This window comes from Gammaproteobacteria bacterium, assembly GCA_009838035.1.
Lineage (GTDB): Bacteria > Pseudomonadota > Gammaproteobacteria > Steroidobacterales > Foliamicaceae > Foliamicus.
This window is the reverse complement of record VXSK01000023.1, coordinates 167,084-222,605: the sequence shown is the minus strand read 5'-3', so window position 1 is coordinate 222,605 and position 55,522 is coordinate 167,084. Positions and strand designations below refer to the sequence as shown.

Here is a 55,522-nt window from a genome sequence, read left to right as displayed (position 1 = left end):
CGCCGGCGGGTAGCCCCCGGCCGGGCGGAATGGGCAAGTTTAGCCTCAAACCGTCGAAATGACCTGCAAGCCGCTTGGCTTACAATGCCCTCAGGGAGGATTGCGCATGAAACGACTTCGCAGAATGACGGTGCGGGCAGGCCTTGCTGCACCGTTGCCGGTCATGGTCCTGGGGCTGGTGTTCAGCTTGGCTGGCACTGCTGCCGCAGAACAGGAGGCAGCGTCCGCGGACAGCGCGCCGCCGACCGTCCTGATTACCGGCACGAGTCGCGGAATCGGACTGGCCTTCGCGGAATGGTATGCGGAGCAGGGCTGGAATGTTGTCGCGACCTGCCGGAGTCCGGAGCGGGCCGACGACCTGAACGCCCTGGCCGCCGAATACGCCAACCTGAGTGTCGAGCTGCTGGACGTGACCCGGGAGGACCATATACGCGCCCTGGCCGATCGCCACGCGGGCCAGCCCATCGACCTGCTGATCAATAATGCGGCAATCCTTGGCACCCTGCCCGAACAAAGCCTTGGCGGCCTGGATTACGACCGGTTTGAGCAGACCATGGCCGTGAACGTATTCGGCCCATTGCGCATCTCGGAGGCGCTGGCGGACAATGTCGACGCCGCCGGAGGAAAAATCGTCGCGATTACCAGCGGCGTAGCCTCGCTGACGCTGATGGGCCGCATGCAGGGTCTGTACTTTTATCGCATGAGCAAATCGGCGCTGAACATGGGCTGGCGGGCCCTGCGCACCGACCTGAAGCCGCGCGGCGTTGCCGTGCTGCTGATTTCGCCCGGCATGGTCGATACCCAGCTGCTGCGGGAATCCGGCTACACCGGCGAGGCGCTCACGCCCGAAGAAAGCGCGGCTGGGATGGCGGAGATCATCGCCGGCGCTACACTTGACGACCCCGGACTGCCGATCAATGTCGACGGTCGGGTTCTACCCTGGTAGGAGAGAACCAATGAAAAAGACCACTATTTCCTTGTTAGCCTGCGCCGCCATGGCGGTTTCGTCGCTGTGCGTGGCGGAACCCAGCGGTGACAAGCAATTTCAGGGCGCCAGCAGCGGGCTGGAAGGCCGTGAGCATGAACTGGGCATGGCGATCAGCGTGGTGCTGAAGACCATGCACGAAGACGAGTCGTACGTGCACGAGTTGAACGACGCGCTGGTCAAGGCGCTGCTGTCGCAGATGCAGTTCGCCAAGGACCGCGACATGATCGACGACCTGATCGCGCACGAGGTCGATACGCTGCAGCCGCTGTTGAAGCGCATCCGCTCGCACTACGAGCGCACCGGCGACCTCGAGATGGTGATGGTGGGGATGATCGACCGCACTTCCTGCCACTACCAGTTGATCTTTGAAACCGAAAGCAAGCCCGGTTACCGTGCCTGGCAGTCGCCCTGGTCGCGCGTGCTGACGCAGACCCGGCGGCTTGGCCAGCACGACATGACCGAGGCGGAAGTCCACGACATCTGGGTACGGCAGCGCCTGCAGGCCTATGCCAACGTGATCGGAGTGGGCCTGGAAGTCTCCGAACTGGGCGATGATGGCCGCGTCTGGGTGCGCGCCGTCGAACGCGACGCGGGCACTGCCGGCCAGTAACTCTTAGTTGCCGCTAAAGCCGCGGGAGACCGCCAGGTAGAGCGCGTTCTCGGGCCGCGCCCCGGCGCGATGCCCGGGCCTGAAGGAGCGCCAGGCTTCAATTCGGACCCGCCAGTCCGTTCCGCCGCCGACGTTCGGGAGTATTCCGGTTTCGTAGCCCACCGTCAGGTCGATTTGCCGGCCGCTCGGTTCCGCGCCGATCCATGCCGTTTCCCGCAGCACGCCGCCCGCCCGCGTCCTGCCGGTCGGATAGTCCAGTTCAAGGCCGCCGGACTCGTTCCTGAGTGGCTGTGACGCCATGAGCCAGGCCCGCTCACGTTTGCCGTCCTCCGTACTGCCCCACTGGAGTCCCGTGCTGAAAGCGCTGCTCAGCACGCCCCGTGTTCCCCGGAACAGCCCCCGGCCTGCCTCGCCCGAGGTATAGCCCGCCTGCGCCACAGCCATCAGCCTGAGTCCCCCCGCGAACTCCCGCTCCAGCAGGAAGCGCGAGAACCAGGTTCGTCCCGCGAACCGCCCGTAGGCGCCTTCGGCGCCAGCTCCCAGCAGCCGCTCCGACTCGCTGAGCAGGCCGATTTCCGCGAACAATCGCCGGGCGCCGCCACCGAGGTCCAGGCTCAGGAAGGCGCCCTGCGCCCGTCCGGGCGCTACCAAGCGCTCGCCGCGCGCACTCCCCGGGTTCTGAAGAAAGAAACCGCTGCGAAGCGTTGCCCGATCGCTCAGTCTGAACAGATCGCGCGCCACGCCCATTCCCGGAGTTCCCAGCGCCACCCAGGCGTTCTGCAATTGTGTCGGCGGGCCCCAGATCTGCTCCTTGTTCTCCCGGTAGAAGAGCGCGCGGGCGAGACCTCGAGCCGACGAAAACGTCCAATCGCCCACGGGTGCGGCCATCGCCGTACCGGTTTCCGAGGCCCGCCCGACGAATCGGGCGAACTGCCGATCGGCTCTGTAGGCGTCGTCCAGCGGCCAATGCGCGTTGAAGCTTTCCATCGGGATGAAGAACGGCGCATTCATGCTGTCGAATACCGCCAGTTCCCGTCCGGCAAACGCGTTCTGCAGCGCATCGCCCCAGGCCGGCCCTGCCGCTACGGCGCTGCCTGCCAGGCCCACGGACGGTCCTCCAACGGTTTGGGATAGAGAGGCGCTCATGGTGCCGATCGGACGAGTGGCCTTCTCCACATCGAGCAGTCCCTGACCGTAAACGTTTCGGTTGGCGTAGATACCGCTCTTGTCGGCGGCGGCAAACAGGCGCGTGACCATCTCGGTGGATCCGAGCTGACTTCGAAAGGCTTCTTCCATGAGCGCCAGGGCCCCCGCAACATGGGGAGCGGCCGCCGACGTGCCGCCAATCCGGAAGTAACCGTTCTGGCTCCCGACCGCGGGCGCCAGAACGCCGTGCCCGGGCGCCGCCATGCAGTAGTCCGCCGCAACGCCGCAGCGGTTGGAATACGAAGCAATGGTGCCGTCAGACTGCGTAGCCACTACCGCGATGAAATGTCCTCTCAGCGCCGGGAACAGGTGCGGCGTACCGGCGGTAATGTTGGGCGAGGACGCATCGGCGGGATTGCCCTGCGCGTCGAACTTTCCGAAGGAATTGCCGGCGGCCCACACCAGGATCATCTTTTCCGAGTCCGCCGTTCCCGCCTGCAGCAAGGCGTCGATCGTGCGCCCGAAAGCGCCCCGGTATTCACTCGCGGTGTAGCCGGTGACCACGCCCTCGTAGCCGAAACTGTGATTGATGATCCGCGTGGCGCCGCTGATGCGGCGGTAGATGCCCTGGCCCTGCTCGTCGATTTGGCGGAACGATGGGCCGTTGCTCAGGTCCACGGGCCTATAGATGGGTGTTCCGCTGCCAAGCTGGATTCCGATCGCCAGCAGATCCGCGTCGTAGGCGACTCCGTGCATCGAGTTGCCGAGCTTGGCCGCCGCGATCAGTCCACCCACGGCGGTTCCGTGCGAGCCCGTGTCCCGAATGGCGCTGAACGAACACGTGCCGCCGGGACAGGAGTTGGAAGCTATCGCGGACCGGGAGTGGAGCTTTCCTTCCAGGGCGTCGTGGCCGCCGTCCATCCCGGTGTCAATGATCCCGACGGTCACTCCTGCGCCGGTATAGCCGCGCGCGTAGGCGTAGTCGGCCCCGATTTCCGAAAGGCTCCATTGACCGACGAACTCGGAAGAACTGGAGATCGTCATGCGCTCCGTTTCCTGCGCCGGGGTCAGCCCCGGGTCGTCCGGAAAGCTGGTCGGGTCCGGACGCTCGGGCTGCGGGGGAGTGACCGGAGGAGGCGGGGGGGTCTGGTTTCCGCCGCTGCTTCCGCAGCCGGAAATCAATAGCGTGGATAGCGCGAGGAGGGCTACTTTATTCGTCTTCGTCATTTTCTACATCCGTTGAACCACCCCACATACCCCGGCTTATCATTCGGTTTCCCAGTATAGCAATCGGACCATTGCTGCCGGCCATCGACTGTGCGGCAGGAAAAAGGAGAAATCTCTGTCATGCAAGTAATCCCCGCGAACCGCCTGGCGCCGACACTGGTTCTGATCTGTTTGTCAGCAGCGGCAATGGCCGAAGAGCCGCCCGCCGCTTACAAGACCGCGTGGGGGCCGCACGGCGTTCACGTGATCGAGAATCACGTACTGCCGGCCGAGCCCGGACAGCGCAGCCTGCGGGCGAGGATCGCCTACCCCGACGCGGCGGGCCCGTTTCCGCTGGTGGTGTATTCGCACGGTTTCAATTGCTACCGCGAGAGCTACGCGGGGCTGACCGATCACTGGGCCTCGCACGGCTACGCGGTGGTGTTGCCGGAGCATCCCGACTGCCCGACCTCGGAAGGCCGGATGAGCCCTGAAGACATCCGCAATCTTCTCTATATCCGTATATCCGACGTGGGGCGGGTACTGGATGCGCTTTTTGCGCCCGGCCAGGACATTCCGGGGCTGACGGGCCGTATCGACTACGGTCGCAAGGCGATTGCCGGTCACTCTTTCGGCGGAATGATCGCCCAGGTCATCTGGGGCCAGCCGCTCAAGGACCTGCACAGTACGGAGAGCGTCAGTTACGCCCTTGGTTTCGATGCCGCCATCGTCATGAGCGGCGTCGGCGAGATGGAGCAGATGGCCGAGGGCTCTTTTGACCGGGTGCCTGGGCCAGTGCTCGTTACCGGCGGCACGCTGGACCTCGGAAATATCGGCGGACCAACGATTTATCCCTGGGAGTGGCGGATGTCGGCGTTCGGCCTGACTCCGCCCGGCGACAAGTACTCCGTGGTGCTGGAAGAAGGCGATCACTACCTCGGAGGTCTGATCTGCCGGGACGACCGCGGCGGGCCGGACAATAGCGGCGGCGCCCACGATGCGGACGGGCTTGAGATCCTGGCCGGCGTCACCACGGCGTTCCTGGACGCGTGGCTCAACAACGATTCAGACGCGAAGCAATTCTTCGAAGACTTCGAAGCGAACGCCGCGATCACCGCCGGCCGCGCCCGCTTCGCCCAAAAATAGCAGGCGAAGAGCGCGAGTTTTTGCGGGTCAGGATTGGCCGAGGGCGACGCTGTCGCGCCAGGCTTCGATCATGCTGGTGCGAAGCAGGAAGGCGCGGGCTTTTTCGGGATCGGCGGCGACGCGCATGAACTCCGCCTGGCGCTTGCGCTGCGCGTCCGGATCCAGCGACTCCATGCGCTCTTTGTTCTCTATCGTCTGCTTCTGAACGAACTCGCTGGCGATGGTCCGGCGCTGATGGTCATAGACGTCCAGCAGATCCTCGCTAGCGCCTTCGCGCAGGATCGCGACCAGTTTCTCCGCGAGCACGATCGAATCGTGTATACCGCCGTTCATTCCCATGCCGCCCAGGGGGTTGTTGATGTGGGCGGCGTCGCCCGCGATCAGCAGGTTGCCCTGCCGGTAGGTCTCGGCAACGCGCTGGTGCACCCAGTACAGCGTGCGGTGCACTACTTCGTACGGCTCGTCGCGGGGGACTATGGCGTTCAGCCGGTCTTCCGCGTAATCCGGCGCCAGGAACTTGTCGTCGGGCTCGCCGGGTACAGTGGGGAGAAGCACCCGCCACAGGTCCACGGTCCGCAACAGCACGCACCACTCGTCGGGATCGGCCACGTAGTTCACGTTGCTCAACTGGTCCATGTGGGCGGCAAAGTCGAACGGCGTGCTCAGGACCAGAAATTTCTCCGGGTAGGTAAATCCCTCGTAGCGCACCGTCATGCACTTGCGCACGCAACTGTTGGCGCCGTCCGCCCCGATCAGGTAGCGCCCCGTATACAGCTCTTCCTGTTCGCCGGTGAAGCACAGCATCCGGACGCCGTCGCCGTCCTGCCTGGCGCCGATCACCTCCCGCCCGAACAGCACCTGGGCGTTGGGGTAGTCCTTGAGCATTTCGCAAACGACCTGCGTGAGCTTGTATTGCTCGCACTGCAGGCGGTAGGGATGCCCCGTGTCGCCGGACAGCAGCCCCAGGTCGAATATCGCCGCCTCGCCCGTGGTCCGGTCACGGTACTGGTAGTCGCGCGTGATCAGCCCCAGAGGGATCAGCCGATGGGTGAGGTCCAGGTCCTCCAGCAGGTCCAGCGTGGGCGGATGGAAGGTCGAAGCCCGCAGTTCCAGCGGCAGCGTGTCGCAGCCCTCGACCATGATGACGGAGACGCCCGCTCGCGCCAGCGCCAGGGCCGCCGTGCAGCCCACCGGGCCGGCGCCGGCAATCAGTACTTCGGCGTGTCGCTCGGGCATGGCGCGCGTATCTTACCCGCTTGTGTTTCCCGCGTTGCGGGCATAATGCCCGGTGTTTTTCGCCGGGTCCCGGTCTATGTTCATTATTTTTGCACTTCTGCTGCTGGGCGCGATGGGCTTCAGCATCGTGCTGCCGTCCATCATGTTCGTGGCCGAGGACTTCGGCGGCGGCGAGGCCATGGCCGGCTGGATCGTCGCCAGCTACGCGATCGGCCAGCTCATAGCAACGCCCATCTGGGGGCGACTGAGCGACCGCTACGGCCGCAAACTGATTCTGGCCCTTTGCGCGGCCAGCACCATGATTGCCTTTCTTGGCCTGGCATTTGCCTACGACGCCTTGACGCTGTTCGTGTCGCGTCTCGTCGGCGGCCTTGCCGGCGGACTGTTTTCGGTAAGCCAGGCCTGGGTGGCCGATACGACCACGCCCAAGAACCGCGCCAAGGGAATGGGAATCATGGGGGCGGGAATCAGCCTGGGATTCATCCTCGGACCGTTCGTTGGCGGAATCCTGGGAGGCGAGACCGCGGACACCGCCACCCTGCTGGAGCCCGGACTTCTGGGCGCGGCGCTGGCGGGGCTGCTGCTGGTGGTGATCCTCCTGTTCATGCGCGAAAGCCTGCCGCCGGAGAAGCGCGTGGCCTCCCAGCCCCTCGGCGCCGAGTTGCGGCAGTGGGGCGAGGTCGGCGCGCGCCCCGTGGTCAAACGGCTGCTGATACTCGGGCTTCTCTGGATGACGGCGGCCGGCATGTTCGAAGTGATGATGCCGCTGTGGGTCGGGGAAACCCTCGGCTGGGGACCGCGCCACGTGGGCGTCCAGTTTCTTTTCCTCGGACTCTGGGTGGCCGTGGTCCAGGGCCTGATCGCAGGCAGACTGTCGATCCGGTTCGGCGAAGTGCCGGTCATCGCCGCCGGCATCGTGCTCTATGCAGTGGGAATGTTGCTGCTCGCCTGGTTCGGCGCCCTGGCGGGCCCCGAGTGGCTGCGGATCGGCACCGGCGTGCTGGCGGACTTCACCGGCCAACCGTGGCTGGTGCTCGGCCTGGGCCTGCTGGCGAGCGGCAGCGCGCTGCTCGTGCCCAATATCTCCAGCCTGGTGTCCAAATACGCGTCGGTGACCGAACGGGGCACCGTGCTGGGCCTGTTCCAGTCTTCCAATTGGCTGGGCAGGACCATATCGCCTCCCATCGGAGGCATGCTGTTCCAGTCCGAAGGCGCCAACGCGCCGCTGTTCGGTTCGGTTGTAATACTGGTTCCCTGCCTTGCGGGACTGCTTGTATGGTTTGGCGGCTCGCGGGCGCAGCCGCATAAGGAGGTCGAAGCATGAGTGAAGGTGATGTAACGATTACCCGGCATTTCGTAAGCATCCGCGGCAGGTACGGCGAGCGCCAGGTGCACTACCGCCGCGCGGGCGACGGGCCGTCGCTGGTGCTGCTACACCAGTCGCCGCAGTCGTCGCTTGAATACGTGCCGCTGATGAAGGAGTGGGGCCGGCATTTCACGGTGATCGCGCCGGACACGCCCGGCTACGGAGCATCGGACCCGCCCGAGGGAGACGACCTGACCATGGCCGACTTCGCCGACTGCGTGGCGGAGTTCATCCGCGCTCTCGGCATCACGAAGACGGGCTTGTACGGCTTCCATACCGGCGCCGCGATGTCGGCGGAGACGGCGGCCCGGCATCCGGACCTCGTGACCGCGGTGGCGGTCAACGGCTACGGCGCCTTCAACGAGGAGGAACAGGCGGAACTGCTGGCCAACTACCTGCCGGCCTTCGTTCCGGCCTGGGACGGCTCGCATCTCACCTGGCTGTGGAGCCGCCTGCGCCAGCAGCTCATGTTTTTCCCCTGGTACGACCTGCGCGCCGCGGCCCGGATGTCGTACGACCTGCCGTCGGCCGACCACCTGCAGAACGAGGTCCTGGAATTCCTGCGCGCCGGCGACAACTACCGCAAAGCCTACGGCTGCGCGTTCTCGCACGACGGCGCGGAAACCGTGGTGGAACTCAAGGTGCCGGGCCTGATTACCTGCTGGGTCGGCGACGTCCTCGCGTCCCAGCTTGAGCGCATACCGCCGCCGCCCGACGGGGTCGAGGTGTATTCGAGCCCGACCCCTCAAGCGGCGCGTGACAGTTGCTTTGAGCTGCTGACCGCCCATCCCGCTCCGGTCCCGCCGGCCTCGCCACCGGCGCAGGCGATTCAAGGGCGCCTGTGGAGCGAGATGGTCTCGATTCCCGGCGGCCAGGTCCGCGTTTACCGCAACACCGACGCCGACGGCAAGACGGTCGTCGTGCAGCACGACGCGGCCGGTTCCGGGCGCACGGTGCAGGGACTGGCCGAGTCCCTGATCGGATCGCACCCGGTGCTCGCCGTGGAGCTGCCGGGGCACGCCGATTCGGACAACACCATCGGCGAGGGCGACGTAAGCGTCGCGGATTATCGCGAGGCATTGGCGCAGGTTCTGGACGCGCTGGGCCTTGAGCAGGTGAACGGTTACGGCGTCTGGGGCGGCGGGTCGGTGCTGCTCGACCTGGCCATCGAGAATCCCGGCCGGATAGGGCGGCTGATCATCACCGGACTGATCGATCACACCCCGGAGGAGCAGGCCGATCTGCTCGCGAATTACACGCCGGAGATCGTTCCCCAATGGCACGGCGGACACCTGCTGGAAGCGTGGCACATGATGCGCGACCAGGGCATCTACTTCCCCTGGTACGCGCGCACGGCGGAGTCGATGCTGCAAGGCGAGCCGTACCTGGATCCGGACATGGTGCACCGCCGCGTGGTCGAGGTGCTGCGTGCGCCGGTCATGTGGCGCAAGGCGTACCACGCGCACTTCAGGTATCGCGCCGGACAGCGCCTGGCGGATGCGGAAATTCCGGTATTGCTGGCCACGGCGGAGTGGGACGTGGCCCGCGATTTGAGCGAACGCCTCGCCGGCCGCCACACGCATTGCGACTCGCTGCTGTTGCCCGACAACCCGGCGCAATGGGGCGAGGCGGTCACGCCATTCCTGAAAGGAGCCGCAACATGAGCAGAGACTCGACCATTCAGCCCTTCAGCCCGGGCGACGTGTTCGTCGGCGCTACGCTTCTCAACGATCCGGAGGACGATCACGCCGGACCGGGACGCATCATCCAGTATGACGCCCGCCTGAACGAAAAGGGCGTGCTCTGGATCGACGACAGCACCCACCTGGTGGGCGGCCTGAAGTTCGATCCGGACGGGATCCTGTGGGCCTTTGACAGCAACGCCCACCTGGTGATTCGAGTGGGCCCCGACGGGCAGCGATTGCCGCACATGGAATTCGCCAAGCGCTCGTTCTCGAACGTGAACTTCGGCCCGGGCGGACAGATCTACCTGGCCGAACACATGGTCGGTTCGGAGATCCGCTATCCGCTCAAGACCGTTCTCACGCCGATGCCCGGCACCGACAGCCTGGGCGACGGCCACGTATTCGAATACGCGGCCGACGGCCGGCTGGTCGCGGAACACGCCACCGAAACGACCGGCGGCATGGGCGGATTTCTCGGGGTCACGCACTCCACGCTGGCGCCGGACGGCAGGACGCTCGTGTACGTATCCGAGACCGGCAAGCGGATCATGCGTTTCGACCTGGAGGATTCCCGGCAGCTGCCCGATGTGTTGAGTCTGCCGGAGGACGACCGCGCCGCCATGTGTTTCGCGGTGGGATACGCGCACGACGGCGCGCTGCTTCACATGCGCGGAAACGCGGTGGAGGTCCTGAGCGAGCAGGGCCAGAGGCTGCGGGAACTGCCCATGCCCGGATTCGGCTGGGCGTCGATGTGCGTATCGGCGGACGGCGAGCATGTGCTCGGCGGCAATTTCTTTACCGGCGAATGCGTGCGGATGAGCCTGGAATCGGGCGAGATCACGGCCAGCGCAAACGTGGGCGTGGAGCGCTCCCTTGCCGGAATCGCCGAGTTCGCCGGCGCCTGAACGGCGACGAAAAGACGGCAAGGCCCTCGCGGGAGATAGTGTAGGAGCAGGTCATGAGCATGATGGACCGGCATGTCGCGATTGCCGGCGGCGGAGCCGGGATAGGCGAGGCGCTTTGCCGGTCCTGCATCCGCCAGGGCGCGCAAGTGCTCGTGGTCGACAAGCTGGACGCCAGGAGCCTGGAGTTCGGTTACCAGCCCCTGGAAGACGCGGACGCCGGGCAGTTGCGTTACCGGCAGTGCGACGTCTCCCGCAGCGAACAGGTCGGGGAACTCACCGGGGAAGTGCAGGACTTCTTCGGTGGAAAAATCGACGTATTCATCAACTGCGTGGGCATCAGCATGCGCAGGTCCCTGCTCGAACTGGACGAAGAAGACTGGGACCGGGTCATGGACACCAACGTGAAGGGCGCGTTCCTGCTGGCTTCGGCGGTCGCGCCGATGATGAAGTCCGGCGGCGCGATGGTGTTCCTGTCCAGCGCCAGCGCCCTGCAGCCCGAGAGGATTGACGCATCCTATGCCCTGAGCAAGATGACCCTGAACCGGCTTGTGACCCTGCTGGCGGCGGAAGTCGCCGGGCGCGGAATTCGACTGAACGCCGTCTGCCCGGGACCCATCATGTCCGACCGGGTGATGGACGAACGCCTGATCGACCCCATCACTTCGGAGCACCGGACCGCCGAGGAGGTCAGGGAAGAAATCCTGAGCGAAATGCCGCTGGCGCGTTTCCACCAGACCATACCGCCGGTCGAGTCCGTCGTGGACGCGGTCAACTTCCTGATCAGCGACGAGGCCCGCTTCATCACCGGCGCCGTCCTGCCGGTGGACGCCGGCAAATCCCTATCGGGACTCTGAGGCGCTTCGATCCGCCGTCTTACGTGGCCGTCAGAAGGTCCAGGAGAGCTGAACCGTTACGAAACTGGCGCCTTCGCCGCTACCGCCTTTGCCTGTCGCGTAGTCGCTGTCGCGCCCCCACTCCACGGCAAGCGTAAACGGCTCGGCAAGTTGCAAGGAAACTATGGCAATCAGGCGCCGGGCGGGCAGTTCCAGCGCGAGCGCTTCCCGGGTCGCCTGGTAGCCGAGCGCCGCAGTGGCGTTCTTGCCGCCTGCTTCGAAGTCGTAGGCCGCTTCCAGCAGCCAGCTTGCCGGCTGGGCTCCGCGCCCGGCAAACTCCATTTCCCGGAAGGCGTAGGAATCGAGCGCGCCCACGTATTCCGCAATCAGCGTGGCGGCCCCGTAGCGCAGGGCGGCATGCGCCGACAGGCCGGCGATCCGGTCGGCGGGTCCTTCATTCGGCGTCGTATCCGCAAGCACGCCCAGCACGTTCGCGGAATAGCTCAAATCGCTGGTGAGCGCCAGGTTCAGGGCCAGGCCGGTTTGCTCGCGCTCGGACGAAAAGGAAACGGCCGCTCCATAGCCGGCGACGCCGCTGTCCGATTCGAGATCGTCGTTCTTGCCGAAGCCGAACAGAGTCGTCGTTAGCCCGCCGGAACTCCACCCAAGGCTAACGGAAATCTCGTTGGTCTCGCCGAGCTCAAGCGTCAGCGGTTCCGAAAACATGCGCGTGTCGAAAACGCCGAACGGAAGAAACTGCTGGCCTGCGGAAACAGACCACGGTCCTTCCGGGGGGCCGAAGCTGAGGGTTGCGGTCTCCAGGAAGGTCGCTTCGCTGCCGGGCACATTCACCCTGTCGCCCAGGTCCGTGTGTTCGTAGAGGAAACCGGCCTCGACCGCAACCCAGTCGGCGATCGTCGCCGCCAGGCTCAAACCGACCTCCGATATGCCGGTATTGCTATATCCGTCCTCGTTTTCCGGGCGCGTATGCACCGAGTCCAGGTCGACATGACCCCCGATTTCCAGCCATTCCTCGCCAGCTTGTTCGTCTTCCCGGGCGGCCGTGTCGCCCGCTGCTTCCGCGCCCTGGGCAGCGCCGTGACAAAGCAGCAATCCAAGGCAGGCCAGAACAGGGTGTTTCAACTTCGTCGCCTCCGCGTAAAGCGCGGTACCGTACCACGCCGGCTGCGTGCTGCTGAATCAAGGCCGAATGTTCAAGGCGCACTCGACCGAAGTCCTCAATCGGAATCGGCGGGGCAGGGGATAAAATTCGCGCTCCGATTGGAAGCTTGCCGGGAGAAAGGCGGATGGCGATACGCATGCGGGACGTGGAATACACCCACGGGGACGAGGTTTTCGAGGCGCGGATGTACTGGGACGACGCGCGCGGACCAGCGCCGGCGGTGGCGGTGGCGCATGCCTGGAGCGGGCGCGCCGAGCACGAATGCGAGGCGGCGGAGAAGCTGGCCGGCGAAGGCTTCGTGGGGATTGCGCTGGACGTGTACGGCAAGGGCGTTCGCGGCCAGAGCGTGGAAGAAAACATGGCGCTGATGAACCCGCTGATCGAGGACCGGGCGCTTCTGCAGGCCCGCCTTCTTGCCGGGCTGGAGTGCGCCGCGGCGCAGCCGGAGGTGGACGGCGGGAACATGGCCGCGATCGGCTACTGTTTCGGCGGCCTGTGCGTGCTGGACCTGGCGCGCGTCGGCGCCCCCGTGAAAGGCGTGGTCAGCCTGCACGGCCTGTTCAACCCGCCGGGGAACACGGAGGGCGATTCGATCAGCTCCAGGGTGCTGGTGCTGCACGGCTGGGCCGATCCGATGGTTCCGCCGGACACGGTGGTCGGACTGGCGACCGAAATGACCGAAGCCGGGGCGGACTGGCAGATTCACGCCTACGGCCACGCACTGCACGGCTTCACGCACGATTCGCCGGCACTCGCGCCGGGAATAGGCTACAGCGAATCGGCGGACCGGCGGTCGTGGCAGTCGGTGCTGAACTTCATGGCGGAACTGTTTGGTTGAGGGCGGGACGCCCGCGTTCCCATGGCTTCGTATTCGACCAACGAGTTCAAGAACGGGCTCAAGGTGATGCTGGGCGACGAGCCCTGCGCGATCCTCGGGACCGAGTTCGTCAAGCCCGGCAAGGGCCAGGCGTTTACCCGCGTCAAGCTCCGTTACCTCCGCACCGGCCGCGTGATCGAACGCAACTTTCGTTCCGGCGAATCGATTCCTGCCGCCGACGTGGTCGACCGGGAAATGGATTATCTCTACAGCACCGGGGACGAATGGGTATTCATGGACCTGGAGACGTACGAGCAGTACGAAGCGAACGAAGCAGCCATGGGCGGCTGCGAACGCTGGCTGGTGGATCAGAGCCGCTGCCGCGTCACCCTTTTCAACGGTGCGCCGCTGACGGTCACGCCGCCGAATTTCGTCGAGCTGAAGGTCACGCAGTCCGATCCCGGAATGAAGGGCGACACCGCAACCGGGGGCGTAAAGCCGGCGACCCTGGAGACCGGGGCCGTCGTTCGCGTGCCGCTGTTCGTGGAAGAAGGCGCGGTCATCAAGGTGGACACGCGCACCGGGGAATACATCGGCCGCGCCTGACCGCCCGTGGCAGAACTCCGGGACGCGGGTCAGATTTCGACGGGTAACCGTTGCCCCAGCGCCTGGCCGCAGCGGACTTCTTCCACGGGTTGGCGCACCGGCAACCAGGCAAGCAGGTCCCGCGTCGCCACGAGCACGACCGTGGAACCGAGATTGAAGTGTGCGAGGTAGTCGCCGCGTTCGCACTTGGCGCCGCGCGGGCCGGGAAACCGCCAGCGCGTCGGCACCGGCGGAATGCTCGCGTCGGTGCGGATATCGAACGCGGTGCTGATGGAGCCGACGTTGAGCGCGCCGACCATGACCACGCAGAATTTCCCGCTGCCGGTGTCGAAATGCAGTGCCGCCCGCTCGTTGGTCGCCAGCACCGCGGGCGCCGCATCGATGATTGCCGGGTTGACCGACAGCCGCCTTCCGGGCAGGTACACGACTTCGCGCAGCTGGCCGGCAAGAGGCATGCGCACCCGGTGATAATCCGACGGCCGCAGGTAGATGACCGCCACATGACCGTCCTCGTAAGGCGCGGCGCAACGCGCGCCGCCCAGCAACTCCTCGATGGAATAGCCGGCTCCCTTGGCCTGCAGGTGTGACGTGCCGTTGACCTCTCCGATCCGCGTCAACAATCCGTCGGCTGGACTCACGACGCATTCCTCGCCGTTTTCCGGAATTCGGGCGCCGTCCCTGAGTTCGCGCGAGAAGAACTCGGCAAGGCTGGCATATCCCCGGGGCACGGGCCTGGCGGCCTCCTCCCTGTCGATGGAAAAGAGCCAGGCGAAAATACGAATCAGCACGCCCCCCGGCCCCCTGAACCGCGAAACGCGCGCCGCCAGGCGGCTGAGCGTCAGCAGCGGCAGAATGAAGTGCAGGCGTACAAGCAGTCGGGCAAGCAAAGTCGGTCGCCTCGGGCGGGCCGTTCGATTGTAGCCTTGGCGCGCAAATACCCCTCCCGTATTTTGTTGTTCGACTATGCGCTTTTGTGACCTTGTCGATGAGTTGGCCGCCCGCCGGGGGGGCGGGCGGGTCCATTTCGGCCACGGCATGGGCGGCGCTGAGGAAGAGGCCCTGGCGCTCGCGAATTTCGTTAGCCGGTCGGGCCTGTGGCAGCGCCGTTCCCTGCTCGGACGGCGCATGTCGGCGGCCGTGCAGGCGCGGGCGCGGACAATCGCCCTTGCGCGCGTGTCGCGCCGTCTGCCGCTGGCCTACCTGACCCGCGAAGCCTGGTTTGCCGGGATGCGCTTTTACGTCGACAAGCGCGTCTGCATTCCGCGCTCGCCGCTGGCCGAACTGATCGAGGCGGGTTTCGCGCCCTGGCTGAACCCGAGTCGAGCGCCCCGGATCATCGATCTCTGCACCGGTTCAGGCTGCATCGCCGCTGCCTGCGCGTTCGCCTTCCCCGATGCCGAAATCGTGGCGACCGACCTGTCGCCGGCCGCCTTGTCCGTGGCCGAGCGCAATGTGCGCCGGCTTGGCCTGGCGGGCCGCGTCGAACTTCGCAGGGGAGACCTTTTCGCCGGCGCGCAGGGGAAATTCGATCTCATCGTCGCCAATCCTCCCTATGTGCCTGACGGCGCGTGCGTTTCCCTGCCGCGCGAATACCGTCATGAACCGCGAATGGCGCTGGCGGCCGGCGCCGACGGGTTGGCCATAGCGTCCCGCATCCTCGAGGAAGCGCCCCGCTACCTTGCCGAGGGCGGGCTGCTGGCGCTGGAGGTCGGCGAGGCGGCGGGCGATCTTGCGGCCTCGCACCCGGAACTGCCGTTCCTGTGGCCTTCGCTGGAACGGGGCGGCGAGGGCGTGCTGCTGCTCCGAGCCTAGGGTTATTCCGGGGGTGGTTTCTTGAGCAGCTTGGCGAGCAGCCGGGCGATTTCCAGGCGCATCACCCGCCGATCCATGATCATGTCCAGCGCGCCATGCTCCAGAAGGAACTCGGCGCGCTGAAATCCTTCAGGGAGGTCTTCGCGGACCGTCTGCTTGATCACGCGCGGGCCGGCAAATCCGATCAGCGCGCCGGGCTCGGCGATCACGATATCGCCCTGCATCGCCAGACTTGCGGACACACCGCCCATCGTGGGGTTGGTGAGAATCGAAATATAGGGGAGGCCGGCCTGGGCGAGCGTATGCAGCGTGGCGGTCACCTTGGACAGTTGCATCAGCGAGAAAAGCGCCTCTTGCATGCGCGCCCCCCCCGAGGCGGAAAAGTTGACCAGCGGCATGCGATGTTCGCGGCAATAGCTTGCGGCGCGGACGAACTTTTCCCCCACCACCGAGCCCATGGAACCGCCCATGAAACCGAACTCGAACGCGCTGGCCACGAGCGGCTGCCCGTGCAGCTTGCCGGTCATGGTCACCAGGGCTTCAAGCTCGCCGCTGTTGTCTCGTGCCTGCGCGACCCGGTCCGGGTAACGCTTGGTGTCTCTGAACTTCAGCGGGTCCCTGGGCTGAAGCCGGGGGGAAAGCTCTCTGGCCGAGTCGCTGTCGAGGAACAACTCAAGCCTTCGCCTGGCCCCCAGACGCATATGATGCTCGCACTTGGGGCACACGTGCTGAGTTCGCTCCAACTCGGTTCGGTACAACTGTGCTCCGCAGTTATCGCACTTGACCCAGACGCCTTCCGGCACGGTCTTCTTCGGCCGTCGCGTCGTGATCCGCGACGGCATTAATCTCCGCAGCCAGGAAATCGCCATAAGACTTTGATTTTAGCCTAAATGTCTTCCGGAATCGGGAGAAGCCTTTCGAGGCCAACCCGGCTGCGTTCAGGCAGCAGGTCCGGCGGATAGTCGATCCGTTGAAGGTACAGGCCCTGGGAAGGCGCGGCCGGACCCGCGACCTCCCGGCTGCGCGCCTCGAGAATCCCGGCAATCCAGGCGGCCGCCTCGCGGCCGCGCCCGACGAGCGCCAGCGAGCCGGCGATGTTCCTCACCATGCGCTGCAGGAAGCCGTTTGCCCGGCAAATGATCCATACGCGTTGCCCGCTGCGGCGCACCCGGATGTCCATGACCCTGCGCACCGGCGAGCGCGCCTGGCAATCGGCGGCCCGAAACGAGCTGAAGTCGTGCTCGCCGGCCAGCGCCTGCGCCGCGCGGTTCATCGCCTCATCGTCGAGCGGGTCTCGGATAAGCCAGGCGCGATTGCGCTCCAGCGCCGAGCGCACGCTGCGGTTCAGGATCAGGTAGGCGTAGGTGCGCGAGAGCGCCGAGTGGCGCGCATGGAAATCGCCCGGCACTTCCCGAACCCAGAGCAGGTTGACGTCGTCGGGCAGATAGGTATTGGCGCCGAACAGCCAGTCGCGCGGGCTCCGCCGAGCGCTGGTCTCGAAATGCGCGACCTGCTCGATGGCGTGAACTCCGGCGTCGGTTCGCCCGGCGCCCATGCACCGCAGCTCTTCGTCCGCCACCCGGCTGAGCGCCCGGTTGACGGCATCCTGAACGTTCGTGCTGCCGCTTTGCGACTGCCAGCCGTGGAAGCCGCTGCCGTCGTATTCCACTCCCAGGGCGAGCCGTGCGCGGGTCATGCGCTTTCGGGATTTTTCGGCTCGAGCCTTTGACGCATCCGCCGCAGCGCCTCGGCTAGTTCCGCGGCGTTCTCGCCCTCGCGGGCTTCGACGATATGGGCGAGCACCTCGAGCGCATCGGCTTCGCGGCCCATTTCTTCCAGCGCCCGCGCCAGGTCCATGTAGTTCTCGGGATCGAGTTCGCTCATGGCGTCCGCCAGGGCGGCGTCGGGGCCTACCTCGATTTCGTCGTCGTCCCCCTCGGGCTTTCCTGCTTCCGCCTTGCCGTCATCCCCATCCCGCGAAGCTTCATCGTTCTTCTTCGAACCGGCGCCGGAGAATTTCCGCACCAGGCGCTGCGGGCCAAAGATGATCCCCGACAGAACCGAAAAGACCAGCGCGGCGGTAAGCAGCGGCACGCCCCAGAGGCTCCACGGAGAGAACAGTCCTTCCTGCGGAACCACAGGCGAGATCAGGAGCGCAATGAACAGCGAAACGGCCAGTATCGCGATTCTGCGTTTCATCCCCGGGCCTAACCCGATGTGTCGTCGCGAATCAGGAGCTCCGCGATCTGAACGGCGTTGAGCGCGGCCCCCTTGCGCACGTTGTCCGCCACAACCCAGAAACTGAGGCCCTGTTCATGCGAAATGTCCTCGCGCACGCGGCCCACGAACACGGCGTCCGATCGGCTGGCGTCGATCCCGGGAGTCGGATAGCCGCCGGCCCGGTCCTGGCTCATGACGACCACCCCGCGGGCGGCCCGAAACAGCCGGAGCGCTTCCTCGACCGCGACCTTGCGCTTCAACTCCACGCTGACGGCCTCGGAATGTCCGAAGAAGACGGGCACGCGCACGGCCGTGGCGCTGATCCGCAGTTCTTCGTCGTCCAGGATCTTGCGCGTCTCCCAGACCATCTTCATTTCTTCCTTCGTGTAGCCGTTGGCCTGAAAATCGTCGATGTGCGGCACGGCGTTGAAGGCCGCGCTTGGCGCCGACATCGCGGGAAGCTGCCCCCCGTTGGCGGGCGGTTCCGCCTCCTCGGCGTCGGCAGGCTCTTCCGGGCGGCCCTTGCCGGCCATCATGTTGGCAGTGTGCCGGACCAGGTCCTCCATCGCCCGGCGCCCGGCGCCCGAAACCGCCTGGTAGGTGGCCACGCTGATCCGCTGGATGCCGATGGCGTCGTACAGGGGTTTCAGCGCAACGACAAGCTGGATCGTGGAGCAATTCGGATTGGCCACGATGCCGCGCTCTCGGCATTCGGCCAGCGCCGACGGATTCACCTCGGGCACAACCAGCGGCACGTCGTCGTCATAGCGGAACGCCGACGAGTTGTCGATCACGATCGCTCCCTGGGCGGCGGCGCGCGGCGCATGCTCGATCGCGGTTCCGGCGCCGGCCGAGAACAGTGCGAAGTGCATGCCGGAGAAGTCGAAGTCGTTCAGCGCCTCAACCGCAACCTGGCGTTCGCCGAATTCCACGGTCTTGCCGACCGACCGTTCGCTGGCGACCGCGTGCAGCCGGTCCACCGGAAACTCGCGCTGCGCGAGGATCTGCATCATGGTCTCGCCCACCAGCCCTGTGGCGCCGACCACAGCGACGTTGTAGCCGTTCATGTCAGCCTCCCGCGGTCCGCGCCGCGGCGGCCGGACGAGTGCTCGCGGCAGCCGAGGACGCCTGCCGGTCGACGTCGCCGCACTGCGCGCGGTCGCGAAGGTAATGGTCCAGCAGCGTGATCGCCAGCATCGCTTCCGCGATCGGGGTTGCGCGCAACCCCACGCAGGGATCGTGCCGCCCGCCGGTGCTGATCTCGGTGGCCGTGCCGCCGCGGGTAACCGTGGCGCCCTTCTTGCGGATGCTGGAAGTGGGCTTCATCGCGATGCTCACCAGCAGGTCCTGTCCGGACGAAATGCCGCCCAGCGTGCCCCCGGCGTCGTTCTTGACGAAGCCGCCGGGCGCGATCTCGTCGCGATGCTCCGAGCCGCGTTGTTCCACGGCCGCGAAGCCGGCGCCGAATTCCACGCCCTTGACCGCGTTGATGCTCATCAGCGCGTGCGCGATCACGGCCTCGAGCTTGTCGAACACGGGTTCGCCGAGCCCGGGCGGCACTCCGCGGGCGCACACGTTGATGCGCGCGCCGATCGAGTCGCCCGCCAGCCTCAGTTCGTCCATGAATGACTCCAGTTCCTTCAGCCGGGCGGGGTCGCCGCAGAAGAACGGATTGTCGTTGATGATCTCGGGATTCGGGCACTCCAGCCGGATCGGTCCGAGTTGCGCCACGTAGCCGAAAATCGTGATGCCCGCTCGCTCGCTCAAGTACTTGCGGGCAATCGCTCCGCCGGCGACCCGCATGGCCGTCTCGCGGGCCGAGGCGCGTCCCCCTCCGCGGTAGTCGCGGATGCCGTACTTCTGCTGGTAGCTGAAATCGGCGTGACCGGGACGGAACTTGTCCTTGATGGCGGAGTAGTCGCGGGGCCGCTGATCGGTGTTCTCGATCATCAGCCCGATCGGCGTGCCGGTGGTCACGCCCTCGAAGACCCCCGACAGGATCCGCACCTGGTCCGCCTCCTTGCGTTGCGAAGTATGGCGCGAGCGCCCGGGACGCCGCCGGTCCAGGTCCACCTGTATGTCCGCCTCGCACAATTCCATGCCGGGCGGGCAGCCGTCCACGATGGCGCCCAGCGCCGGGCCGTGGCTTTCGCCGTAAGTCGTGACGCTGAACAGGCGTCCTATGGTGTTGCCGGACATGCCGTAATTCGCGGGCGGTGGCAGAAACCGAATATTTTACGCTCGCACTCCCAAGCCCCCGCATATAATTCATGGCAATGCAATCACCGGTGCTTGAGCGGCTGGTGGGCGGAGCGGTCCTGGCGGGCTTGCTCCTGTTGCTGGCCTTGGCAATCGGCCCGCGGGAAGGGGTTCGCATGCCGGACGAAGAGGGCTCTGAGCGCCCTGTGGCCCAAGTCGCACCTCAATCCGCCCAACCGGCTAATGACGCCGTGCCGGACGAATCCCGCCGGGAACCCGGTCCGCGCACCGTCGCCCAGTGGGTGGCCCCGGGGTCGGTGCCCCACGCGCCGCAGCCCGCCAGGGCTTCCGTCCCGAGCGGAGGGCGGGACGCCCTCCCTCCCAGGTCGCCGGAAACGAGCGAACGGGGCACGCCCTCGCCGAGCTCCAGCGAAGTTGCGGAAACGCCCGCGGCTGCGGCCGGGCCTGAGTGGGCCGTGCAGCTCGGCAGTTTTTCCTCGCGCGCGAATGCCGATGCGCTCTCCGAATGGTGCCGGGAACAGGGATATGGCGTGAAGGTAATGACCGGGCAGGACGGCGGAAGGACCTTGCACCGGGTGCGCGTGGGTCCCTATGCCTCCAGGGACGCCGCCAATTCGGCGGTCGCCGAACTGGCGCTTCTCGGGCGTAGAGGTTTTATCTCGGATTGGGAGAACGTGGCGCCGTGACCCTGTTCGACTGGATCGTCCTGGTGATTTTTCTTTCCGCGGCCTGGCTTGGAATGAAACGCGGTTTCCTGTCCGCCGCCCTGAGCCTTGCGACCTGGGTTGCGGGCGTGTTTCTCGCCTTTGCCTTCGGCGACATTGTCGTGGCCACGCTGCTGTCCGGGTGGCCGGCGAAGATCGAGGTCTGGCTGGCGAACAATCCGCTCGCCGACGCGATTTTTCGCGGTCCGTCGGTCGCCGAGTCCGTGGCCCTTTGGGCGGCCAGGCTGGGCGTGCTCGTGGTCGTGCTCGTGATCGGCTCGACCCTGGCGGGGCTGGTTTCCCGGGCCGTCGAAAACAGCGTGCTGGCTTCCGCGAATCGCGCCTTGGGCGTATTATTGGGCGCAGCCAAAGGCTGGCTGATTGCAGGTGGACTTCTGCTCTTGTGCATACACGTGGGGCCCGAGACCTGGGTGCAGGGTTCGATGAGCCTGCCTTTCCTTGAACCGGTCAGCGACGCCCTGAGCCTGCTGCTCAAGGCACTGGGTGGCCGCTGATGTGCGGGATCGTCGGCCTGATGGGTCACGGCGCGGCGGCGCCGGAAATCTACGACGCGCTCATCATGCTCCAGCACCGCGGCCAGGACGCCGCCGGCATCCTGACCGACGACGAAGGCATGTGCCGCAAGCGCCGCGCCCGCGGACTCGTGCGCGAGACATTCCGCACCCGCCACATGCAGAACCTGCGGGGCTCGGCCGGCCTGGGCCATGTGCGCTATCCGACCGCCGGGTCCGACAAGAACTCCGAAACCCAGCCGTTCTTCGTCAACAGCCCGTACGGGATCGCCCTGGCGCACAACGGCAATCTGACCAACGCGCATGAGCTGGCCGGCGAGATGCGCCAGCGCGACCGCCGCTATCTCAATACCGATTCCGACAGCGAATTGCTGCTTAACGTGTTCGCCCACGAGCTCCTGCGCACCTCGCGCCGGACGATGGACGCCGATGCCGTGTTCCGCGCGGTGCGCGGCGTGCACAAGCGCTGCAAGGGCGCCTACTCGGTCGTCTGCATGATCCTGGGCTTCGGGCTGGTCGCTTTCCGCGATCCCTACGGCATCCGGCCGATGGTCGTCGGGCGGCGGGAGAACAAGAAGGGGCCGGAATACCTGGTGGCTTCGGAAAGCGTCGCGCTGCAGCAGCTCGGCTTCGAACTGGAGCGGGACGTGATGCCGGGCGAGGCCTGGGTCTTTCCCTACGGCGAGGAAGCGGTGACCCGCCAGTGCGCGGCCCGCACGCAATACACGCCCTGCATCTTCGAATACGTCTATTTCGCCCGCCCGGATTCGCTCATGGACAAGATTTCGGTGCACAAGGCGCGCCTGCGAATGGGCGAGCGCCTGGTGGAGAAGATCCAGCGCGAGCACGACACCAGCGACGTGGACGTCGTGATTCCGATTCCGGACACCAGCCGCACCAGCGCCATGGAAGTCGCGAACCGCCTGAACGTCAAGTACCGCGAGGGCTTCATCAAGAACCGCTATATCGGCCGCACGTTCATCATGCCCGGCCAGGACGAGCGCAAGCGCTCTGTTCGCCAGAAGCTCAATCCCATCAACCTGGAATTTCGCGGCAAGAACGTGTTGCTGGTGGACGATTCCATCGTGCGCGGCACCACCTCGCGGCAGATCGTCGAGATGTCCCGCGAGGCGGGCGCCCGGAAGGTGTACTTCGCCTCGGCCGCCCCGCCGGTCCGCTACCAGAACGTTTACGGGATCGACATGCCGGCGTCGGATGAGCTGATCGCGGCCAAACGCACGGTGGAGGAAGTCGAGGAAAGAATCGGCGCCGACTGGCTGGTTTACCAGGACCTGGGCGATCTGATCTCCGCGGTCAATTTCCGGCGTTCGGAGATCACGGGTTTCGACGTGTCCTGCTTCAACGGCCAGTACGTGACCGGCGGCGTGGACCGCAAGCTGCTTCGCCGGGTCGCCAGGGAGCGCGCGGACAAGATGCGTGCCAGCCGCAAGTCGCGCAAGCGGCGAGCCAGGAAGGCCGCGCGGGTGGCCGCCGCCGAACCGGTGGCCGCCGCTCAGCCACCCAAGATGGCCGAGCTGCCCGCCCTCGAAGTCGAAAGCGGCTAGAGGTCGAACGCCTCCAGCCGGAACTCCTGCCCGTCGTGTTCCAGCGCCCAGCCGCGCTCGAACCAGTCGCCCAGAACGAGCCGCGTGGCGGCTCCGTCGTCCAGTTCGAATTCGTGCACGTCGGGACGGTGCGTGTGGCCGTGAATGAACCGCCGCACTCCGTTCGCACGCATCGCGTCGGCCACCGCGCTTGCATTGACGTCCATGATCGCCATCGGCTTGCCGCCGGTTGAAATGCGGCTGGCGTCACGCGCCTGGGCGGCCAGCGCACGCCGCGCGGCCAGCGGCAGGGCCAGGAACTGCGCCTGCCAGGCCGGATCGCGGACCATGGCGCGAAACTCCTGGTAGTCGTGATCGTCGGTGCACAGGCTGTCGCCGTGCATCAGCAACACGTTTTCTCCGCCCAGGTTCACGATGCTGGTTTCCGGAAGCAGCGTCACGCCCGTTCGGCCGCAAAACTCGTCCCCGACCAGGAAGTCCCGGTTGCCGTGCACGAACCACGCCGGGACCCCGCCTGAAGTCAGTTCAGCCAGCGCGTCCATGATCGCGCCGGCGTGGGGATCGTCGTCGTCATCCCCTACCCAGGCCTCGAACAGATCGCCCAGGATATAGAGCGCCTCGGCTTCGGCGGCGCGATGCTTCAGGAATTCGCGAAAGGCTTGGGTAGCGGCGGGTCGGGTGGCGTCCAGGTGGAGATCGGAGATGAAAAGGGTGCTCATTCAGTCACGCGCAGAACCCGTTCGATGATCACCGGCGCCGCCGGCACGTCGCGATCGAATGAGCCGCCCGGACCGGTGGCCCTTTTGCCGATCTCGTCCACTACGTCCATGCCGCTGACGACCTGGCCGAACACGGCATATCCCCAGCGCCCCGGGCGCGGATTCAGCGCCACGTTGTCCTGAAGATTGATGTAGAACTGGTTTTTCGCCGAATGCGGATCGCCGGTGCGCGCCATGGCGATGGTGCCGCGCAAATTGGAGCGGCCGTTGCCGGACTCGTTGGGCAGTGTTTCGTCGATCATGCGCTCCTGGAAATCGACCGACCATCCGCCGCCCTGGATCACGAAGTCCTGGATCACGCGATGGAAGATCGTGCCTTCATAGAAGCGGCTGCCGGTCAGAAGCAGGAATTGCTTTACCGTCAGCGGGGCGTCTTCGGCGAACAGTTCCAGCGTGAAGGCGCCCGCTGTCGTTTCCACCCGCACCCGTGGAAACGGGTCCATTTCCGCCTCCGTTTCGGCCGGTTCCTGCGCGACAGCAGCGCCGGCGCCCAGCGCCAGCACGCAAAGCGCCGCGACCCACACCCGGGAGGTTTGAATTCTCGTATGTCTCATTTCGGTTTTTCCTGCGAATTAGTCGTGTTGTAAATGGCGGCATCCAGCGTGTTCTGCAACAGCATGGCGACGGTCATAGGCCCCACTCCGCCCGGCACCGGCGCAATCCAGGCCGCACGCTTGCGCGCCTCCTCGAATTCTACGTCGCCGCGCAGCTTCCCGTCGCTCATTCTCGTTATGCCAATGTCCAGCACGACGGCGCCCTCGCGTATCCAGGCGCCCGGAATGAGCGCCGGCTTGCCCACCGCGCTGCAGAGGATTTCCGCCTGCCGGACATGCTGCTCAAGGTTGGTCGTGAACCGGTGACAGACCGTGACCGTTGCGCCGGCCAGCAGCAGCTCCAGCGCCAGCGGGCGCCCCACCAGGTTCGACGCGCCGATCACCACGCAGTGCTTCCCCTTCGGATTGACGCCGATCTTTTCCAGCATGCGGATCACTCCGACCGCGGTGCAGGGCCGCAGCCTTGGCGTGCGTAGCGCCAGCAGTCCGAAGGTCAGCGGGTGAAATCCGTCCACGTCCTTGCCCGGGTCGATGCGGTGGATGACGTTAAGCGAGTTGATGCGCTCGGGCAGGGGTAACTGCACCAGAATGCCGTCCACGTTCGGGTCCCCGTTGAATTCGTCGATCAGGGCCAGCAGGGTCGGCTCGTCCGTGTCCGCCGGGAGGTTGTGATCCAGCGACGCGATACCGGCGGAGGCGCAGGCCCGCCGCTTGTTCCGAACGTAAACCTGCGAGGCCGGGTCCGCCCCCACCAGCACCGTGGCCAGCGCCGGCGCCCGGTGGCCTTCGGCGAGCCGCTCTTCGACCGTCTGCCGGATTTCCTCACGGATTCCAGACGCTATCGCCTTGCCGTCAATCAGTTGCGCGGTCATCAGGATCCGCTTGGCCGTGAACAGACGGGATTTTACCGACTGTATTACGTGCTCACCAGCACGACCGGCAGCACGACCGGGCACTTCGATTCCGCCCCGTTGTCTGTCTTCCTCTCGTGTGAGGCGCCATCCTGGCTCGATTCTCGCTGTCCCTGCTCCAACGCTCCCTCGAGAGGAAGACAGACAACGGGGCTACGGTCGGCGCGTTCAGGTGACGGCGGCCCGCAAGGTTGCTATCATCCGGGGCTGCTTCAGCGGCCTTCAGGGTGCCGCATCCGGGAGAGGAAACCATGCGATTTTCGATCATTCTCTGGGCCATGGTGCAGGCATTGCGGTTCACGAGGCTCCGCTACGCCGAGTTCAGGGAGCGCCTGAAGGAAAGAAACGTCATCGCGCAGTTCAAGCTGCAGAACAATTCCGCCGGGCGCTGGGTCCAGATCGAAAACGGCAGGATCCGCTCAGGCAAGGGCATACACGAGAACCCCGACTTTGCCGTGGTCTTCAAGAACAGGGCGATCGCCGAAGAATTCCTGACGCCTCCGTTCGACCAGCTCGTGCGCGTGGACGCCGCCAAGAACTTCAAGCTGACCGTGCAGGGATCGGACGAGGCGTCGGTGTGGTTCATGATCACGCTGAACCGCATGCAGTCCATCCGCTGGAAGATCGGCACCGACATGGGCAACGGCGTGACCCGCTTCACCAACGGCACCAACGGCGGCCCGATCTTCGTCTATGTCAAGGAAGGCAAGATCATCCGCATTACCCCCGTGGAATTCGACAAGGAAGATGCGCCTTCGTGGACCATCAAGGCGCGGGGCAAGGAATTCACGCCGCCGCGACACACCACGCTGGCCGCGCACGGCCTGTGCCAGAAGTCCATGGTCTATTCGAAAAACCGGATCCTCCATCCCATGAAGCGGGTGGACTTCGATGTCGATGGCGAGCGCAACATCCAGAACCGCGGCAAGTCGGAGTTCGTGCGCATCAGCTGGGACGAGGCGCTGGACATCGTGGTCAAGGAGATCAAGCGCTCCAAGGCGCATGGACCGGGCGCGGTGCTGGTCACGCACGGCTCGCACCACCAGTGGGGCAACCTCGGACACTACCTGAGCGCCTTCAACCGCTTCTGGAATCTGCTCGGCTGTTCCAAGCTGCACAACAATCCCGATAGCTGGGAGGGCTGGTACTGGGGCGCCATGCACCACTGGGGCAACAGCCTGCGGCTGGGCACGCCGGAGTTCTACGGCACCGTGGAGGACTGCCTCAAGGAAGCGGAACTGATGGTGTTCTGGTCGAGCGATCCGGACGCCAGCTACGGCTACGAGGGCACTGTCCGGCGCGAGTGGGCCAGGGAGCTGGGCATACCCATGGTCCATATCGACCCGTTCCTGAACCACACGGCCGCGCACCTGGGCGGCAAGTGGATCTCGCCCAAGCCGGGCACCGATTCCGCGCTGGCGCAGGCGCTCTGTTACGTCTGGATCACCGAGGACCTCTACGACAAGGAATTCGTCGACAAGCGCACGACGGGCTTCGACGGATGGAAGGCCTACATCCTCGGCGAGTCCGACGGCACGCCGAAGACCCCCGAATGGCAGGAAGGGGAGACAAGGGTGCCCGCGCGCGAGGTCCGGGCGCTGGCCCGGCAATGGGGCAGCAAGAAGACCTATCTCGGCGCCGGCGGCTGGGGCTGCGGCCTGGGCGGCGCCGGACGCGGCCCCATGGGCATCCAGTGGGCGCGGATGATGACCATACTGGGCGCGATGCAGGGCTTCGGCCGGGCGGGCGTGAACTTCGGCAACCTCCAGTTCGGGGCCCCACTGGATTTCTCGTTCTACTTCCCCGGCTACGCGGAAGGCAGCATGTCGGGCGAACTGACCTACAGCGCCAACGCGGCCAACAACTACCAGCGCATGCCGCACGTCGTGACCATGAATTCGTCGCGTCAGAACATTCCCAAGATCCGTCTACCCGAGGCGATCATGGAAGGCAGCGCGATGGGCTTTCTGACGGACGTGTCGTCCGTGCGCGGCCAGTTCCTGCGCTTCGGCTATCCGGCGCCCGGTCACGCCAAGATCCAGATGATGTACAAGTACGGCAGCCCCAACTTCGGCACGATGGTCGATTCCAACCGCTGGGTGCAGATGTACCAGTCGGAGAACCTGCCGTTCGTCGTCAACCAGTCGATCTGGTGGGAGGGCGAGACGCCCTACTCGGACGTCATCCTGCCCGCCTGCACCGTGTTCGAGCGCTGGGACATCGGCGAGTACTACAACGTGGGCGCGGGCTACGTGCACCACATGTTCTCAATGGTCAATCACCGCGTGGTGTCGCTGCAGCACAAGTGCATCGAGCCGCTTGGCGAGTCGAAGTCCGACTACGACATCTTCCTGGCGGTGATCGAACGCCTGGGGCTGGGCGCGATGTACTCGGAAGGCGGCAATACCGAACTGGACTGGTGCAAGCGCGTGTTCGATTCATCCGACGTGGCCAAGCACACCACCTGGAAGGAGTTCCTGAAGAAGGGCTATTTCGTCGTGCCCGCGGACCCGGCGGACGCGCGCGCTCCCACCGCCAACCGCTGGTACTACGAGGGCCGGAAGAAGGACACGCCCGAGCCCTATCCGCTGCCGGCGGATTACGTGGGCGAGTTCGGCGAAGGACTGCAGACGACGTCGGGCAAGTTCGAGTTCCTGCCCGATACACTGAACCAGATCGACGACCCGGCGCGGCCACCGCTCAACAAGTACCAGAAGAGCTACGAGAACGCCGAGGCCGAACCGGCCCTGGCGGACTTTCCGCTGCAACTGCTGACGCCGCACACGCGCTACCCGTTCCACATCATGGGCGACGACGAGGGCTGCACGCTGCAGGACATCCGCGAGCACCGCGTCACGGTGAACGGCCATTCCTACCTGGTGGCGCGCGTCAACCGCCAGGACGCTGAAGAACGAGGGGTCAGGGACGACGACCTGATACGCCTCTGGAACCTCAGGGGCTCGGTGGTCTGCGCCGCCCAGGTGACGGACCGGCTGCGGCCGGGCGTGGTCAGCGCCTGCACCGGGTCGGCCCAGTACCGGCCCGTCGGGGAGCCCGGCAACTCGACCGATCTGGGCGGCTGCGTGAACATGCTCAATCCCAAGAAGACCATCACCGAGCAGGCCAGCGGGATGGCGCCCAACACGTCGCTGATCCAGTTCGAGAAATGGACCGGCGTCGATACCTGGCAGCGGGCGGAGGCGGCGTGATGGCGAAGAAATGGAACATGATCGTCGATATCGAGCGCTGCGATAACTGCCGCAACTGCTTCTTGGCCACGAAGGACGAGCACATCGGCAACGAGTTCCCCGGCTATTCGGCGCCGCAGCCGGACCGCGGGCACAGTTGGGTGGACATCAAGCGCCACGAGCGCGGCGCTTGGCCGGCGGTCGAGGCGCACTTCATGCCGGTGATGTGCAACCACTGCGACGACGCACCCTGCATGAAGGCCGCGAAGAACGGCGCCATCACCAAGCGCTCCGACGGCATCGTGCTCATCGATCCGGTCAAGTCCAAAGGGCAGAAGGAAATCGTGGACGCCTGCCCGTACGGCGCGATCTACTGGAACGAGGAGGAGCAAGTGCCGCAGTCCTGGTTCTTCGACGCGCACCTGCTCGACGGGGGCTGGGACAAGACCCGCCTGGAGCAGGCCTGCCCCACCAACGTGTTCCGCTCGCTCAAGGTCGAGGACAAGGAGATGCAGCGCATCGCCGGGGAAGAGGACCTCGAGGTTCTCAAGCCCGAGATCGGGTCACGGCCGCGCGTCTACTACAAGAACATGCACCTGATGACGACCTGCTTTGTCGCCGGGTCGGTCGTGGTCGACGTGGACGGCGTCGAAGAGTGCGCGGCGGGCGCCGAAGTGGTGTTGACGCAGGACGGCCAGGAACTGGCGCGCACCGAAACCGACACCTTCGGCGACTTCCGGTTCGACAAGCTCGCCGGGAACAGCAGCGGCTATCGGGTGGAAGTCCGTTCGGAATCGTCCGGCAGCGCATCGGCGGCCTTCGACCTCGCCGAAGAAAGCCTCCATATCGGAGTACTCGCACTGTCGGCCTGAACCGCCACGGAACGGACTCCGTGCTCTACGGGCGTTTGTGAACGACTCCGTCCTTCATGACGAACACGACCTTTTCCAGGATGCCGATCTCTTCGTAGGGATTGCCTGAAACCGCCACCAGGTCCGCCTGCAAACCCTCGGCGATGCGGCCGGCCTGATCGCCGATCCCCAACAGGTCGGCCGCACGGACGGTCGCCGCGCGTATCGCTTCGGCCGGCGTCATCCCGAATTCGACCATGCGCGAGAACTGCCGGGCATTGTCGCCGTGCGGGAACACGCCGCTGTCCGTGCCGAAGACTATTTCTATGCCCGCTTCATGCGCTTTTCTGAAGCTCTCGCGCTGGATCTTCCCGACCTGACGCTCTTTTTCCAGCGACTCCGCCAACATGCCGCTCTTTTCGCCTTCCGAGAGAATGTACTCGGTGACGTAGATGTCCATGACGAAGGTCGTGCCGCGCTCCTTCGCCAGCTCGATGATTTCGTCGGTCAGGAAACTCGCGTGCTCGACCGAGTCGACGCCGGCCAGGATCGCGTTTCGGATGCCCGCGGTCCCATGCGCGTGGACCGCGACCTTACGTCCGTGCGCGCGGGCTTCATCCACCAGCGCCTCCAGTTCCTCGAGCGTGTACTGCACGGCGTCGAGTCTCGTTCCGCTGGACAAGACCCCGCCGGTCGTGCACGTCTTGATCAGGTCCACCCCGAACTTCACGTTTTGGCGAACCTTCTGGCGGACCTCCCAGGGTCCGTCGGCGACACCGCTCCCCGTTACGCCGTATTCGTGCGGCAACAGGTTCCTGTCGCTGCAATGACCGCCGGTAATGCCCACGGGCGGTCCAGAAACCAGCATTCTCGGCCCGGCCACTTCACCGGCGGCGATCGCGTCCCGGAGGGCGACGTCCGCATAGCCGGGCGCTCCCACGTTCCGCACTGTCGTGAATCCCGCCTGCAGCGTAGCCGCCGCGTTCTTGACGCCATTGATCGTGGCTTCCGGAAGCGACACGACCAGTGTTCTCAGTCCGTGGTCGTCCGAGTCGTGCAGCAAATGGGTATGGGCGTCGATCAGGCCGGGCAGAAGCGTGTAGCCGGACAGATCGATGAACTCGGAATCCGGCGGAATCGGCTGTTCGCTTGACGGAGTTACGGCGACAATCACCCCGTCCTCGATGGCGATGGTCCGGTTCGCGAGGAGTTCCCCCGCTTCCACGTCAACTATCGCGCCGGCGCGAACATACGTGTCGGGTTCCGCGTGGCCGGCCTGGCCCAACAGCAACGCGACCGCGAGAAATCCGGCGTTGCGCAAGGCCAACGGAAGTCTCGAAGTTCTTTTTGTGTATTCGCTCATTCTTATCAACTCAGCATAAAGCCCGCGTAACCGTTTTCGACGACCTGCTCGCATCGCTCCACGTATGCCGGGAAGCCGCCTACGTAGGGCAGGAAACCGCCGGGTTTGCCCGGGATATTGGCGCCCGTGTACCAGGAGGCGCAGTCCCCGCGTATCGAGCGTTGCGCCACCTCATCGTTGTGGACCGCCCAGGCGTCCTCGTGTTGCATCTCGGCTTCGATCGCATCGAGTCCGCGCTCGCGCATGTGCACGAGGCAATCGGCGATCCAGTCCACGTGCTGCTCCACGCCCGTGACCATGTTGATCAGCACCGACGGACTGCCCGGACCGTTCACCATGAACAGGTTGGGGAAACCGTGGGTGGCAAGGCCAAGATAGACGCGCGGGCCGTCCGTCCACTTCTCGCGCAGGGTCAGTCCGTTCCGGCCGCGCAGGTCCATGGCCAGCAGCGCGCCCGTGATCGCGTCGTATCCGGTCGCGTACACGATCGCGTCCACCGTGTGCACCGTGCTTCCCGTGCGAATGCCCTCGGGCACGATGCCCTCGATCGGCGCCCGGCCGATGTCCACCAGGTTCACGTTGTCGCGGTTGTAGGTGGGGTAGTAGTCGGTGTCCACGCACATGCGCTTGCAGCCCAGCGGGAAGTCGGGCGTCAGTAGTTCGGCCACCTTTTCGTCGTCCACGAGCTCGCGGATCTTGCGGCGCACGAAGTCGGATGCCGTCCGGTTGGCCTGCGCGTCGAATAACACGTCGGCGAACGCGCCCTGGAACGCAAGCCCGAAGTTGTCCCACCAGCGCTCATACACTTCCTCGCGTTCCCGTTCGGAAACGGCCAGCGCGGACCGGCCCGCCGGTTTGAAGGGCAGTGCGGTGAAGCCTTTCTTCGATGCTGCGCGAATCTCGCCGTAGCGGGACTTCACGTCGTTCAATTCATTCGGAGCTAGCGGCCGGTTGCTGGCCGGAACGGCGTAGTTGGGCGTGCGCTGAAACACCGTGACATGCTGGGCCTGCGCCGCGATCAGCGGAATGCACTGGATGCCGGACGATCCCGTGCCGATGACCGCCACCTTCCGGCCCGTGAAATCGACTTCCTCATGCGGCCATTGGCCGGTGTGATACGTGTCGCCGGCGAACGTGTCGCGCCCCGGAATGTCCGGGAGGTTGGGCGTCGACAGCACGCCGCTCGCCATGATGCAGAAGCGCGCCCTGTGCGTTTGCCCGTCGTCGGTCGTGACCGTCCAGTGCGAGGGAGATTCGGCCGATGCCTCCTCGAACCGGGCCGCCGTAACGCGCGTATTGAACTGAAGGTCGCGGCGCAGGTCGAACCGGTCGGCCACGTGCCGGATGTAGGAAAGGATTTCCGGCTGCGACGCATACCGCTCCGTCCATTCCCACTCCTGCTGAAGATCGTCGTCGAACTGGTACGAGTAATAGATGCTCTCGATGTCGCAGCGGCACCCCGGATAGCGGTTCCAGTACCAGGTTCCCCCCACGTCGCCGCCCGCCTCGAAGGCCCGCACGGAAAAACCCATCCGGCGGAACTTGTACAGTGCGTAGACGCCGGCGAACCCGGCGCCGACGACGATCACGTCCAGCAGCGCGCCGGGCGAACCGCTTCCCGCGGTCCGTTCAGGCACTTTGCTCACGATTCCGGGTGTGCGCGCTTCCGCGCGGCGCATTCCGCCTGGTTGGGGAAGGGTTGATGGTTTTCACGATAGAGCGGCACGATATCTTCTTTTTGATTGGCCCGCAGCACTTCCCCGAATCCGAAAGGCAGCCCTCCGGCTTCATCCGGCAATTCGACGCACACAAAATGGGCGCCAACGGCGAATTGGCAGCCGTCCGGCAAGGCGCCGGAGAAGCCATTGCGGTTGCCGCTGCGCAGCCGCCCGTCGACGAATGTGGCCACCACTTCCGCCGCCGTCGCGCGCAGCAGGTCATCGAACGGATCGTCGGATTGCTTCCGGAACACCATGATGTCGGCCGCCAGCCCCGCTTCCAGCTTGCCCGTGACGTCCTCGAGCCCCAACGCGTAGGCGCCGTTGCCGGTGGCCATTTGCCACAAGTCCGCTGAAGACAGGATCGGGCTGCCCGACCCGCTTCCGTAGAGCTTCGCCGCGCATCGCAGCTCCTCGAGCATGTTGTACGACCCCGAGACCGACCAGTCCGTGCCGATCGCCATCCGCACGTTCTCCCTAAGCAACGCGGGAATGTCGGCCGTTTCGCCATAGAGAGCGACGTTGGAGCGCGGCGACCAGATCAGCGTAACGTCGAGATCTCCCAGCCTTCCGAAGTCGCCGGAATCCAGGCCTACCCCGTGGATCAGGGAGAAGCGCCGAAGTGATTTGTGCGTCGCGACATAGTCAAGAAAGAACCGGCCTTCCAACCGGGCGACAAGGTTCGTGCCCTCCGCCACGTGCGGGACGTAGGGTACGCGCGGCGGAAGGTCCTCGGTCAACTCAGGACGAAAGGCTTCCGTGCCCGGGTCGGGGAAGGACCGCAACTCGCGGATGCGCTGCATCGCTTCCGGGTCGAAGGGAAACGTCCTCATGTCGCCGGCATACTCGTATTCCGGGCGTTGCCGGGAGCCGGCGTTCTTTGCCAGACCCCGGACCGCGCCCGATCCGGATATCAGCGTCGTGCCGGCAAGCAGGTGTCGCAGCTCGATCCAGAAGAGCGTCTTCGCATCGTCCGTACCGTCCTTGTACCGAATCTTGTTCGCACCGTCCCCCACGCCGGACTCGGGGATCCATTCGTCGCGATGTGCATAGACGGGCAGTTTCCGCCGGTCCTGCGGCGTCAACATCTGGAAGCTGTAGCGCGTGTGCTCGTGCGGGTTGATCAGCCCGGGAGACACGTAGTTCCTTCCGCAGTCGTATACCGCGGCGTCCCCTGCCGCGGACTCGATTCCGCCTTCGGGAACCAGTTCCACGATCGTGTCGCCGGAAATGAGAACCGCTCCATACCGCGCGCCGTCCATGCCCGTCAGCAGGTTGCCGACGATGAACGTTTCCTCTGATTCGGGCCCACCCGCCGTGAACCGGCACATCCCCGCAGGCGCAGCGCTTGCCTGTTCATCCGAATCGGACTCCCCGGCGGCTGAAGCATCCGGCGCCGCCACCATCAGCATCGTCAAAGAGAGAAACGCTGCTGCCAGCCAAGAAGTCGCAGAAGCGCCTTCGGTCCCGATCCTTGCTCCATTCATGACGATGCTTTGTTGGTTAGCGCGCGCAATAGTGCGCCAGGCGCCGGCAACGATCAAGTTGCCCCATGCAATCTTCGGTACACTCCGGCAAGTGCGCAAGCCAGCGCTGATGGAGGCCGCTAATGACTGAAGGGTGTGAGCCCGATTCCTGGGCATCCCTGTATCGCGACCATATCGCGGAGTGGGACAGGCGAGTCTCCGATGCGTGCGGCGCATGCGGAGTTGAGGGGGTCGTCGTGTTCTCGGGCGCGGCGAAGTATCGCCACCGGGACGATCTCGAGTATCCGTTCTTCGCCGATCCCTACTTCAAGGCCTGGGTGCCGAACGCCTATCCCGACGCCGCCCTCAAGATCGTTCCGGGCGAAACCCCGGTCCTGATCTGGTTGCGGCATGAAGATTTCTGGCACATGCCGGCGCCCGAGCCTTCCGGCTTCTGGGCTCAACACATGGAGATTCGTAGCGTCTCGAAAAAGGGAGACCTGCTGCAAGAATTGGGCGGGGTGTCGCGGTTGGACGGCATCGGCGAGGAAGCGCACGAAGCAATGGGATTCGCGAGCGTCAACGACAAGAAGCTGCTGACGCACCTGGATTTCCACCGCGCCCGCAAGACGCGCTACGAGATCGCATGCATAGAGGAAGCGAACCGCGTGGCGGCGCCGGGGCATGCCGCCACCGGGGACGCGCTGACGGGGCGGCCGTCGGAATTCGAACTCAACGGCATCTATTGCCACTCGTCGGGACAGCGCGAGTCGTCGCTGCCGTATCAGAGCATCGTGGCCCTCAACCAACACGCAGCGGTATTGCACTACCAGAACCTCGACTCGCAGCCTCCCGAGCAGTTCCGCTCATTCCTGATCGACGCCGGGGCTAATCACAACGGCTATGCTTCGGACATCACCCGCACATGGACGTCGCCGGGCGATCCGTTCGCCGACCTGATCGCGTCAATGGATGCCTTGCAGCAGACGATTTGCGAGGAGGCACGTTCCGGAACGAGCTTCATCTCGCTGCACGATCGGACGCATCAGTTGCTGGCCGACGTGCTGGCGGAACACGGAATCATCCATTGCACCGCTGCGGAGGGCTATGAACGGGGCCTCACCCGCACCTTCCTGCCCCACGGGCTCGGTCACCTGCTGGGTCTGCAGGTCCACGACGCGGGCGGCCGCCTGGAGTCGCCCGACGGAGCCGAGCGCAATCCCCCGTCGGAGCATCCGTTCCTGCGCCTGACCCGGACTTTGGAGCCCGGGTTCGTCGTGACCATCGAACCGGGCCTGTACTTCATACCCGCCCTGCTGAACGAGGTCCGCGACGGGCCCCTCCGCAGTGCCGTCAACTGGGAAACGGTGGAGCGGTGGCAGCCCTACGGGGGGATCCGGATTGAGGACGATGTGCTCGTGACCGAAACCGGCAGCCGGAATCTGACCCGGCCCGCACTGGAGCGCTGCGGCATCGCCTAGCGGGTCCAGGCCTTCCAGAACCGGCGTATCCGCTGCCGGTCCTGTCGCAGACAACGGTTCAGGAGCCGAAGCTGCGCCGCAGTGTCAGTTGCCAGTTTCGCTCCGGGCGCGCCAGCACGACCACGTCGCCGAATATCTGCGGGAAATTACCCTGGAAATAGAGTTCGTCGAGCGCGTTGTTGACTCCCAGGATTGCGGTCCAGCGGCGGATGGTCCACGAAACCGATGCGTTCGCCAGCGTGTAGGCAGGAAGCCGCACGGTGCGCGCCACGCCGGACCACGCGGGACCCACCCGGCTGACGCTCAGGGTCAGCGCCAGGTCCCGCGACGCTTGCCAGGTTCCGCCGGCGCTGATCGCGAATTCCGGCAGGGCTCCGCGTTCCCGGAACCGGGTGTCTCCCGCGGGCAGGACGGTCACCACGTGGCCGCCGTAATGGTCTTCAGGGGCCAGACCGGTGATCGCCGTCGGCGCGAAAATGAACCGTCCGGTAAGCGGTTCGCGATAGATGCGCGAGCGCGTGGCGGAAAACAGCAATCCGAGACGTTCGCTCACGGCGGCGCGCACATCCAGCTCCAGTCCCCGGCCCAGCACCGCAAGATTGGCGTCGGCGAACGCCGAATAGTCGACTCGTTTCTGCTCATACCAGGCCAGGGCCGCCTGCAGACGCCCGCCCAATCCGGCGAATTTCAGCCCCGCCTCCCGAAGCCGCGAGGTTCCCAGCGGCCCCGCGCTGACGTTGCGCACGGAAATCTCTCCGGATTGTCCACCCAGGGACAGGGCCTGCTCGGCAACGGTCAGGTAGGGACGCCAGCCGCCCAGCGTCAGGCTGATCGACACGCTCCACGAAAGCTTGCTTTGCACCGTGGATGCCGAGGCGTTCGGCGTGGATGTCACGAGGGGACCGGGGCCGTTGGTCGAAGTCAGGTCGTAGCGATCCCAGCGGGCGCCGGCCAGCACCGACCAGCGTTCCATGAAAGTCACGTCCGCCAGCGCCGCCATGCCCAGGTTCAGCCATTCCGTGGCGATATCCGTAGTGCGCGCTTCCCGGCCTGGACTGGCGAAGGCCGAGTCGCGCAGGTCGAGCGGGGACGGCGGCTGGCTGATGTCCCTGCGGTTGAAGTACTCATAGGAGAAGTCCTGGCGGGCCCGCGTGTCGTAATAACGCAGGTTGGGCGCAACAACCAGGTCGGCTGTGAGCGTCCGGCGCAGTTCCAGACCGCGGAATACGGCTTCCAGACGCTCCTCCACCAGCACCGTGCGGTGCTGCTGCGAAAATCCGTAGCTGGCCACAATGTGCCGGTCGGCGTAATCGACGAACAGCTTCTGGCGCAGCGTCACCCCGCCTAATTCCGCGAACACGTCGAAGTAGGCGGCCAGAGACTCGGCTGCGCCGCTGTCCGACGGCGCGCAAAGGCAATGTTCGGCGCCGATCGGCACGCGACGCAGCGTGTCCGGGTTGAGCCGCAGCGCCTGGCGTTCCGCCTCGCTGTCGAACGTCACGCCGCTCTTTCCGTAGGGCTGGAACACGGCCAGCCGGTTACGCGGGCTGACGGCGAGCACTTCCCGCTGGCTGATCCGCCCGTCGCGGTCGTTGTCCAGGTCCACCAGCGGCTCGCCGGACAGGTACAGGCCGTCGTCGATCAGCTTCTGGTCGATGCGGTTCCAGCCGGCGTTCTCCGCGCCGCGCCAGCGTTGGTACTGTTGCCCCAACTCGATCCAGATGTCGCTGCGCAGGTCCACAACCAGCGTTCCCTGCAGCATGAGTTGCCGCTGTCCCGGATGTTCCCGGTAGTAACTTCCCGCGTCCTCCACCAGGCCGAACACGTGATAGCCTGCCGGCTTGCCGAACAGGCGCGCGGGACCGCCGCGCTGTCCTTCGAAGGCATAGCGGTCCCAGGAAGCGACCCGGACGGCCACGTCGCCCCTGGGCGCCTCGATGAATCGGTCCTCGTCGGCGCGGGCGGTCTTGGGCACCAGGTTGATATAGCCGGAAATCGATCCCGCGCCGTGGATGGGCGAGGCCGGCCCGCGCACGACGTCCACCCGGTCGGTGGCCCGAATGAGCGATTGCCATCCACCGGCGCTGACCAGCCGGCGCATGCCGCGGAAGTGCGTGTCGGCAAGCGCGCCCCGCAGGTCGATGCTGGCCGCCAGCCCGAAAAACGAGGCCGTATGGGCGCCCGGGATGATCTGCGAGAAGTCCTCCACCGTCTCGACCCCATGCCGCCCCAGCAGCTCTTCGCTCAGGGACGCGGTGGAACGCGGCGTTTCCCACGCCGTCTTGTCCAGGCCGAAAACCGTATCGCCGGGGGCGGCGTCCAGCACCCCGAACGGGTCGGCCGCTCCTTCGGGCAGCCGCTCCGCCTCAACCACCAGTTGCTCGATTTCCGGGTCTTCAGGCTGCGCGCCGGGCGCTTCTCCCGCCTTCACGAACGCCGGCAGGAAAAGCACCGCCGCTGCCAGGACTGCGACAGCGAACGTTCGCGCTTCGACCGTCCTCGGGCCCTCTGCGCGCATCTGAGCCGTTTCGGCCGTCCGGCTATTCGCTGGCGGCTTTTTCTTTGGCCTCGGCCGTCCAGGCTTCTCTTACCGCGCGCCCGCGCTCAAGCAGGGGCGTGAATTTTTCGTAATCCACCTCCTTTTCCCTGAGCTTGTCGATATAGGCCGTGGGCGTCAGGGGCGACTCCGCCCAATGGATAAACCGCCATCCCTCGGGCTTCTTGCGCAAGACCGCACTCATCCGGATTTCCTCGCCGAGCGGGCTCCTCCCTCGCATCTTCATCTCGAAATGCATGTACCAGACGGCAATGGCGAGATCGTCGGCGATGAGCTTGACCGAAATGTCATACATCTCCTCGCGCAGCGCTTCCAGCACCGGGTTAGGCAGGGGCGGAGCCAGATAAGCCCTGAGCGGCTCCCAGCCGAGGAACCAGCGTTCCTGTTCCTCGGCCAGGTAGAAGGGCACCTCTTCGTCCTGGTCCCACAGGTCCAGCACCTTGCGGAAATCCTGGGTGTTCCAGACTTCCGCGGTGTGGTGAATGAATGCCTTTATGGCTTCGATTTCGTCCTGCTCGGCAGCCTGGGCCGAATCGATCGAATGTGCAGTCATGGTCAATGCCACTCCCAATAGAAAAGTCGCCCGCAGCGACGCAAACACGGTTGAACGCACAATTTTCCCCTTGCAGGTGCCCGAACGGCAATCGTAAACGGTTTCCGCTGGTGAGGGGCGCGTCAGACGCCGGCAACGAGCAGGCGGTAGCCAATGTCGAGTTCCGCTTCCTTCAGCAGCGCTCCGTACTTGCGCTGCCAGTTACCGGATTCGAGGTCGGCGCTCAGTTGCGCCAAACCGGTCTCCTTGTCCGACAGCTTCGAGAACGTGGACATCGCGCCGCGCACGCGCTCGTCGAGATAGTCGTGGGGGCGTCGCCAGCGGGAGCCGAGAAAGCCGTCGGTGCAATCGTGCGGAACGGGGACTGTCTGTACCGTTACGGGTCCGAGTTCTCGCTCGATGTCGCGGAACGAAGGAAATATCCGGCGGTCGATCTCAAAGAGTTCCGGGAAATACTCGGTCAACCAGAATCCCCGCGATTCGGGGTCGCATGTCAGCACAACGACACGGTCGCGCGCAACGCGCCTGAGTTCCCGGAGCCCTTTCGCCCGGTCGCGCCAGTGATGGACGGACAGGATCGCCATCGCCGCATCGAAACTGTCGCTCCCGAACGGCAAGGAGCTGGCCGTAGCCTGGACCGCGCCGGCGCTGCCCGCCGGCCTTTGCGCGATCATCGTCATCGACGGCTCCACGGCCACGACATGCCGGTCGGTGGGCTCATAGGAACCAGCCCCGGCACCGACGTTGATGACGGACCGAGCGTCACCCAGCGCACACCATACCGCCTTCTCGATGCGCGGATCGGGCCTTCGAAAGTCCGCGTATCCGCGCCCGATCCTGTCGTAAAGCGCCGTCATCGCGGCAGGATAACAGGCACCCCGGCGCGGCTCCCGGCGGTTATTTGGGCGGAAGGCTTTCGGCGAATGTGGCTGCTTCGCCCACCCAGGTTTTGAGGTCCCGCTCGGACTCCAGTCCGGCCGGCTCGACCAGCGCCCATCCCTTCATGACGCGGCCCGTGATATTGGCGGGTTGGGTGTGGGGCCGGGCAAGCGTTTCTTCATGCTTGTCTTTCCCCAGGCGAACGATCAGCGAACCCTTCCATGTCCCAAGGCACATGTTGCCGTTGATCAGGAAGCAAACGCCCCCGAACATCTTCTTCTCGGAGAAACCCGCACGACCTTCAAGCAACGGACGGATGCGCTCAATCAACACTTCGTCTTCAGTCACATTTCCTCCTTCCAAGACTTCTCAACTCTATGCCTTTGATCCGAATAAGAGGCCTATTCGAATCATGAATTCGCGAAAATCTGGGAATATTTGATCCGAATAAGAGCAAACCAGGGAACTGACGGCCGGAAAGGGACGTTTGTTAACGCGGTTCCGCCAGCCAATCCTGGAATTTGTCAATGCGGTTGGTCTGTATCGCGCCACCGTATCTACGCGGGATCATCTGGGCATACTCGGGGGTTTCCGGCAGATCGTGAAGGGACTCCGTCTGGTACGGATGCGTGAGAATCACCATCGTATCGACACTCCGCATTCGGGCCACGAATCGATGCGGCCAACCCCAGAGCACCCACGCATAGTTGGCGTACATTCCGACTGCGCTGTTTCGGCATGCGCCCGGCACGTAGCCGGTCCAGCCAACGATCATGTAATCCCGAAGGCATTTTCCGGCTGACGCTCGCGAGACTGCGCGAACGGATGGATGCGTTTTCCGGATGGCGTCCACGGCATCCGAACCGCCGAATATCAGCAGCCGGTCGACCTCCTCGGGACCGCGCGCAACAAGAAAATCGCCCAGGCGGACCGCCTCGTTCCGATCGTTGCTCTTGACGTCGATTACGAACCCTTTCCGCGGGAAGCGGTCAAGAACCTCTTCAAGTGAAGGCATTAGGCCAATACCCTTGCCCCTCAGCGGATACTCGTCGCTTGCCGTGTAGTAGCCGTAGCCGATATCCAAAGCCTTGAGCTCCGCCATGGAGTAGTCGATCAGGCGCCCTGTGGCGTCCGTCTTGCAGTCGAGGACATCATCGTGGAATACCGCGAACTGTCCATCGGCGGTCGTGCGAACGTCGAACTCCACGTAGTCGGCGCCGAGGTCGAAAGCGGCTTCGATCGAAGGAATCGTGTTTTCGATATAGCTGTGTTCGCTGTCGTGAATACGGCTGATGCACGCGGAGTAATCCTCGTGCTCGGGATGCATCTCAGGCGCCAGTCCACGATGCGCGATCAGGAGAGGCTGGTCGCCGCCCCCCGAAAACAGCGACGAGTTGTTGAGCCAGACCAACCCCAGGAAGGCAGCCAGGAAAAGCAGCGCGCGTTTCGCCAGTCTCTTCATTCGGTGCGCGAATAGATGAAGCCGAGCACGAGCGCGAACAGGCCGAACTGCACGACGAGATACGCGGTTTCCATTGCGATAAAGCCGCTCGCGTTCGGCACGTTTTGTTTCGCGACCAGGGCCAGGACGTGCGACGTCCAGAAAAACAGCCCCATGAGGCCCGCGTATTGAAAGGCCCGGGCAAAGCCGGTACGGCCCGGACGAAATAGCGGATAGATCACTGCCAGGACCAGACCCTGAATGACGATCGCCGCCAGGCCCGCGAGAACATTCGGCTCCCCGTCGAAATAGCCGAAGGCCCGATACGTCTCTTCGAAGAGCCCAATATGCCAGCCCACTGCGAGTGGGAAAACAATCGCGACATAGCCTGCCGCCGCCAGGAATATCTTTGTCATTGCTCGATCCTTACATGCTGGGCGCGCGTTTCCTCAAAGATTGTCCGGCTACAGAGCGGATCCCGCAAACGTTGCGACCATTAGAATTATGAGCGACGGGAATTCTCAGGGGACTGGTCGTGTTGATTGAGGAGCTCCGAAAGGGCGCCGAGCAGGAAAGAAAGTTCGCCGAGTACAGCTACAAGATGTACAGGGACTATCGCGTATGGATCGTGGCGATCATTCTTGCGGGCGCCTGCAATGGCCTGCTGATTTCGCTGGTTATGGATCTCTCCGTCGCCGCCAGCGTGTTGATTGCATTAGGCGTCGTGCTGATCTACGGGATCATCCTGTACGTTTGCCGGAATCGCTCGATTGCCGGCATGGTCGTGCGCGACTGGTTGTCGCACCGTCGTAACGAGCGGACAGAACGCTCATGACGGATTGGCAAGACGCCGAACCCGGCACCGTCGTGGATCGTTAGAGTCCTTCGCTTAACTCAACCAATTCGTAATAGGTCTGCATGTACCCGTCGACCTGACCCTTGAGAAACACGTAGTCACCGTCGTTTGTGGTCCATACGTTGTAGATCGGGTGTTCTTCGGGCAGGCCCCCGACCGCCACGAATTGAAAGTGATGCGCCGTAAACGAGCCTGCACCCACCGTGATGTCCTCATCCCCGTGATAGATCACCGTAGGCTGGGCTGTCGCAATGGTCGGCCCTGTCGCACCGCGATGATCGGTCGACGACAAAAAATGTTCAAACGTCTGCGGTTCACCGGGTTTGGATAAATCCACACCGGCGCAGACCCAACCGTCATTCTGAATGGCATGGCCGCCGAAGACGGGGCAAATACCCGAGTACGGCACACGTTGAGACAACCGGCCTTCCGTGGTTGTGACCGTCTCGCACTCGGCAACCCCATTGGCAAAGCGAAACCAGCCCGAGCCGCGGAATTCATCCCCGATGGTGATGCGGACAAAGGCGTCAATAGGTGAAAAGCCGCTGTCGACGGTGAGCTGGACAAAACGCAATACACTGGGCCGGTCATCGATTTCACCGTGAGACATCAACGACCGGCGGCCATCGGAATGCCGCGTCAGGGTCCACACTTCCCGGCCCCGTTCCTCACCCATGCGGTCCGGCTTTCTGGAGGTGTATAGCAGGCGCCCCTTGCGTGCCACATGGTCGCGCTGGTGGTACTCCTTGATCATGAATGAACTCCCCCGGCCGCCAGTCTTTTATCCAAGTGTCTTTTCATATTCCACCAGTTCGTAATGGGTCTGCATGTACCCGGCGACTCCACCTTTGAGGAAAGTATATTCTCCGTCTGTCGATGTATACACCTCATAGGGCGGGTGTTCTTCGGGAAGGTCGGTGTTGGTCGGCACCTGGAAGTGATGGGCATCAAACGTGCCGGCGCCGACGGTGATTTTTTCGTCACCCACATACACCAGGTCCAAACGCAGGGGGTAAAGCATCGGGCCGGTCGCGCCTCTGTGGTCGGGCGAGCACAGCAGCAACTCGTCGATGCTTTGCTGGCCGGGACCCTTGCTCAGGTCGTAGTGGGAAAAGTGCCAGCTGTCGCAGGCGATGGCATGGTTCTGAAAAGACTTCAATGGGCCGTGTTTGTGGTCCATACGCTGGGACACCCGGCCTTCCAATGCGGTGTACGTCTCACACTCCGTATAGTCGTCATGGAATTTAAACCACCCCGTGCCCATAAACTTGTCGCCGACGGTAAGCCGGACGAAACAATCCTGGGGCATCCAGTTTTCGTCCACCGTGTAAGTGGCATCGCGCATAACGGAGGGGCGGTCGTCGATTTCCGTATGAACGCCAATGGTGCGGCCACCCCAACCGTACTTGGTGATGGTGAAGAACTCCCGGCCGCGTTCCTGATCCAACCGTTCAGGTTTTTTCGAGGTATAGGCGATCACACCCCGGACGACTGTGTGATCGATTTGGGTAACCGGCAGGCCCATGCTCGCATCGTTCATGTGGGTCCCTCCTGAAACCGGTTCCGACCGGTTCCTGTCATAGTTTGTTGCCGTGCGCCATCATACGCTGGCCGGTGCGGTTGTCTAAGGACCCCATGCACGCACGACCTGTTGAGCATAAGCGGAATACGCGGCCCAAGCTGCCTGACATAGTGTTGATGTCAACCTAGGTTGCAGCGTCACTGCCCAGCTGTGGTTGGGCGGCGGACAGAACCAAACGAAGGTCCAATGCTTGCAAAACCTTGAGTACTGTGGCGAATCCCGGGTTGCCGTCCGCCGAAAGCGCCTTGTAGAGGCTCTCCCGGCCAAGTCCTGTCTTTGCCGCGATTTTCGTCATGCCGTGCGACCGGGCCACGTCGCCTAGCGCAGCTGCTATTAACTGAGGGTCGCCGTCCTCGAACGCCGCATCGAGGTAGGCGGCGATGTCCAATTCATCCTGCAAATGAACCGCCGCGTCCCAGGGGCGGGTATTGATTGGTTTAGCGGTCATCTTTTCTGACGGATGGTGGGCACTTTCGGATCGTATCCGAGAGGATACAACCAAGCAAGTTTGTTCGCCGTTGTGGTGATCGACCCGCCGGCCCGACTCCGAACTACTAATTTGACATGAATTAGTATTTAATTTACATTTGGCGACACGAACTACTAATTTGACATGAATTAGTAGCAAATTGACATTTGGCTTGCCTCCCAACCCGGACCTATTCTTAATGAAAATGCCTACCCCTCTCCCGTCCCTACGGGATATGGACTCTCCTGAGCAGGTAAGGAAAATCCTGAATCTGGTTTCCTCCGGAGTAGGAAATATTCCGAATGACCGATATGTACATTGGTCAAAACTTAAGTACATGCGGCCGCCTGAGGAGATCTCAAACGAAGATTGGTGGCTGGCAATAAAGTTCGCTAGAGCTTCGATAAGACACGAGCTTCCGCTTGTTGACAAGAATGGACGTCAATTTTCGTTCAGCGACTCAGGGTATTTGAATCGGATGCTTCACCAGATAGATCGAGATGCCAGCGGCCGCATCGAATTGCCGGCGGACGTTGTGAATCCTCAATCGCGGAATCGCTACCTGGTGAGTTCACTGATCGAAGAAGCGATTACTTCAAGTCAACTGGAGGGTGCAGCCACAACTCGGCGCGTCGCCAAGGAGATGTTGCGAACCGGGCGTAATCCCCAGACCAGGGGCGAACGGATGATTGTCAACAATTACCGCGCCATGGATTTCTTGCGGGAACTCGGTGAGGAGAATCTGTCTGTGCCCTTGCTGCTTCGGCTTCAGAGCATTCTCACCGAGGCCACAGTGGAGGATGAAGGCATTGTTGGCCGATTCAGGCGGACCGAGGATGACGTGCTTGTCGTTGACAGCCGGGACAACGAGGTGTTGCACGTCCCACCGAATGCCTCCCACCTCGAAGAACGCCTGGATAACCTTTTCCGTTTTGCCAATACTACGGACGAAACCTCGTTCATCCATCCAGTCATAAGAGCCATACTGCTTCACTTCATGATCGGTTACGAGCATCCGTTTGTTGACGGTAACGGGCGGACCGCTCGCGCTCTTTTCTACTGGGCCATGGCGCGCGCCGGGTACTGGATGACGGAGTACCTTTCAATCTCAACCATCATTCGCATAGCACCAGCACAGTATGCAAGGTCGTATGTTTTTTCGGAAACCGACGACAATGATGTCACCTACTTCATTGACTACAACCTTCGCGTAATTCTTCGCGCCATTAAGCTGCTCCATAAGTACCTGGCGCGGAAGTCAAGAGAAATTTCTGCGGTTCAGCGTCTCCTTGCCGGGTCAGCGCTTAGGACTATTCTTAATCACCGTCAGATGGCGCTGTTGATTTCCATGCGAAAACACCCCGATCAACTGTATACGATCCACAGCCACCGGACGTCGCACAACGTGACCTATCAGACCGCTCGAACCGACCTGCTTAAGCTGACTGACCTCGGCTTGCTGCAAGTTACCAAGCATGGACGCTCCTTTACCTTCCGTCCTGCGAAAAATATCGAACAGCGACTGCGTAAGCTGGGTTAGCCCTCGTAGCGCTGAAGGATGAAGAACGTGTAGCAGGCCTCGTCGGAATAGCGTCGTGCGATTTCGATTTCCTTCTGAATATTCTCAAGGGCTTTCGCGACTTCAGCGCTATCGTGCCCGGCAAGCTCGGCTACGCGTGCTTCCAGAGGGACGTAGTAAGCGTCGTGGCCTTCTATCGGCACACGGAAGCTGCTGAGCACCCGATAGCCGAGAGTTTCCGCACGGCAGCGGATCGCGGTTTCGGTTGCCATGTCCGGGTATTCGATCGCCCAAAACCGGCTCGGTTCCCCCGAAGGACTATCGGTCCACCAGACAAAGTCGCTGAATGCGACGCAGCCGGCCGGGCGAAGCCAGGGCCTCCACATCCCCAGCGCCCGCTCGATACCCATCACATAGATCGACCCTTCGGCCCAGATGAGATCTATGCTTTCCTCGGCGATCCTCATGTTCGTCATGTCCCCAAGCAGGGATTGGACGCGGTCCGCCACCCCCGCCGCGCGAGCGTCGCTCACCAGCTTTTCGACGAAGGGAGGATGGATATCCACGGCCGTAATTTGCGCATCCGGCAGGGCTTGAGCGAGAGTGAGGGTTGTGCGGCCGCGCCCCACTCCGAGGTCTAGCACCCGGCGAACGGAATCGCGGCTCGGAACCGCATCAAGTGCGCGCAGTGTCGAAGCATCGTCGCCCGGCGCGCCCTGTGACAGGGGCTCAAAGATCTCGTATAAGACGTCGTCTTGACTCACAGTGCTTAACCGCTGAAGGTTTCGGCCTGTTACGTGTGAGGGCTGCCACCCGGACCGGAGAAAAGTTGCCGGCTCGAAGGTGCTTCAGATATAAGCGTCTGCGTCAAGACGATCGAGAATCGCAATGACTTCTTCCGTTCTTTTGTTTCTTATGAGATCGATCGCGCGCTTGCCCTCCAGTTGGGGATGAGGTGCGTAAAGCCACGCGCGGACTTGTTCCTGGCGGTAGTACTCGCTAAGTCGCATGATGACGTATGCCAAGTCGGAAATAATGAGTTGCTTCGCCGGGCGAGGTGATTTGTGACCATTCACCCAGCGGGAAACGGTGGCCTTGGAGACCCCGGTAAAGTTCGCGATATCCGTTCCCCTCAGTCCGCCGGATTCCTTCATCTGGTCGAGGAACATATTGACCGGCCTCGTGTATGCAGTGTTCACCAGGCTACCCTCTGAGAAGAGTTCGTAGTCCGAACACGTTCGGGCTTTCTCGTCGCCGAACGGTACGCATCAAGAGCGCGACCGTTCTCCTGCCATCCGCCGTAGACTTTCATGACCTCACGGACGCCTGGGCGAGCAAGAGCGGCCTCAAGCAGTTCGGCATGGTTCTGCGCACGCTCGGACGCCGAGCGTCTTTCCATTTGCATCTTTGCCATCATCCTTCCTCCTGCAATTGTGGCGCCCGTGCAACGCCCTGGTGTCATCCTTAGGTTGCAGCGTCACTTCTTAGCTGCGATTTTCGTCATGCCGTGCGACCGGGCCACGTCGCCCAGCGCAGCTGCTATTAACTGAGGGTCGCCGTCCTCGAATGCCGCATCGAGGTAGGCGGCAATGTCCCGTTCATCATGCAAATGATCCGCCGCGTCCCAAGGGCGGGTTTTAATTGGTTCTCCGTCCACCATACAAGCTCAATCCGATCATGCCGCAGGCGGCAGGCCGTATTGTTCTTCTAGTTCTCGGCGAATTCTGTTTTGTGCTTCCCTGTCGTCCGGCGCAGTGGACATTACCGCGTACTCGATTCTCTGCCGCATACGATCCTGCGGCGTCATTTTCTTGGCGGCTTCTCGCAGGTTTTCCATTAGCTGCGTCGCGTCTTGATAGTCTGGTTGCGTCATCAAGTAGTCCTTCCAGTCTGGATCAAGCTCCCGATCTTTCCTGTTCAGTGTAGGACCGTTCTATTTCTTCTTGGGCGGAGGCGGGGGCGGCGCCGGCTTTTTCGCGTTCGCAGGCTTGGGAGAAACACCATCCTGAGCTGTTATAGGCGTCATGCGCAGCGGCGGAACTGCCGAAGGGCGTGGCGGTTTTGGCGGCTGTTTCATGCGGTCAGTCCTTCCAGGCATTGACAACTCCCATGAGTGGCGCCCGAGATACTGCGTGCGCGGGGGGTTGCGCCTCTGATTGGGGCAAAAAGCGACTGGGGTTATGGGCCTAAAGCCCCAAGACGAGACGCTTGGCGACTCCTCCCGGACGCGGTTCAAGAAGGTACTGTATACGTCGATCGAATTCAATACGAAAAAGGCAATGAAGCGCCGAAGCGCTCCAAAGCCTCCACGATAAATACTCATAGAGTCGCCAGACGATGTCAACAGTTAGTCTGCCATCGTGGCACTCCTATAATCGCCCATCGCCAGCCTGAAGTGGGGTCGAAATAATGAGTGACCGCCAGCAATCGAAGGCAATTGCTGCCAGTGAAATACCGCCAAGTGTCAAAGCGTCGAACTATCCGGAACCGTACGCTAGCCAGATGAACAAGCGTGAGAAAAGGCGGATCGGTGATTTCTTCGGTCTCAAGAATTTCGGCGTAAACCTTACCCGGCTTGCCCCCGGTGGTCGGTCTGCACTAATGCACGCTCACAGTAAGCAAGACGAACTGATCTATGTCCTGAAGGGCGAGCCGACGCTTGTCACCGAATCCGGAGCACGACCTCTGGCGCCCGGCATGTGCGCCGGTTTCCCGGCGGGAGGCGAGGCGCATCACCTCGTCAATCATACCGACAACGAAGTTGTTTTCCTGGAGATCGGTGACCGGACAACGGCCGACGAGGTGAACTATCCAAATGACGATCTCCAGGCCGTGATGGGCCAGGATGGACGCTGGCAATTCATGCGCAAAGACGGGAGGCCGTACTAGCAACCAAGCGCCGCCCAGAATCTGCTCGATCAGTTCTGGGGGGAAGATCATCGATTGTTTCAACGGTTACCGAAACACAAGTGAACGAGCGCACATCTTCGGATAGGCCTACCCGGACAGATTCTCTGGCCGCCGCCGCCACGACATTTCGAGTCCATGCAGGCAGATTCTTGGGCGATTCACTTAGGCTGGCGAAGAACTTTCCTTCTGCTCACAAGATCAGTGAGCAATCACATAGCGAACTCTCGTCAGCTTGGGAGGAGGATCCCACACTCTACTTTGAAACGACGACGGTGTTGCTTCTGAAAAAGGCCTGCCTGCACATTACTGCTGCGCTACGCGCCAACCAAACTAGCAACATGCATTCTTTGGCCGCTCAGATGCGGCCAGCTCTGGAATGCGCCGGACAGGTAGTTTCCACCATGAAGGATCTCTTCGATCAGAGTTCCAAAGGCAAATCGGCGGTGTTGCGACGAGCCAATGCCGACTACTACCACACTATGACGCGACTTGCGCGAGGCCAAATCGACCCCCGGGAACTCTTGGCCGACATAGCCAGAATTCAAGCGGCGAATGACGATACAGACCGCACTAAGGGACGCTTCGACGTGCGAGAAACCGTCAAGGATCTGGAGTTCGGCGGGGAGTGGTACGATCACCTCAGTCGGTGCTTTTACCACTCAGATTTGGCCGCCCTAAAGACGTATTCCTATTACGGGGGTGTTCGGTCCAATAACTCCGTAAACGACCAAATCGCGTTTGCCACTTTGCTGGATTACCTGACGAACCAGGTCTTGGTCATGATCCTCAATGCGGCGATGTGTCCTCCGGAAACTGCGGCGAAGAAGCAATGCTACGAGCGAGCCGTGGCGCTGATCGAGGAAAAGCGGAAAACCTTGGATTCCTGTCGGGATGCTCTTGTGATGAGGGTGCAGCAGACAGATGCAACACCACGGGCTAGCTGATATGGCGACGGCTCAAACTCGGCAGGAAACGGTTGAACTCCTACGGGCGCAATGCGAAAGATGCGTCGCGTTCCTAAACGATCTTACGGTGATTCACTTGGGATTGGATGCGCCAAGCCCAATCATCGAATCGGCTGATGAAGCTTGCTACTACCGATTGAGGAAAGTACTGCTACATGTTCGGGCAATTACGAGCTGGAAACTCGAAATAGAAGTTTTGCACGTCATCGCACCTGAGGTCCGTTGCGCGAACAAGCAACTCGAAAAAGTACTGGTGAGCATGTCCGAATCGTTCCGGGTGAACTATTTTGGCGACGAAGATAGTCCGTTCGCTGGGAAGTTCCGGAAGGTGGGGAAAGAACTACGTGAATTTGTCTCTGGCTTCGTTCATCCGACTCCGCAGCGGCTTCTATTGCCCACTGAGCGCGGAGGCTTCTTTGAGACGAATAGAGAACCAAGTCTTGTCTTCATGGTTTGGATGCTCGTGGATCTAGCCTCCAAGTATGCTGTCTCAGTCGCTTACCTATCGAAGGGCTCAAATACTGGAAGCGCGCAGAAATTGACAGACATATTTCTGCAGCTTTCATCCGTAGTTGCGACAGTTGGAGATCTTTCTCTCGATGAGATCTTTAGTGCAGTCGAATAGAGATCGACTTGTGCTGCCAATATAGTCCTCCGAGCGTTTCCCGGACCGAACCAAAACTTGATGAAGATCATCTCCTGGAACATGAAACAGAAGCACGATTCGTGGCGTCGCCTGCTCGAGATGGACGACATCGACCTTGCGCTGCTCCAGGAAGCCGGCAAGCCGCCGCCGGATGTCGAAAAACAAATCCAGGACGATCCTGCAATCGAGATCGATTCGGCGCCATGGCGGACCACGACCGCAGGCGGCAGCACCTCGTTCAGAACCGCGATAGCCAAGCTCTCTGACCGCATCGAAGTCGAATGGATCGAAGCGAAATCGCCAGGGACGGCTGACTCCAGGGATTTGGTCGTCAGTTGGCCCGGCACGCTTACCGCGGCGAGGGTCAAGCCGGCCTCAGGCGCCCCTGTGCTGGCTGTCTCGATGTATGCGCAGTGGCTTCGCACGCATAGTTTGGCGGCAAACAACTTCATATTTGCGGACAGTTCCGTTCACCACGTCATTTCCGACTTGTCGGTTTTCGTTACGAAGGCGGACGGGCATCGCGTTCTGGCAGCCGGCGACCTGAATATCCTGCGCGGTTACGGCGAACATGGCGACGCCTATTGGGCTGCCCGGTACAAGACTGTGTTTGATCGGATGGAGGCTATGGGTTTGCCTTGCAAAGGTCCGGAATATCCGAACGGCCGCCAGGCGGATCCGTGGCCGGACGAATTGCCACGGGACAGCCGGAACGTCCCCACATTTCATTCCAACCGCCAAAAGCCGGCGACCGCTACCCGCCAATTGGATTACGTCTTCGCCTCCAGAGGACTCGCTGACTCGCTTACCGTGCGTGCCCTCAACAGGCCGGAGGAATGGGGGCCGAGCGATCATTGCCGGATCGAGATTGAGCTCGAGTAATGGCAATCCGAGTAACTAATGCAACCTTCCGCTGCAACTCGCGAACGCTCTGCTATGCATCTACTTGTTTCCGTCCCTTGGTAGCCAATAGAGCTCGGCTTCGATCCGTCTCCGATACGCAGTATCAATCTGCCGAGGTGCCCGACGAATGTATTGTTCTGCAGCGTCTCTTGCTGTCCCGGTTAGCTCCCGAAGGTACCGTAGTACGTCTTCCACACTAGGTTGCTCATTTTCATTGCCCTTGAGCCCTGGCGGTAACGCCGTCCAGATGACCGAGTCGATATTTCTTGCACGCGTCCACTCGCTCAGCTTAGGAATCTCGGCGGGAGAATCCTGTCCCTTCGACCAATCGCCGATGTTGTCCTTCGTTGTTTCTTCCCGCCGCTTCAACTGTTTTATCGCGACTTCGAGACTATCGCTGTCCATAAGGGTCCATAGCGATCGCACGGGGCGGGCGTCAGGCGAGATGACCAGTGTGATTCGATCGTCCTTGGATTGACGCGCGAATTCGACTGGAATCAGCGGACCGTCATCGAACCAGTACCGCTGGATTGGCAGACTTCGAGGATCCCAGATTAGAGAACCCCAGCCCAGACATGCGATATTGCGCTTCATTACCACGATGCCCTCTTCGCCGACCGGGCGAACTCCACATGTCTGGCGTGAGTCTCCGCGGTCACAGGCAGGGCAGCCGTCGTTATCTTTGCCCGGATCGCCTCCATCCTCTCTCGCGTCAGGCTTCGACTCGACGAAGCGCGAACGGAGAAGTTGATGTAGCGGTGCAACTCCGCCAGGCTCATGCAGACGACGCCTCGCATGCGCCAGCCACGGAACCGCTTTGCCATATCCTCGTGCTCTTCAAACCGCACGAACTTCTCCTCCGTTTTCAGCTCGGCGTCGCCCACGAACACGGCGACGGGCCTAAGCTCCCAAGGACCAACGACGCCGAGTTTGACCAGGGCCTTCGCGTGTCCTTCGTTCTGCAGCAGTGGATTGTAGAAAGTGAATCGCTTCGACTTGATTCCCATCATGCGGGACCAGCGGCCCGCCCTGAATGTTTGCGTCCACCTTTGCTGCCCGGGGCTTGCGAATATCCATCCGCCCATGTCCTTGGTCTCGATCACGAATACCCCGGCGGGCGATATGAGGATGTGATCGATCTGTGCCGTCCCTCCTCCAGAGCGAAGCAGCACGTTATTGAGCAGCGGCCAGTCCCGGTAACGCCTCGTCAACACCTTTTGGACCCGTCGCTCGCCGGCGTTTACCTTTGGCGCGGATGTCCGCAATACCGCAATGGGTTTCGAACCGTGCCGATACGGTGCCTCTGTCGGTGACGAGACTCGGGTATCAGGCGTCGAAGTTGGGGTTCTGCGTTTGGGGCGAAACAGAAGTAGCAGCGCCACCAAGACGAGTGCTGCTCCCAGCCACCCGCTCCAAGCGCCAGCTGCGTCGTCCCATCCAGGCGCAACCACCGCCTCGTGGACGACGATTCTCTGACCCACCTGCACATAGTCCGCCTCTTCGATCCGATTCCATTCCTGCAATTGCTCGACGGTGACGCCATGCCGCGCGGCAATTTTCGAGAGCGTTTCTCCCGACTCAACGTGTACTACTATCGTTTCGCTCATTGCCCGTGAGTGATCGCTTCCCTCGGTACCGGCGACACGGATCCGCGATGCGTACGAGACTCAGCGAGAATCGCTCCCATTGCCGGGCGAAATACCGTCCTGAGACCTCAAGCGCGGGTTCAGACGCGCGAGCGGTTCCGCGAACGCGTCCTCCAGCTTGACGAAGTGCTGGCACAGCCACTCGATCATCGCGGGCCAGTTCTCGTCGTCATAGCCATCGAACGGATGTGCGTGAGAGATTCTGCTCGCCTTCTTGTCGTCCAGTCTTTGCCATTTGAGTTCGGCGCCAAAACGCTCTTCGATTTCCTGCCTATCCCGTTCAAGCCGATCAAAAATCCATTTGTTCTCACTTGCCTCGGCACGCGCGAGGTAAAGTTCAACGCGCGCCTCGCTCTTCAAGAAAATCAGGCTGAATCCACAGCTTGACACGCCGGTGGCGCTACTCAGCCAGTGATCCTTCGAAGGGCTGATGTTGGCGTACCGCGCAATGTTGCGGGACCGCAGCTCCTCCAGCGTCCTTGTCCAGAAGGCCCGGCGCATCTCCTGGCGGCGCTTTTGGGTGCCCTGTACAGATTTTTCCTCTGATTCCTTCGCAGCCATTCCGATCATGTAATCCGCCGCCTCGGGCGTCGGGATGATCTGTTGCAGGTCGATCAGAATCTCCTCACCGAAGCTATACGGCAACACCCGGAAACACTGCGCCTGAACCCCGTGTCCGATCAGCCACAGTACGGTCGCCGTGACTTCCTTTCGAAAGTTCGCCGCGACCAATATCAACCGTTGCTCGTTGCCCGCGTTGAGCACCGTGTCGTCTAGATCTTCAATGTCGAGGAATTCGCACAGGTTTGCCACTGCGTTCTGGCCGTCTAACCACCGGTCGAGGTACTTCTGATAGATTTCGACGATCTCCGCCTTCTTAAGGCTGGAGCAGTAGGCCACGTACTTGAGTGCCTGCCATACAACATCGCGGCCGGAATCGTCGAGCTTGTTCTCGACGACCACCAGCCGTCCTCCCTTGTCAAGCGCCAGCAAATCGAGCCGCTCGCGGGTGTCCGCGAAGCCGTCGAACTCCTTCTGAATGACCAGAAGTTCCTCGCCAAGCGCCTCCGGCGTTTGCACCAGCCACTCCTGAAGATGGGGCCGCTCTTGCAGGTTCAGATCGATAAAACGCCGTTTCTCAAGCCGGACGAGGCGATTCTCCGACAGGTTCACCTTAAACATAGGGGCTCATATACTACTGCTGCTCTTTGTCGGCAGTCTCATTGATTCTTGTGGCAAAAGCCACAACGTTACTTGACTTCGGCTAACCCAACGAAGATTGTTCGGCGACAAACTGGATCCCGCAGACCATGATGCAGACGAACCCGAAATTCATGGCGGATAGAGCTGAGTTGGACAAAGAGGAGCAAGATTAAGCATTGCTACTCTATGCGATCTTCCAGTAGATGTGCTTTCCCGAAGAGATGAAATCCACGCGAAGGATGCGGTGGTTTTTCTGCCTAATCCAGTCCACCCAAAAAGAGGAACAACATCGGTTTCAGAATAGCGGGAAATCCTTAGCCTGAATGGACTGGTTTATGGGGGAAATATCAGCACCTATAATCGCCCATCGTCAGTCTAGAGGGGGGTTGAAATAATGGGTGACCGCCAGCAATTGGTGGCAATTGCTGCCGGTGAAGTACTGCCAAGCGCCAAAGCGTCGAACAACCCAGAACCGTACGCGAGCCAAACAACCAAGCGTGAGAAGAGTCGGATAGGTGGATTTTCCGGCCTTAAGAATTCCGGAGCGCGACCGCCAGTGCCTAGCAAGTGCGCCGGTTTCCTAGCGGGAGGTGAGGCGCATCACCTAGTTAACCATACTGACAAGGAAGTTGTTTTCCTGAAAATCGGCAACCAGGCAACGGGTGATGAGGTGAACTATCCAAATAACGATCTCCAGGCCGTGATGGGTCAGGAGGGACGTTGGCAATTCGGGCACAACGACGGTACACCCTACTAGCGAACACGTGCCGATACCAAACCCTCGCCTAACCTTTTCTGTCCCAGGTTGGTTCCCGGACAAAAACACTGTTCCGCGCAGAAAAGGATGCGAGCAAACGTGTGACTGACTTTCCAAATCTAAGGGAAATAGAACCGGAGCAGGTTTCGGCAACGCTTACGCATGCGCAAGTAATGAGCGGTATCCCAATTCCGCCAATCCGCTTACTTCAAGTTATGTCACCCGACGAATGGGAAGTATTTACGGAAGAATGGTTATATTTTCACAAAGATAACGGAACCTATCAATCGATCCAGCGCTTTTCCGGGCCTGGCGACTTGGGACTAGACGTGGTTGCTTTTTCGTCCAATGAGGGGTTCAGTAAGCCTTGGGATAGTTTCCAGTGCAAGCACTACAACCACGCGCTAACGCCCGGAGATGTTTACGGGGAAATCGGCAAGATTGTCTACCATTCGTATCTTCGTACACCGCCATTTAATCAGTTGTGCCGCGTCCCGCAGCGCCACGTTTTCGTAGCGCCCCTTGGTGTGGGAATCCAACTTGGTCGGCTATTAAGGGACACCGGTCGCCTCAAGGAGGTGGTGCGAGCTAAGTGGACGAGTCATTGCGTACCCGCAATTGGAGCCGGGATTGAGGCTCCCCTTGAGGACGGACTGCTCAAGTATTTTGACGACTTCAATTTTGCCATCTTCGAAAACCGAAATTCTAGTCAGTTGGTGGAGGAACACTCCCAAACAGTATTTCATGCCGCGCGATTCGGAGGTGGCTTTCCGCCACGTGACGAGCCTGACGTGCCTCCATCGAAGCCTACGGAGTCCGAGAGTGTGTATCTTCGAAAATTACTCCAAGCCTATGGCGACCATCTCGGCTTTCCCGTGACCTCAGGCGAAGCACTGGCGTCTCATGCACAACTGGAGAACCACTACAATCGCCAGCGCGTGCTGTTTTACAGTGCCGAGTCGCTAAGAAATTTCGCGCGTGATCGTACCCCAGAGCGGACCTTCGACTTACTCCAGGATGACGTTTACAACGGCGTAATCGACATTTGTGAGGCCGAGCATTCCGATGCTTTGGAAAGACTTCGCAATACCGTATCGGCAGCCGGCCAGATGGATGTGAGCGGAAACGCTCTTGCCAGCGTCACAAGGGTAGCCGACAAACAGGGTATTTGCCATCAACTTGCCAATGACGATCGCCTTACATGGACAGAGCAGCCATGACCGGCAGAAAGGCTAGCCCATTCAACAGTGCGTTAGAAACTGGCGTTCGAGCGTTGTCAATCCTTACTGCCAGTTATCCTAAGGTGCACGATCTTGGTAGGCTCGTCCAGTACGACTACCTCACAGTGCATTCTGCGGACGCTAATGGTCCGCCCAGCCTACATCCACCCTTGCCGCTTCGTTCTGGCGAATTACTTGTCCGACGCGGATTGATCGAATCGGGCCTGCGTCTGATGATGAGCAGGTCGTTAGTCCGCCGCGAGCTTCACGCCAATGGATTTCTTTTCGGAGCGGAGGATTCGGCCACATCGTTTCTCGATAACT

The 55,522-nt window shown here is 62.7% G+C and carries 57 protein-coding genes (2 of these 57 cut by a window edge); 25 read left to right on the top strand and 32 right to left on the bottom strand.

Annotation, left to right across the window (positions count from 1 at the left end):
* Positions 1-152, bottom strand: partial view of a hypothetical protein gene (locus F4Y72_10525; protein ID MXZ28721.1) — the 5' portion only. The gene continues 1,285 nt to the left of window position 1, outside the view; 152 of the gene's 1,437 nt are visible here — the first part of the coding sequence; its start codon is at positions 150-152; its stop codon lies beyond the left edge, outside the window.
* Between F4Y72_10525 and F4Y72_10520 the strand changes: the two genes are divergently transcribed.
* Both F4Y72_10520 and F4Y72_10515 read left to right on the top strand, forming a co-directional pair.
* Entirely contained in the window at positions 59-946 is an 888-nt protein-coding gene (locus F4Y72_10520) for an SDR family oxidoreductase (GenBank protein MXZ28720.1), read from the top strand. The two genes, F4Y72_10525 and F4Y72_10520, sit on opposite strands and share 94 nt — an antisense overlap.
* A 10-nt stretch (positions 947-956) precedes the next feature.
* Positions 957-1,598: a hypothetical protein gene (locus tag F4Y72_10515; GenBank protein MXZ28719.1), complete on the top strand. Its 642-nt coding sequence runs from the start codon at positions 957-959 to the stop codon at positions 1,596-1,598.
* 3 nt (positions 1,599-1,601) lie between these two features.
* Here the strand turns inward: F4Y72_10515 and F4Y72_10510 are convergent, their stop codons facing one another.
* Complete coding sequence (locus F4Y72_10510) at positions 1,602-3,971, bottom strand: S8 family serine peptidase (protein ID MXZ28718.1); 2,370 nt, start codon at positions 3,969-3,971, stop codon at positions 1,602-1,604.
* Between the two features lie 120 nt (positions 3,972-4,091).
* Here F4Y72_10510 and F4Y72_10505 point away from each other — a divergent pair, with 120 nt between their 5' ends.
* Positions 4,092-5,096, top strand: a complete 1,005-nt coding sequence (locus F4Y72_10505) for a hypothetical protein (GenBank protein MXZ28717.1) — start codon at positions 4,092-4,094, stop codon at positions 5,094-5,096.
* A 27-nt stretch (positions 5,097-5,123) separates the two neighbouring features.
* Here the strand turns inward: F4Y72_10505 and F4Y72_10500 are convergent, their stop codons facing one another.
* Positions 5,124-6,332 carry an FAD-dependent oxidoreductase gene (locus F4Y72_10500; protein MXZ28716.1) on the bottom strand — a complete coding sequence of 403 codons (1,209 nt, stop codon included), beginning with the start codon at positions 6,330-6,332 and terminating at the stop codon, positions 5,124-5,126.
* A 76-nt stretch (positions 6,333-6,408) separates the two neighbouring features.
* Here F4Y72_10500 and F4Y72_10495 point away from each other — a divergent pair, with 76 nt between their 5' ends.
* Genes F4Y72_10495 through F4Y72_10480 form a run of 4 tightly spaced genes read left to right on the top strand, consistent with a single transcriptional unit; the run spans position 6,409 to position 11,142 of the window.
* Complete coding sequence (locus F4Y72_10495) at positions 6,409-7,656, top strand: MFS transporter (protein MXZ28715.1); 1,248 nt, start codon at positions 6,409-6,411, stop codon at positions 7,654-7,656.
* Positions 7,653-9,362: an alpha/beta fold hydrolase gene (locus tag F4Y72_10490; GenBank protein MXZ28714.1), complete on the top strand. Its 1,710-nt coding sequence runs from the start codon at positions 7,653-7,655 to the stop codon at positions 9,360-9,362. Before F4Y72_10495 ends, F4Y72_10490 begins: the two co-directional genes overlap by 4 nt.
* Complete coding sequence (locus F4Y72_10485) at positions 9,359-10,288, top strand: hypothetical protein (GenBank protein MXZ28713.1); 930 nt, start codon at positions 9,359-9,361, stop codon at positions 10,286-10,288. Before F4Y72_10490 ends, F4Y72_10485 begins: the two co-directional genes overlap by 4 nt.
* A gap of 53 nt (positions 10,289-10,341) precedes the next feature.
* The gene (locus tag F4Y72_10480; GenBank protein ID MXZ28712.1) at positions 10,342-11,142 is read left to right on the top strand and encodes an SDR family oxidoreductase; all 801 of its coding nucleotides are present in this window, start codon (positions 10,342-10,344) and stop codon (positions 11,140-11,142) included.
* Between the two features lie 30 nt (positions 11,143-11,172).
* Here F4Y72_10480 and F4Y72_10475 read toward each other — a convergent pair whose 3' ends face one another.
* Positions 11,173-12,264 carry an LbtU family siderophore porin gene (locus F4Y72_10475; GenBank protein MXZ28711.1) on the bottom strand — a complete coding sequence of 364 codons (1,092 nt, stop codon included), beginning with the start codon at positions 12,262-12,264 and terminating at the stop codon, positions 11,173-11,175.
* A gap of 164 nt (positions 12,265-12,428) precedes the next feature.
* Between F4Y72_10475 and F4Y72_10470 the strand changes: the two genes are divergently transcribed.
* Together F4Y72_10470 and efp are read left to right on the top strand one after the other, a co-directional pair.
* Positions 12,429-13,142: a dienelactone hydrolase family protein gene (locus F4Y72_10470; protein MXZ28710.1), complete on the top strand. Its 714-nt coding sequence runs from the start codon at positions 12,429-12,431 to the stop codon at positions 13,140-13,142.
* A 21-nt stretch (positions 13,143-13,163) separates the two neighbouring features.
* A complete protein-coding gene (gene efp / locus F4Y72_10465; protein MXZ28709.1) occupies positions 13,164-13,727 on the top strand; it encodes an elongation factor P in 564 nt (187 codons plus the stop codon).
* A gap of 29 nt (positions 13,728-13,756) precedes the next feature.
* Here efp and psd read toward each other — a convergent pair whose 3' ends face one another.
* A complete protein-coding gene (gene psd / locus F4Y72_10460; GenBank protein ID MXZ28708.1) occupies positions 13,757-14,764 on the bottom strand; it encodes a phosphatidylserine decarboxylase in 1,008 nt (335 codons plus the stop codon).
* Between psd and prmB the strand changes: the two genes are divergently transcribed.
* On the top strand, positions 14,691-15,539 hold the full coding sequence (prmB, locus tag F4Y72_10455) for a 50S ribosomal protein L3 N(5)-glutamine methyltransferase (GenBank protein MXZ28707.1): 849 nt from the start codon (positions 14,691-14,693) through the stop codon (positions 15,537-15,539). The genes psd and prmB overlap by 74 nt on opposite strands.
* A gap of 2 nt (positions 15,540-15,541) precedes the next feature.
* On the opposite strand, the gene F4Y72_10450 is transcribed toward prmB, so the two are convergent.
* From F4Y72_10450 to aroC, 5 genes are read right to left on the bottom strand one after another with little or no spacing between them, the layout of a single operon-like run.
* Entirely contained in the window at positions 15,542-16,402 is an 861-nt protein-coding gene (locus F4Y72_10450; GenBank protein ID MXZ28706.1) for an acetyl-CoA carboxylase carboxyltransferase subunit beta, read from the bottom strand.
* 23 nt (positions 16,403-16,425) lie between these two features.
* Positions 16,426-17,235, bottom strand: coding sequence for a tRNA pseudouridine(38-40) synthase TruA (gene truA, locus F4Y72_10445; GenBank protein MXZ28705.1), 810 nt, complete (start codon positions 17,233-17,235; stop codon positions 16,426-16,428).
* Positions 17,232-17,738, bottom strand: coding sequence for a hypothetical protein (locus F4Y72_10440; GenBank protein ID MXZ28704.1), 507 nt, complete (start codon positions 17,736-17,738; stop codon positions 17,232-17,234). Before F4Y72_10440 ends, truA begins: the two co-directional genes overlap by 4 nt.
* An 8-nt stretch (positions 17,739-17,746) precedes the next feature.
* Positions 17,747-18,826 (bottom strand): aspartate-semialdehyde dehydrogenase, encoded by a 1,080-nt coding sequence (locus F4Y72_10435; protein MXZ28703.1) that lies wholly within the window; start codon positions 18,824-18,826, stop codon positions 17,747-17,749.
* Between the two features lies 1 nt (position 18,827).
* The gene (gene aroC / locus F4Y72_10430; protein MXZ28702.1) at positions 18,828-19,958 is read right to left on the bottom strand and encodes a chorismate synthase; all 1,131 of its coding nucleotides are present in this window, start codon (positions 19,956-19,958) and stop codon (positions 18,828-18,830) included.
* Positions 19,959-20,029: 71 nt separating this feature from the next.
* On the opposite strand from aroC, the gene F4Y72_10425 reads away from it, so the two are divergent.
* The 3 genes from F4Y72_10425 to purF are packed head-to-tail and all read left to right on the top strand — an operon-like array spanning position 20,030 to position 22,781.
* Positions 20,030-20,665 (top strand): hypothetical protein, encoded by a 636-nt coding sequence (locus tag F4Y72_10425; GenBank protein MXZ28701.1) that lies wholly within the window; start codon positions 20,030-20,032, stop codon positions 20,663-20,665.
* Positions 20,644-21,198, top strand: a complete 555-nt coding sequence (locus F4Y72_10420; protein MXZ28700.1) for a CvpA family protein — start codon at positions 20,644-20,646, stop codon at positions 21,196-21,198. Before F4Y72_10425 ends, F4Y72_10420 begins: the two co-directional genes overlap by 22 nt.
* A complete protein-coding gene (gene purF / locus F4Y72_10415) occupies positions 21,198-22,781 on the top strand; it encodes an amidophosphoribosyltransferase (GenBank protein MXZ28699.1) in 1,584 nt (527 codons plus the stop codon). Before F4Y72_10420 ends, purF begins: the two co-directional genes overlap by 1 nt.
* Here the strand turns inward: purF and F4Y72_10410 are convergent.
* The 3 genes from F4Y72_10410 to folD are packed head-to-tail and all read right to left on the bottom strand — an operon-like array spanning position 22,778 to position 24,986.
* Entirely contained in the window at positions 22,778-23,500 is a 723-nt protein-coding gene (locus tag F4Y72_10410; protein MXZ28698.1) for a UDP-2,3-diacylglucosamine diphosphatase, read from the bottom strand. The two genes, purF and F4Y72_10410, sit on opposite strands and share 4 nt — an antisense overlap.
* Entirely contained in the window at positions 23,497-24,114 is a 618-nt protein-coding gene (locus tag F4Y72_10405; GenBank protein ID MXZ28697.1) for a peptidyl-prolyl cis-trans isomerase, read from the bottom strand. The genes F4Y72_10410 and F4Y72_10405 overlap by 4 nt, the downstream gene beginning before the upstream one ends.
* Positions 24,111-24,986 carry a bifunctional methylenetetrahydrofolate dehydrogenase/methenyltetrahydrofolate cyclohydrolase FolD gene (gene folD / locus F4Y72_10400; protein ID MXZ28696.1) on the bottom strand — a complete coding sequence of 292 codons (876 nt, stop codon included), beginning with the start codon at positions 24,984-24,986 and terminating at the stop codon, positions 24,111-24,113. The genes F4Y72_10405 and folD overlap by 4 nt, the downstream gene beginning before the upstream one ends.
* 290 nt (positions 24,987-25,276) lie before the next feature.
* Here folD and F4Y72_10395 point away from each other — a divergent pair, with 290 nt between their 5' ends.
* Complete coding sequence (locus F4Y72_10395; protein MXZ28695.1) at positions 25,277-28,234, top strand: molybdopterin-dependent oxidoreductase; 2,958 nt, start codon at positions 25,277-25,279, stop codon at positions 28,232-28,234.
* On the top strand, positions 28,234-29,085 hold the full coding sequence (locus tag F4Y72_10390; protein ID MXZ28694.1) for an oxidoreductase: 852 nt from the start codon (positions 28,234-28,236) through the stop codon (positions 29,083-29,085). Before F4Y72_10395 ends, F4Y72_10390 begins: the two co-directional genes overlap by 1 nt.
* Before the next feature lie 25 nt (positions 29,086-29,110).
* On the opposite strand, the gene F4Y72_10385 is transcribed toward F4Y72_10390, so the two are convergent.
* The 3 genes from F4Y72_10385 to F4Y72_10375 are packed head-to-tail and all read right to left on the bottom strand — an operon-like array spanning position 29,111 to position 33,848.
* Positions 29,111-30,427 carry an amidohydrolase family protein gene (locus tag F4Y72_10385; GenBank protein ID MXZ28693.1) on the bottom strand — a complete coding sequence of 439 codons (1,317 nt, stop codon included), beginning with the start codon at positions 30,425-30,427 and terminating at the stop codon, positions 29,111-29,113.
* 5 nt (positions 30,428-30,432) lie between these two features.
* Positions 30,433-32,106 (bottom strand): NAD(P)/FAD-dependent oxidoreductase, encoded by a 1,674-nt coding sequence (locus F4Y72_10380; protein MXZ28692.1) that lies wholly within the window; start codon positions 32,104-32,106, stop codon positions 30,433-30,435.
* Entirely contained in the window at positions 32,070-33,848 is a 1,779-nt protein-coding gene (locus F4Y72_10375) for an amidohydrolase family protein (protein ID MXZ28691.1), read from the bottom strand. The genes F4Y72_10380 and F4Y72_10375 overlap by 37 nt, the downstream gene beginning before the upstream one ends.
* Between F4Y72_10375 and pepQ the strand changes: the two genes are divergently transcribed.
* Positions 33,755-35,092, top strand: a complete 1,338-nt coding sequence (gene pepQ, locus F4Y72_10370) for a Xaa-Pro dipeptidase (protein ID MXZ28690.1) — start codon at positions 33,755-33,757, stop codon at positions 35,090-35,092. The genes F4Y72_10375 and pepQ overlap by 94 nt on opposite strands.
* 58 nt (positions 35,093-35,150) lie before the next feature.
* Here pepQ and F4Y72_10365 read toward each other — a convergent pair whose 3' ends face one another.
* The 6 genes from F4Y72_10365 to F4Y72_10340 form a co-directional block, all read right to left on the bottom strand.
* The gene (locus F4Y72_10365) at positions 35,151-37,610 is read right to left on the bottom strand and encodes a TonB-dependent receptor (protein MXZ28689.1); all 2,460 of its coding nucleotides are present in this window, start codon (positions 37,608-37,610) and stop codon (positions 35,151-35,153) included.
* Between the two features lie 22 nt (positions 37,611-37,632).
* A complete protein-coding gene (locus F4Y72_10360; protein ID MXZ28688.1) occupies positions 37,633-38,202 on the bottom strand; it encodes a nuclear transport factor 2 family protein in 570 nt (189 codons plus the stop codon).
* A 122-nt stretch (positions 38,203-38,324) separates the two neighbouring features.
* Positions 38,325-39,059 (bottom strand): class I SAM-dependent methyltransferase, encoded by a 735-nt coding sequence (locus F4Y72_10355; GenBank protein ID MXZ28687.1) that lies wholly within the window; start codon positions 39,057-39,059, stop codon positions 38,325-38,327.
* Positions 39,060-39,099: 40 nt separating this feature from the next.
* A complete protein-coding gene (locus F4Y72_10350) occupies positions 39,100-39,429 on the bottom strand; it encodes a TfoX/Sxy family protein (GenBank protein MXZ28686.1) in 330 nt (109 codons plus the stop codon).
* Between the two features lie 142 nt (positions 39,430-39,571).
* Positions 39,572-40,543: a glycerophosphodiester phosphodiesterase gene (locus tag F4Y72_10345; protein ID MXZ28685.1), complete on the bottom strand. Its 972-nt coding sequence runs from the start codon at positions 40,541-40,543 to the stop codon at positions 39,572-39,574.
* The gene (locus tag F4Y72_10340; protein ID MXZ28684.1) at positions 40,540-40,938 is read right to left on the bottom strand and encodes a hypothetical protein; all 399 of its coding nucleotides are present in this window, start codon (positions 40,936-40,938) and stop codon (positions 40,540-40,542) included. The genes F4Y72_10345 and F4Y72_10340 overlap by 4 nt, the downstream gene beginning before the upstream one ends.
* Positions 40,939-41,057: 119 nt before the next feature.
* On the opposite strand from F4Y72_10340, the gene F4Y72_10335 reads away from it, so the two are divergent.
* Positions 41,058-41,357, top strand: a complete 300-nt coding sequence (locus tag F4Y72_10335) for a hypothetical protein (GenBank protein MXZ28683.1) — start codon at positions 41,058-41,060, stop codon at positions 41,355-41,357.
* A 40-nt stretch (positions 41,358-41,397) separates the two neighbouring features.
* Here F4Y72_10335 and F4Y72_10330 read toward each other — a convergent pair whose 3' ends face one another.
* The 3 genes from F4Y72_10330 to F4Y72_10320 all read right to left on the bottom strand — a co-directional run bounded on the left by F4Y72_10330 (position 41,398) and on the right by F4Y72_10320 (position 43,408).
* Positions 41,398-42,132, bottom strand: a complete 735-nt coding sequence (locus F4Y72_10330; protein ID MXZ28682.1) for a hypothetical protein — start codon at positions 42,130-42,132, stop codon at positions 41,398-41,400.
* Positions 42,133-42,159: 27 nt separating this feature from the next.
* Positions 42,160-42,882, bottom strand: a complete 723-nt coding sequence (locus F4Y72_10325; protein MXZ28681.1) for a hypothetical protein — start codon at positions 42,880-42,882, stop codon at positions 42,160-42,162.
* A gap of 202 nt (positions 42,883-43,084) precedes the next feature.
* Positions 43,085-43,408, bottom strand: coding sequence for a putative addiction module antidote protein (locus F4Y72_10320; protein ID MXZ28680.1), 324 nt, complete (start codon positions 43,406-43,408; stop codon positions 43,085-43,087).
* A 220-nt stretch (positions 43,409-43,628) separates the two neighbouring features.
* Here F4Y72_10320 and F4Y72_10315 point away from each other — a divergent pair, with 220 nt between their 5' ends.
* Positions 43,629-44,969, top strand: coding sequence for a Fic family protein (locus tag F4Y72_10315; GenBank protein MXZ28679.1), 1,341 nt, complete (start codon positions 43,629-43,631; stop codon positions 44,967-44,969).
* Here F4Y72_10315 and F4Y72_10310 read toward each other — a convergent pair.
* From F4Y72_10310 to F4Y72_10295, 4 genes are all read right to left on the bottom strand, one after another.
* Positions 44,966-45,712: a class I SAM-dependent methyltransferase gene (locus F4Y72_10310; GenBank protein MXZ28678.1), complete on the bottom strand. Its 747-nt coding sequence runs from the start codon at positions 45,710-45,712 to the stop codon at positions 44,966-44,968. The two genes, F4Y72_10315 and F4Y72_10310, sit on opposite strands and share 4 nt — an antisense overlap.
* Before the next feature lie 84 nt (positions 45,713-45,796).
* The gene (locus tag F4Y72_10305; protein ID MXZ28677.1) at positions 45,797-46,117 is read right to left on the bottom strand and encodes a DUF2384 domain-containing protein; all 321 of its coding nucleotides are present in this window, start codon (positions 46,115-46,117) and stop codon (positions 45,797-45,799) included.
* 308 nt (positions 46,118-46,425) lie between these two features.
* Positions 46,426-46,608: a putative addiction module antidote protein gene (locus tag F4Y72_10300; GenBank protein ID MXZ28676.1), complete on the bottom strand. Its 183-nt coding sequence runs from the start codon at positions 46,606-46,608 to the stop codon at positions 46,426-46,428.
* Between the two features lie 15 nt (positions 46,609-46,623).
* Positions 46,624-46,821 carry a hypothetical protein gene (locus tag F4Y72_10295; protein MXZ28675.1) on the bottom strand — a complete coding sequence of 66 codons (198 nt, stop codon included), beginning with the start codon at positions 46,819-46,821 and terminating at the stop codon, positions 46,624-46,626.
* A gap of 536 nt (positions 46,822-47,357) precedes the next feature.
* Between F4Y72_10295 and F4Y72_10290 the strand changes: the two genes are divergently transcribed.
* From F4Y72_10290 to F4Y72_10275, 4 genes are all read left to right on the top strand, one after another.
* A complete protein-coding gene (locus F4Y72_10290) occupies positions 47,358-47,837 on the top strand; it encodes a cupin domain-containing protein (protein MXZ28674.1) in 480 nt (159 codons plus the stop codon).
* A 170-nt stretch (positions 47,838-48,007) separates the two neighbouring features.
* Positions 48,008-48,802, top strand: a complete 795-nt coding sequence (locus tag F4Y72_10285) for a hypothetical protein (protein MXZ28673.1) — start codon at positions 48,008-48,010, stop codon at positions 48,800-48,802.
* Position 48,803: 1 nt separating this feature from the next.
* A complete protein-coding gene (locus tag F4Y72_10280; GenBank protein MXZ28672.1) occupies positions 48,804-49,448 on the top strand; it encodes a hypothetical protein in 645 nt (214 codons plus the stop codon).
* Positions 49,449-49,508: 60 nt separating this feature from the next.
* Positions 49,509-50,351, top strand: coding sequence for a hypothetical protein (locus F4Y72_10275; GenBank protein MXZ28671.1), 843 nt, complete (start codon positions 49,509-49,511; stop codon positions 50,349-50,351).
* A 60-nt stretch (positions 50,352-50,411) separates the two neighbouring features.
* Here F4Y72_10275 and F4Y72_10270 read toward each other — a convergent pair whose 3' ends face one another.
* Genes F4Y72_10270 through F4Y72_10260 form a run of 3 tightly spaced genes read right to left on the bottom strand, consistent with a single transcriptional unit; the run spans position 50,412 to position 53,200 of the window.
* Positions 50,412-50,966, bottom strand: coding sequence for a hypothetical protein (locus F4Y72_10270; protein MXZ28670.1), 555 nt, complete (start codon positions 50,964-50,966; stop codon positions 50,412-50,414).
* On the bottom strand, positions 50,966-51,979 hold the full coding sequence (locus F4Y72_10265; protein ID MXZ28669.1) for a LysM peptidoglycan-binding domain-containing protein: 1,014 nt from the start codon (positions 51,977-51,979) through the stop codon (positions 50,966-50,968). The genes F4Y72_10270 and F4Y72_10265 overlap by 1 nt, the downstream gene beginning before the upstream one ends.
* 60 nt (positions 51,980-52,039) lie before the next feature.
* Positions 52,040-53,200, bottom strand: coding sequence for a DUF4268 domain-containing protein (locus F4Y72_10260; GenBank protein MXZ28668.1), 1,161 nt, complete (start codon positions 53,198-53,200; stop codon positions 52,040-52,042).
* 415 nt (positions 53,201-53,615) lie between these two features.
* Between F4Y72_10260 and F4Y72_10255 the strand changes: the two genes are divergently transcribed.
* The 3 genes from F4Y72_10255 to F4Y72_10245 form a co-directional block, all read left to right on the top strand.
* Positions 53,616-53,978 (top strand): cupin, encoded by a 363-nt coding sequence (locus F4Y72_10255; protein ID MXZ28667.1) that lies wholly within the window; start codon positions 53,616-53,618, stop codon positions 53,976-53,978.
* Positions 53,979-54,079: 101 nt separating this feature from the next.
* Positions 54,080-55,198 (top strand): restriction endonuclease, encoded by a 1,119-nt coding sequence (locus F4Y72_10250; protein MXZ28666.1) that lies wholly within the window; start codon positions 54,080-54,082, stop codon positions 55,196-55,198.
* On the top strand, positions 55,195-55,522 hold the 5' portion of the coding sequence (locus F4Y72_10245; protein ID MXZ28665.1) for a threonine transporter. Its footprint extends 170 nt past the window's final position; the window shows 328 of its 498 coding nt (coding positions 1-328); it begins with the start codon at positions 55,195-55,197; its stop codon lies beyond the right edge, outside the window. Before F4Y72_10250 ends, F4Y72_10245 begins: the two co-directional genes overlap by 4 nt.

What these genes read in the sequence shown, in the direction of transcription:
- F4Y72_10375 (MXZ28691.1), bottom strand. Translation starts at nt 33,848, where the DNA reads ATGCGCCGCACGCATCGGAGACTCGCCTGTCCCACTCCGCGATATGGT.
- F4Y72_10515 (MXZ28719.1), top strand. Translation starts at nt 957, where the DNA reads ATGAAAAAGACCACTATTTCCTTGTTAGCCTGCGCCGCCATGGCGGTT.
- F4Y72_10295 (MXZ28675.1), bottom strand. Translation starts at nt 46,821, where the DNA reads ATGACGCAACCAGACTATCAAGACGCGACGCAGCTAATGGAAAACCTG.
- F4Y72_10305 (MXZ28677.1), bottom strand. Translation starts at nt 46,117, where the DNA reads ATGTTCCTCGACCAGATGAAGGAATCCGGCGGACTGAGGGGAACGGAT.
- F4Y72_10425 (MXZ28701.1), top strand. Translation starts at nt 20,030, where the DNA reads ATGGCAATGCAATCACCGGTGCTTGAGCGGCTGGTGGGCGGAGCGGTC.
- F4Y72_10495 (MXZ28715.1), top strand. Translation starts at nt 6,409, where the DNA reads ATGTTCATTATTTTTGCACTTCTGCTGCTGGGCGCGATGGGCTTCAGC.
- F4Y72_10290 (MXZ28674.1), top strand. Translation starts at nt 47,358, where the DNA reads ATGAGTGACCGCCAGCAATCGAAGGCAATTGCTGCCAGTGAAATACCG.
- F4Y72_10320 (MXZ28680.1), bottom strand. Translation starts at nt 43,408, where the DNA reads ATGACCGCTAAACCAATCAATACCCGCCCCTGGGACGCGGCGGTTCAT.
- F4Y72_10380 (MXZ28692.1), bottom strand. Translation starts at nt 32,106, where the DNA reads ATGCGCCGCGCGGAAGCGCGCACACCCGGAATCGTGAGCAAAGTGCCT.
- folD (MXZ28696.1), bottom strand. Translation starts at nt 24,986, where the DNA reads ATGACCGCGCAACTGATTGACGGCAAGGCGATAGCGTCTGGAATCCGT.
- F4Y72_10270 (MXZ28670.1), bottom strand. Translation starts at nt 50,966, where the DNA reads ATGAAGCGCAATATCGCATGTCTGGGCTGGGGTTCTCTAATCTGGGAT.
- F4Y72_10480 (MXZ28712.1), top strand. Translation starts at nt 10,342, where the DNA reads ATGAGCATGATGGACCGGCATGTCGCGATTGCCGGCGGCGGAGCCGGG.
- F4Y72_10255 (MXZ28667.1), top strand. Translation starts at nt 53,616, where the DNA reads ATGGGTGACCGCCAGCAATTGGTGGCAATTGCTGCCGGTGAAGTACTG.
- F4Y72_10435 (MXZ28703.1), bottom strand. Translation starts at nt 18,826, where the DNA reads ATGAACGGCTACAACGTCGCTGTGGTCGGCGCCACAGGGCTGGTGGGC.
- F4Y72_10405 (MXZ28697.1), bottom strand. Translation starts at nt 24,114, where the DNA reads ATGAGACATACGAGAATTCAAACCTCCCGGGTGTGGGTCGCGGCGCTT.
- F4Y72_10485 (MXZ28713.1), top strand. Translation starts at nt 9,359, where the DNA reads ATGAGCAGAGACTCGACCATTCAGCCCTTCAGCCCGGGCGACGTGTTC.
- F4Y72_10520 (MXZ28720.1), top strand. Translation starts at nt 59, where the DNA reads ATGACCTGCAAGCCGCTTGGCTTACAATGCCCTCAGGGAGGATTGCGC.
- F4Y72_10395 (MXZ28695.1), top strand. Translation starts at nt 25,277, where the DNA reads ATGCGATTTTCGATCATTCTCTGGGCCATGGTGCAGGCATTGCGGTTC.
- prmB (MXZ28707.1), top strand. Translation starts at nt 14,691, where the DNA reads ATGCGCTTTTGTGACCTTGTCGATGAGTTGGCCGCCCGCCGGGGGGGC.
- F4Y72_10265 (MXZ28669.1), bottom strand. Translation starts at nt 51,979, where the DNA reads ATGAGCGAAACGATAGTAGTACACGTTGAGTCGGGAGAAACGCTCTCG.
- F4Y72_10330 (MXZ28682.1), bottom strand. Translation starts at nt 42,132, where the DNA reads ATGATCAAGGAGTACCACCAGCGCGACCATGTGGCACGCAAGGGGCGC.
- F4Y72_10440 (MXZ28704.1), bottom strand. Translation starts at nt 17,738, where the DNA reads ATGAAACGCAGAATCGCGATACTGGCCGTTTCGCTGTTCATTGCGCTC.
- truA (MXZ28705.1), bottom strand. Translation starts at nt 17,235, where the DNA reads ATGACCCGCGCACGGCTCGCCCTGGGAGTGGAATACGACGGCAGCGGC.
- F4Y72_10510 (MXZ28718.1), bottom strand. Translation starts at nt 3,971, where the DNA reads ATGACGAAGACGAATAAAGTAGCCCTCCTCGCGCTATCCACGCTATTG.
- F4Y72_10275 (MXZ28671.1), top strand. Translation starts at nt 49,509, where the DNA reads ATGAAGATCATCTCCTGGAACATGAAACAGAAGCACGATTCGTGGCGT.
- F4Y72_10410 (MXZ28698.1), bottom strand. Translation starts at nt 23,500, where the DNA reads ATGAGCACCCTTTTCATCTCCGATCTCCACCTGGACGCCACCCGACCC.
- F4Y72_10280 (MXZ28672.1), top strand. Translation starts at nt 48,804, where the DNA reads ATGGCGACGGCTCAAACTCGGCAGGAAACGGTTGAACTCCTACGGGCG.
- F4Y72_10490 (MXZ28714.1), top strand. Translation starts at nt 7,653, where the DNA reads ATGAGTGAAGGTGATGTAACGATTACCCGGCATTTCGTAAGCATCCGC.
- F4Y72_10315 (MXZ28679.1), top strand. Translation starts at nt 43,629, where the DNA reads ATGAAAATGCCTACCCCTCTCCCGTCCCTACGGGATATGGACTCTCCT.
- F4Y72_10300 (MXZ28676.1), bottom strand. Translation starts at nt 46,608, where the DNA reads ATGGTGGACGGAGAACCAATTAAAACCCGCCCTTGGGACGCGGCGGAT.
- F4Y72_10385 (MXZ28693.1), bottom strand. Translation starts at nt 30,427, where the DNA reads ATGAGCGAATACACAAAAAGAACTTCGAGACTTCCGTTGGCCTTGCGC.
- aroC (MXZ28702.1), bottom strand. Translation starts at nt 19,958, where the DNA reads ATGTCCGGCAACACCATAGGACGCCTGTTCAGCGTCACGACTTACGGC.
- F4Y72_10470 (MXZ28710.1), top strand. Translation starts at nt 12,429, where the DNA reads ATGGCGATACGCATGCGGGACGTGGAATACACCCACGGGGACGAGGTT.
- F4Y72_10345 (MXZ28685.1), bottom strand. Translation starts at nt 40,543, where the DNA reads ATGAAGAGACTGGCGAAACGCGCGCTGCTTTTCCTGGCTGCCTTCCTG.
- F4Y72_10365 (MXZ28689.1), bottom strand. Translation starts at nt 37,610, where the DNA reads ATGCGCGCAGAGGGCCCGAGGACGGTCGAAGCGCGAACGTTCGCTGTC.
- F4Y72_10500 (MXZ28716.1), bottom strand. Translation starts at nt 6,332, where the DNA reads ATGCCCGAGCGACACGCCGAAGTACTGATTGCCGGCGCCGGCCCGGTG.
- pepQ (MXZ28690.1), top strand. Translation starts at nt 33,755, where the DNA reads ATGACTGAAGGGTGTGAGCCCGATTCCTGGGCATCCCTGTATCGCGAC.
- purF (MXZ28699.1), top strand. Translation starts at nt 21,198, where the DNA reads ATGTGCGGGATCGTCGGCCTGATGGGTCACGGCGCGGCGGCGCCGGAA.
- F4Y72_10360 (MXZ28688.1), bottom strand. Translation starts at nt 38,202, where the DNA reads ATGACTGCACATTCGATCGATTCGGCCCAGGCTGCCGAGCAGGACGAA.
- F4Y72_10260 (MXZ28668.1), bottom strand. Translation starts at nt 53,200, where the DNA reads ATGTTTAAGGTGAACCTGTCGGAGAATCGCCTCGTCCGGCTTGAGAAA.
- F4Y72_10340 (MXZ28684.1), bottom strand. Translation starts at nt 40,938, where the DNA reads ATGACAAAGATATTCCTGGCGGCGGCAGGCTATGTCGCGATTGTTTTC.
- psd (MXZ28708.1), bottom strand. Translation starts at nt 14,764, where the DNA reads ATGCCGTGGCCGAAATGGACCCGCCCGCCCCCCCGGCGGGCGGCCAAC.
- efp (MXZ28709.1), top strand. Translation starts at nt 13,164, where the DNA reads ATGGCTTCGTATTCGACCAACGAGTTCAAGAACGGGCTCAAGGTGATG.
- F4Y72_10390 (MXZ28694.1), top strand. Translation starts at nt 28,234, where the DNA reads ATGGCGAAGAAATGGAACATGATCGTCGATATCGAGCGCTGCGATAAC.
- F4Y72_10355 (MXZ28687.1), bottom strand. Translation starts at nt 39,059, where the DNA reads ATGACGGCGCTTTACGACAGGATCGGGCGCGGATACGCGGACTTTCGA.
- F4Y72_10505 (MXZ28717.1), top strand. Translation starts at nt 4,092, where the DNA reads ATGCAAGTAATCCCCGCGAACCGCCTGGCGCCGACACTGGTTCTGATC.